31 protein-coding genes are annotated in these 42,525 nt (G+C 45.9%); 23 read left to right on the forward strand and 8 right to left on the reverse strand.

Annotated elements, in window-relative coordinates; translation table 11 throughout:
• Nucleotides 1-51 precede the first annotated feature (51 nt).
• The 6 genes from L0J61_RS00005 to L0J61_RS00030 all read left to right on the forward strand — a co-directional run bounded on the left by L0J61_RS00005 (nt 52) and on the right by L0J61_RS00030 (nt 8,052).
• A complete protein-coding gene (locus tag L0J61_RS00005; protein ID WP_301464260.1) occupies nt 52-762 on the forward strand; it encodes a transporter substrate-binding domain-containing protein in 711 nt (236 codons plus the stop codon).
• A 657-nt stretch (nt 763-1,419) separates the two neighbouring features.
• A complete protein-coding gene (locus tag L0J61_RS00010) occupies nt 1,420-2,154 on the forward strand; it encodes an ABC transporter permease (protein ID WP_301464261.1) in 735 nt (244 codons plus the stop codon).
• Nucleotides 2,155-2,167: 13 nt separating this feature from the next.
• A complete protein-coding gene (locus L0J61_RS00015; protein ID WP_301464262.1) occupies nt 2,168-2,890 on the forward strand; it encodes an ABC transporter permease in 723 nt (240 codons plus the stop codon).
• A 123-nt stretch (nt 2,891-3,013) separates the two neighbouring features.
• A complete protein-coding gene (locus tag L0J61_RS00020; protein WP_301464263.1) occupies nt 3,014-3,730 on the forward strand; it encodes a fumarylacetoacetate hydrolase family protein in 717 nt (238 codons plus the stop codon).
• 289 nt (nt 3,731-4,019) lie between these two features.
• Entirely contained in the window at nt 4,020-6,224 is a 2,205-nt protein-coding gene (locus tag L0J61_RS00025) for a PhoX family phosphatase (protein ID WP_301464264.1), read from the forward strand.
• A gap of 349 nt (nt 6,225-6,573) precedes the next feature.
• Entirely contained in the window at nt 6,574-8,052 is a 1,479-nt protein-coding gene (locus L0J61_RS00030) for an alpha/beta fold hydrolase (protein ID WP_301464265.1), read from the forward strand.
• Between the two features lie 240 nt (nt 8,053-8,292).
• Here the strand turns inward: L0J61_RS00030 and L0J61_RS00035 are convergent, their stop codons facing one another.
• Nucleotides 8,293-9,279, reverse strand: coding sequence for an Hsp33 family molecular chaperone HslO (locus L0J61_RS00035; protein WP_301464266.1), 987 nt, complete (start codon nt 9,277-9,279; stop codon nt 8,293-8,295).
• A 359-nt stretch (nt 9,280-9,638) separates the two neighbouring features.
• Between L0J61_RS00035 and L0J61_RS00040 the strand changes: the two genes are divergently transcribed.
• From L0J61_RS00040 to L0J61_RS00090, 11 genes are all read left to right on the forward strand, one after another.
• Entirely contained in the window at nt 9,639-10,604 is a 966-nt protein-coding gene (locus tag L0J61_RS00040; protein ID WP_301464267.1) for a glutamate/aspartate ABC transporter substrate-binding protein, read from the forward strand.
• Nucleotides 10,605-10,695: 91 nt separating this feature from the next.
• Nucleotides 10,696-11,442, forward strand: a complete 747-nt coding sequence (locus tag L0J61_RS00045; protein ID WP_301464268.1) for an amino acid ABC transporter permease — start codon at nt 10,696-10,698, stop codon at nt 11,440-11,442.
• Nucleotides 11,439-12,107 carry an ABC transporter permease subunit gene (locus L0J61_RS00050; RefSeq protein WP_301464269.1) on the forward strand — a complete coding sequence of 223 codons (669 nt, stop codon included), beginning with the start codon at nt 11,439-11,441 and terminating at the stop codon, nt 12,105-12,107. Before L0J61_RS00045 ends, L0J61_RS00050 begins: the two co-directional genes overlap by 4 nt.
• A 218-nt stretch (nt 12,108-12,325) precedes the next feature.
• Nucleotides 12,326-13,057, forward strand: coding sequence for an amino acid ABC transporter ATP-binding protein (locus L0J61_RS00055; RefSeq protein ID WP_301464288.1), 732 nt, complete (start codon nt 12,326-12,328; stop codon nt 13,055-13,057).
• Nucleotides 13,058-13,246: 189 nt separating this feature from the next.
• Entirely contained in the window at nt 13,247-14,479 is a 1,233-nt protein-coding gene (locus tag L0J61_RS00060; RefSeq protein WP_301464270.1) for an FAD-dependent oxidoreductase, read from the forward strand.
• A 345-nt stretch (nt 14,480-14,824) separates the two neighbouring features.
• On the forward strand, nt 14,825-16,579 hold the full coding sequence (locus L0J61_RS00065; RefSeq protein ID WP_301464271.1) for an AMP-binding protein: 1,755 nt from the start codon (nt 14,825-14,827) through the stop codon (nt 16,577-16,579).
• Nucleotides 16,580-16,695: 116 nt separating this feature from the next.
• Entirely contained in the window at nt 16,696-18,306 is a 1,611-nt protein-coding gene (locus L0J61_RS00070; RefSeq protein ID WP_301464272.1) for a carboxyl transferase domain-containing protein, read from the forward strand.
• Nucleotides 18,307-18,533: 227 nt separating this feature from the next.
• Complete coding sequence (locus L0J61_RS00075; RefSeq protein ID WP_301464273.1) at nt 18,534-19,352, forward strand: enoyl-CoA hydratase/isomerase family protein; 819 nt, start codon at nt 18,534-18,536, stop codon at nt 19,350-19,352.
• 42 nt (nt 19,353-19,394) lie between these two features.
• Complete coding sequence (locus L0J61_RS00080; RefSeq protein ID WP_301464274.1) at nt 19,395-21,497, forward strand: acetyl/propionyl/methylcrotonyl-CoA carboxylase subunit alpha; 2,103 nt, start codon at nt 19,395-19,397, stop codon at nt 21,495-21,497.
• Nucleotides 21,498-21,538: 41 nt separating this feature from the next.
• Nucleotides 21,539-22,459: a hydroxymethylglutaryl-CoA lyase gene (locus tag L0J61_RS00085; protein ID WP_301464275.1), complete on the forward strand. Its 921-nt coding sequence runs from the start codon at nt 21,539-21,541 to the stop codon at nt 22,457-22,459.
• Nucleotides 22,460-22,502: 43 nt separating this feature from the next.
• Nucleotides 22,503-23,690, forward strand: coding sequence for an isovaleryl-CoA dehydrogenase (locus L0J61_RS00090; RefSeq protein ID WP_301464276.1), 1,188 nt, complete (start codon nt 22,503-22,505; stop codon nt 23,688-23,690).
• Between the two features lie 160 nt (nt 23,691-23,850).
• Here the strand turns inward: L0J61_RS00090 and L0J61_RS00095 are convergent, their stop codons facing one another.
• Nucleotides 23,851-24,576, reverse strand: a complete 726-nt coding sequence (locus L0J61_RS00095; protein ID WP_301464277.1) for a pantothenate kinase — start codon at nt 24,574-24,576, stop codon at nt 23,851-23,853.
• A 48-nt stretch (nt 24,577-24,624) separates the two neighbouring features.
• On the reverse strand, nt 24,625-25,638 hold the full coding sequence (locus L0J61_RS00100; protein ID WP_301464278.1) for a biotin--[acetyl-CoA-carboxylase] ligase: 1,014 nt from the start codon (nt 25,636-25,638) through the stop codon (nt 24,625-24,627).
• A 247-nt stretch (nt 25,639-25,885) separates the two neighbouring features.
• Here L0J61_RS00100 and L0J61_RS00105 point away from each other — a divergent pair, with 247 nt between their 5' ends.
• From L0J61_RS00105 to L0J61_RS00130, 6 genes are all read left to right on the forward strand, one after another.
• On the forward strand, nt 25,886-26,689 hold the full coding sequence (locus L0J61_RS00105) for a sulfite exporter TauE/SafE family protein (protein ID WP_301464289.1): 804 nt from the start codon (nt 25,886-25,888) through the stop codon (nt 26,687-26,689).
• A 25-nt stretch (nt 26,690-26,714) separates the two neighbouring features.
• The gene (locus tag L0J61_RS00110) at nt 26,715-27,707 is read left to right on the forward strand and encodes an STM4504/CBY_0614 family protein (RefSeq protein ID WP_301464279.1); all 993 of its coding nucleotides are present in this window, start codon (nt 26,715-26,717) and stop codon (nt 27,705-27,707) included.
• A 111-nt stretch (nt 27,708-27,818) separates the two neighbouring features.
• Complete coding sequence (locus L0J61_RS00115; RefSeq protein ID WP_301464280.1) at nt 27,819-31,877, forward strand: AAA family ATPase; 4,059 nt, start codon at nt 27,819-27,821, stop codon at nt 31,875-31,877.
• Between the two features lie 190 nt (nt 31,878-32,067).
• A complete protein-coding gene (locus L0J61_RS00120; RefSeq protein ID WP_301464281.1) occupies nt 32,068-33,078 on the forward strand; it encodes a cell division protein ZipA C-terminal FtsZ-binding domain-containing protein in 1,011 nt (336 codons plus the stop codon).
• A 427-nt stretch (nt 33,079-33,505) separates the two neighbouring features.
• Nucleotides 33,506-35,500 carry an NAD-dependent DNA ligase LigA gene (gene ligA / locus L0J61_RS00125; RefSeq protein ID WP_301464290.1) on the forward strand — a complete coding sequence of 665 codons (1,995 nt, stop codon included), beginning with the start codon at nt 33,506-33,508 and terminating at the stop codon, nt 35,498-35,500.
• 212 nt (nt 35,501-35,712) lie between these two features.
• Complete coding sequence (locus L0J61_RS00130; protein ID WP_301464282.1) at nt 35,713-36,522, forward strand: hypothetical protein; 810 nt, start codon at nt 35,713-35,715, stop codon at nt 36,520-36,522.
• A gap of 301 nt (nt 36,523-36,823) precedes the next feature.
• Here L0J61_RS00130 and L0J61_RS00135 read toward each other — a convergent pair whose 3' ends face one another.
• The 5 genes from L0J61_RS00135 to L0J61_RS00155 form a co-directional block, all read right to left on the reverse strand.
• On the reverse strand, nt 36,824-37,396 hold the full coding sequence (locus tag L0J61_RS00135; RefSeq protein WP_301464283.1) for a hypothetical protein: 573 nt from the start codon (nt 37,394-37,396) through the stop codon (nt 36,824-36,826).
• Between the two features lie 231 nt (nt 37,397-37,627).
• A complete protein-coding gene (locus L0J61_RS00140; protein WP_301464284.1) occupies nt 37,628-38,059 on the reverse strand; it encodes a hypothetical protein in 432 nt (143 codons plus the stop codon).
• A gap of 241 nt (nt 38,060-38,300) precedes the next feature.
• Entirely contained in the window at nt 38,301-40,751 is a 2,451-nt protein-coding gene (locus L0J61_RS00145; protein WP_301464285.1) for a YgiQ family radical SAM protein, read from the reverse strand.
• A gap of 332 nt (nt 40,752-41,083) precedes the next feature.
• Nucleotides 41,084-41,842, reverse strand: coding sequence for a hypothetical protein (locus L0J61_RS00150; protein WP_301464286.1), 759 nt, complete (start codon nt 41,840-41,842; stop codon nt 41,084-41,086).
• Between the two features lie 182 nt (nt 41,843-42,024).
• Nucleotides 42,025-42,492, reverse strand: coding sequence for an Lrp/AsnC family transcriptional regulator (locus tag L0J61_RS00155; protein WP_301464287.1), 468 nt, complete (start codon nt 42,490-42,492; stop codon nt 42,025-42,027).
• Between the last annotated feature and the right edge of the window lie 33 nt (nt 42,493-42,525).

Below are 42,525 nucleotides of genomic sequence, written 5' to 3' on the forward strand. Positions count from 1 at the left end.
AAGTATGAGCATTACCTAAGAAACCCCTACCTCTAAGGTAGTGGGTAGTTCATGCCTTTTAGTTATACCGATGCTGAAGGCAACCTTATCGGTTATGAGATGGAACTAGTTGATGCGTTATGCACACAAATGAACGCAGAGTGCGACGTTATTTCCCAAGACTGGGATGGTTTGATTCCAGGTCTAAATGCGCAAAAATTTGACGCCATTATTGCTGGTATGTCGATTACTCCTGAGCGTCAAGAAGTTGTGGAGTTCAGTGAACCATATTTTTACAGTGGTATTATTTTGATCGGTAAAAAAGGTGATGATCTGAGTATCGATAGCCTAGCAGGCGAAGCTATTGGGTCGCAGCGCTCGACGGTTGCGTCGCAATATCTGCAAGACGAGCATGCCGATGCAGATATCAAGCTCTATGATACCCAAGACAATGCCTATTTGGATCTTACCTCGGGTCGAGTCCGCGGTATGATGTCTGATAAAGTGATCGGTAATGACTGGCTTAAAACAGAAGCGGGTCAGGACTATGAAATCAAAGGCGACGAAATCAGTACTAACGACGATGCGATGGGTATTGCTTTCCGTAAGGGTGATGAATTGGTTGCCAAGTTCAATACTGCGCTAGCTGAAATAAAAGATAATGGTACTTATGACCAAATCACAGGCAGCTATTTTGGCACCAGCTCAACTGCTGCTGCACAGACTGCCGACGCTGACGTGACGGTCACTGAAGAAGAGCCGACAGAAGAAGTAGCAAACTAATACCACCGTGCATCGCCGCACGAGCTATGAACGAACGGCTGCGATTTTTTTAATCTCTAGTTTTTGGCTCTAGTTCGTGATTATAGCTCGTGATTATGATTTGGAGCTGTAGATTAGTAGTTATTATCGAGGGTATCCCCGTCAGGGTGATGCCCTTTTTTATGCTCTACAGGTTTGGAGATCGATTTTCTAGAGATTGTCGGTCGGCGTTATTGATGCAATATCGTTCAATTCATAGTCGGTGGAAAGTGACATCGCTAAAATTAACATCGCTAAAATAAATAAGGCTGGTGCAAATTTCTCTTGCTTGCTGTGCCAACGCAGACAGAGGCTGCAAAAAATTGACACCAGCAATCCCGTAGTGGTTTTAAAAACATTTTAACTATGTTTGATACATGGAGAGATAAGTACCCAGTTGACGTCGCTTATACGCGTCAGTATTAACATCACGGCGAGGGATTATGATAAAATCGGGGCTCATTTCTACTGTGTCAATTAAGCAGCTGTAAACCTACGACCCTCACGTCAGTCTATGAGGCAAAGGATCAGTATCCCACTGATCTACAATACGGTTATTAACAGCGCTCAGCTATTGATGCTGATTCTTTTAACTCATATTTGGCAACTTGCTAATATAAAGAGACTGAGTGGATAATTGTGTTTGATTTACAAGGGTTTGGCGCGCTTTTACTGAGCGGTGCTACGGTCACTATAAAGCTTGCTTTGACCAGCGTAGTCATTGGCTTGGTTTTGGGTTTGCTTGGCGCAACTGCAAAGCTGTCTAATATCTGGCTGCTGCGTAAGCTTGTGACTGTCTACACCGCCACCATGCGTGGTATTCCAGAGCTGCTATTGGTACTATTTATCTATTACGGCGGTTCCATACTGCTGATGAGTATCCTCAAGAAGTTTGGTTACAACGAATATGTAGAGGTTAGTGCTTTTTGGGGCGGGGTGATGGCGCTGTCAATCGCTTTCGGCGCTTATGCGACTGAAATATTTCGTATGTCGATTCAAGAGATTCCAGTCGGACAAAAAGAAGCTGCGCAAGCGATAGGTATGCGTCCTTTTCAGACCTTTTATCGCATTACTTTGCCGCAGGTATGGCAGATTGCGTTGCCAGGGTTGGGCAATTTATTTTTAGTGTTGCTCAAGGACACGGCACTGGTCTCTGTCGTGGGCTTAAAAGATATTATGTATCAGTCTTCGCGTGCGGCTCAATCCACGCAGCAGCCTTTTACCTTTTATATGGCAGCAGCAATGATATATTTGGGTCTGACCATGCTGATTACTGGCTTTATGATGTGGCTTGAGTGGCGCGCCAATCCCGCGTCGCGCTATGCGAAAAAAATAAGCCGTCAATCAACACAACGTCAATCGACCATAGGATAGGGGGAGAGATACTATGGATTGGAATTGGCAGGTCATCTTTGAGCATATTCCTGATTTATTGGGTGGCGCGGTATTGACCGTACAGCTGGTGGTAATTTCAGGCATCATCGGGCTGTTTTTCGGTCTGATCTTGGCATTGCTGCGTCTGTCTAAAAGTTGGGCAGTACAAGTACTTCCCTTTCTTTATATTTTCTTTTTTCGCGGCACGCCGTTGCTGGTGCAGATATTCCTGATTTATTATGGTTTGGGACAGTTTGAAGCAGTGCGTGATTCGTTCTTGTGGGATCCTATACTCAGTCAGGCCTACTGGTGTGCAATCATCGCCTTTACCATGAATACCAGCGCTTATTTGGCAGAAATCATTCGCGGTGCGATTCAAACCATTCCAACTGGTGAGCTAGAGGCTGCCGATGCGCTAGGGATGTCGAAATGGCAAAAGCTCACACGAATTACTTTGCCACGTGCCTTTGGTATAGTCATCCCTGCTTATAGTAATGAAGTGATCTTCATGCTGAAAGGCAGTGCGTTGGCTTCGACCATTGCTTTGATGGATGTCACTGGTGTTGCGCGTACGATCAGTGCCCGTACTTATACCTTGATGGAGCTGTTCTTTGCCGCGGGTATTGTCTATCTATTATTGTCTTGGGTCATTCTGTTTAGCTTTAGGTTGTTTGAAAAAAGAATGAATCGTCATACCAGCTACGTACCACCAGATGTCGTGACCAAAACGATTTAGTGGTGAAAGGTCGTTATTTTATGGTAGAAAAGTTGCGTAGTTTCATAATTGCATAGTTTCAGGGCAGGTAAAACGGTCTGGTCGAATAATCAAATACGCCCTATTATTTAGAGAGAGCCGAGTATGAGTCAATCATCACATATGCCGTTAGCCAATGCCATCGTAGCGGGCATCAATGAGAATAAAAATGCGGTAAGCGCTACCCAACAGATTCGTGAGCCTATCGGCAAGGTAGTCTGTGTGGGTCGTAATTATGCCGCTCATGCTCACGAGTTGGGTAATGAGATACCAACCACGCCTTTATTATTCATAAAGCCAGCATCTGCTGTGGTGTCTATTCGTCAAGGTATTATTCGTCCAAATGACCAAGTGCTCGGCGATACACACTATGAAGCGGAACTATGCGTTCAGCTAGCAAATGACTTGTCAGCCGCGACGCTAGAAGAGGCAAAGCAGTCGATCGGTGGTGTGACTTTGGGATTGGATTTGACCTTGCGTGATTTGCAGTCTGAGTTAAAAGAAAAAAGTCACCCCTGGGAGCGTGCCAAGTGTTTTGACGGTTCTTGTGTGTTGGCAGACTGGTTGGCTCCACAGGCATTTGGTGATTTTAGCAATGTCGAGTATCAGCTATATATCAATAATGAGCTGGCGCAAGATGGTGATAGTGCTCTGATGCTATATCCCGTCTATGAGTTATTGGTTAATATTAGCCATGCTTTTAGCCTCCAAGCGGGCGATGTGATTATGACTGGAACACCGAGTGGCGTCGGTGTATTGCATGCTGGAGACCAGTTAAAACTGGCGTTAGGTGCGCATGAATGGAAGGCGCAGGTTCAGTAGATTAGCATCAAACTGTTTAGCCTTTGTTTTTATTTAAAAAACCATTAAAAATATCAGTATCTTAAGAAGTATAAGCGTCACGCCATAGTATAAAAGGAATCCAAGCATTGCTTGGATTCTTTTTTTTTGTATGAATAGCCAGAAAATTTATCATTAGATCAATGAGGACTTTTCAACGTTTTGTCATAAATGCTCAGTAGACTTAAGCGGAATTCGCATTTTGTGGTGACTATTATCAAGCTGCAAAAAACTTTCTAAGCCAATCTAGCCAACAGCAAGGTGACTGACCATGACGCTATTGAATAACAATCAAATAAATAATCAGCAGAATCTCGCCCACGAAGTCGTTGAAGACTCTAATCCAACCAATAATACTGACTTCCAAACCATTCTTGATCGTCGTTTGCATCGTCGCAGTATCTTAAAAGGTGGTACGGGACTGACAGCGGCAGCGTTTTTTGGTGCGATTCCTCTAGTTGGCTGTAGTGATGATGACGACAGTGGCTCCACTGTCGTTGGTGGCGATGCTGCTATCCCTGCACAAGGTGATCTGACGCGTCCAGAGACCTTAAAGTTTTCGCCAGTGGCACACTCGACAGCAGCAGAGATGAGCGTCGCAGAAGGCTACACAGCTGAAATGATTTTACCTTTGGGTACGCCATTGATGTCTGGTATTGATGAATGGAAAGACAATCGTGAACAGTCTGCTGAGTCGTTTGACTGGCGTATGGGTGATAACCATGATGGCATGTGGTTTTTCGGTAAAACAGGCAATAACTACGATGCCAAAGCTTCCGAAGGCGGTCTGCTGGTGATGAATCATGAATACGTAAATAGTGCAGAGCTGAGTCCTCATGGATATCTTACGATTGAAGATGATGACGCCGATCCAATTTTCCAAACTCGTCGTCTTGCCACTGATGTTCGCCGTGAAGTTAACTGTCATGGCGTCGCTGTGGTAGAAATGAAACGTCGTGCTGATGGTGTGGGTTATGAGATGGTTCTCGATTCTAAATACAACCGCCGTATTACCAGTACGACCACGTCTCAGTTGACGGGTCCTGTTGCTGGATCTGATTTGACCAAGACTAAGTTTGATCCAACAGGCCATAAGACACGTGGTATCAATAACAACTGCGGTTCAGGATTGTCACCTTGGGGCACTTATCTAACCACCGAAGAAAACTTCTTAGGGGTTTTCGCTCGTGGGCAAGATGCCGAGAAGCTAAGTGCTGCACAAAATTATGGTCGTGAGCGCTACGGTGCCATAGAGAACTTCCCCGGCTGGGGTTATCTATGGCATAGTCCTAAAAATGAAGACGCCACGATAGACGATGAATTTGCACGTTGGGATATGACTGCGGTGGGTGCCAATGCTGCCGATGATTATCGCAATGCTTATAACACTTTTGGTTATATCACTGAAATTGATCCTTTCGATAAAAATACCATGCCAAAAAAGCGCACGGCATTAGGACGTTTTGCTCATGAAAACTGTGCCTATGCACCAGTTGAAGAAGGCAAGCCAGTCGTCTTTTACATGGGTGACGATGCTCGCGGTGAATATATCTATAAGTTTGTCTCGACTGCTACCTGGTCAAATGCTGATATTGGCGGCGGACTGAGCGCGGGTGACAAATATATGGATGATGGGACGCTATATGTCGCGATATTCAATGAGGATGGCAGTGGCGAATGGAAACCGCTAGCTCATGGACAAAATGGACTGGATGCTGCCAATAGCGAGATGGCATTCAATGGTCAGGATGAAGTTTTAATCTTTGCTCGTGCTGCTGCTGATGCACTCGGTGCTACCAAGATGGATCGCCCTGAGTGGGTATCCGTCAGTCCGATGACAGGTGAAGTGTACATCACTCTGACCAATAATAGATATCGTGGCGAGCGAGATGATCAGCCTGTTTCTGCCTCAAACCCGCGTAGCTATAATGATGGCGGTAATGACAACGGGCATATCATTCGCTGGGCAGAGGCCGGTGGCGATCATGCAGCCATGAGCTTTCAGTGGGATATCTATCTATTTGCCTCACCGAGTGATCTGACGGCAGAGAACCTGTCACAATTAAATGATAATAACGACTTGTCATCGCCAGATGGGCTGTATTTTGATCCTCGTGGTGTGCTATGGATTCAGACGGATGATGGCGCTTACACTGATACGAGTAGCTGTATGTTATTGGCAGCATTACCAGGTGCAGTAGATGATGGAGAAATCATCACCACTTCAGCTGGGCAACAAACTCGAATTGGTATGCCGGCAAGTAATGACAATATCAAACGTTTCTTCGTTGGTCCTGAAGGTTGTGAGGTAACAGGTATTACGATGACGCCAGATTTCAAGACGCTATTTATCAATATCCAGCATCCTGGTAACGCTTGGGGTGCCGTCGAAGGCGGTAGTACGCCACGCTCTGCAACAGTCATGATTACCAAGGATGACGGTGAAGCCATATTGGCCGAGTCATTCACGGAATAGTCGTCTATATCTGGCATCAATATACGTCGCTTTTATATAAATATATTACCATTGAGAACCTCAAGTTAAGCTTGGGGTTTTTGTTTTTTGTGTTCTGACTATAGTCTCTATAAGAATCTAACGACAGGCTTATTTCCACTGGTAGCTGACTTTACATGAGTATGACGGACTGTAAGACTGGTCTCGTCTTTTATTTTTAAATCAGCTTGTTCTATGAATTATCTTCACCTATTTTTTGTGCAAGTCTGCCTAAGTTGTGCATATAAATCACAGGATTCTCTTCTATTTGTCGTATTTACAGGCTACTATATTAAACTATCTTTAATATTCACTAATATATATCAACTGAATGAGTAGCCTAAATTTGCTTTATACAGACAGTGTGAACGATGGTTATGCGCATAATGGCGCTAATGACCAGCATGAGCTTGAGGCACACTTTCCCTCAGAGCCTAGTGAGCCGTCGCACCGCGACTGGTATGAGCAAATAGACCAGCTTGAAGCCATCGATATTGAGGAAATCGTCAAATTACAGGCGGATGAAGGCGGTGAGACGACGACGCATCCTGTCCACCTTACTGATTTCTTTGAGGGCTTAGCACAGCTAGCGACCATGGGCGTGGTAGAGGTTACTGATATCGTAGAAGCCATCCATCGCGAGGTCATTCTGCGCCCATTAGGTCGATTTAACGAAAACCAATTGAACAATTGGCAGCGTAGTATCACTGGGCGTCTATACGGCACGATACGCCAAGTCATGATGACGGTAGGTGACAATTTGGGCTCGGTGTTACGAGTGTACAAAAAAATTGTCAACAGAAAAACGGTACAACCACTGCCAGATTCGCTAAAAAAGCTGGTCAATGTGTTGAATGGCGTGATGGGCGATCATTTGGTCAATAATCAAAATGCACTTGCGATTCCGATGGTGCTATACGATAAAGAAGGCAACGCACAGCGTAGTGGACTTTCAGGTCGCGTGGTTATTTTATGTCATGGTTTATGTATGAGCCACTTGAGCTGGCAGTCGAAAAAAGGCAATGATTTGAGTGAAGCCATCAGCATCAGTCAGCCAGATACCACGGTACTGATGCTTGATTATAATACTGGGCGACGCATATCACGGAATGGTCGACAGCTCAGCAAATTTCTACAGGGATTGGTAGACGATAATCCCAATATCAGCCAGATAGACCTCGTCGGGCACAGTATGGGTGGGTTGGTTGCTCGCAGTGCACTGTTTTATGGTGAGCAAGATCACTTTGAATGGGTCAAACGAGTGGGCAACCTCATCACTTTGGGCTCACCACATCACGGTGCGGTATTGGAGCGTATTGGCAATTACGTGCAGGAGATTATTGCAAAACTGCCGTTTGCAGGCTCATTAGCAAAGTTGGGTGAAATGCGTAGTGCAGGTATTATAGACCTACGGCATGGTAGTATCCTCGATGCTGATTGGAAGACGCTGGATCAACGTAGTGTGTTGCCACAAGATTTTCGTCATCCTACTAAATTGCCAAGTGGCATCAAGACCTACTTCGTTGCTAGCGCTTTAGTGGAAACGCATTTTGATTCCAAGATGACCAACATGTTAGGTGATGGTTTGGTATCGGTGGCTTCTGCGTTGGGTGAAGACGATGTGGAGCATGCTTTGTTTGTTCCTGAGGGGCATAAAGCTATGTTCTATAGTGTGAGCCATATGAATTTAATTCATAGCAGAAGGGTGAGAGAGCAAGTGGTCGAATGGTTGTTGGACAATGGTCACAGCGATTATACTGGGAAACCACGTATATACTCTTATCCCAGAAGCTTGGGTTTGTTGCTATAGCAACTTAACCATCAAGCCTAACCATCAATCCCAATACACCAAACAAACAGCCAAATAAAAGCCCTCAAGTATCGCACTTGAGGGCTTTTTTGTGAATACTGAGACATACTGTTATCGAGTTACAGTTGTAATTGCAGCTACAGCTGTTAGGGTTCGCCTTCAATTAAGCCATCTGCGCTATCTTTCTTAGCAGCGATTTATTTTACTTCTATCATTTTTTTAAATGAGGACAGGCTCTAATTAAAATTTGTTGGCAAATATGGCCGCCACATCGTCTTTATTAAACTTGTAGATCTCACCGCAAAACCCACAATCCATTTCAAACGTACCGCCTTGTTCTTCAATGATATCCAAAGCTTCTGCTTCGCCGATTTGCTCGATTGCTATTTCGCATTTTTCGCGTGAGCAGGTGCAGCCAAACGACAAGGCGACAGGGTCAGGCGCTACGACGTTTTCTTCATGATACAAGCGATAAAGAATCTCGTTGGTATCAAGCGTGGTCAGCTCTTCCGCCTTCACTGTGCGGGTCAAGACACTCAAACGTACCCATAGGTCGTCGTCGATGCCAGCATCTTGATTTTGCTCGACTTCGTAGGTTTCTTCAGCTGAGCGAGGTAGCATCTGCACGAGTATGCCGCCGGCTTGCAGACCATCTGATGCCAGATTGATCAGCGTTGGAATCTGTGCTGATTGTTTTTGATAGTGTGCCAAACAGTCCGCCAAATTGTCATGACTGCGTTCCACGATACCTTGGTAAGGCTCGCCACCATCAGGTTGGATGTTGATAAACAACACGCCTTGCCCGCTGGCGCCTAGCTCGGCAAATGCTTCTTTGGCATGTGTCATGCTCTTCCAAGCTTGCGCTTGTTCATCGGTGTCGGCTTTCCAGCTGGCAAGTGCACGAATGATGCCGTTTTGATCGCACTCGGCCATTGCCCAGTTGAGCAGGCTGTCGTCGTCAGAGGATTGTAATTGGATAGACAGGCGACCGTTAATTTTTACGGTACCGATCAGCAAGCTTGCCGCTGTCAGCATTTCCCCTAGTAAGCGTTTGATGGCCTCAGGGTAGGGCTTTTGTGCAATCGTGCTCGCATAGCTACGTGATAGGCGCACTACGTCGCCGCGCACTGGAGAGTCTTCGATGAAAAAACGTTGGCGCACGTCGTCAGTACTATGGTCGTCAGTGATTTGGCTGTCTGTATTTGGGACTGGATTTTCTGGATTCATAAGTCATTTGTAGTGTTGAGAGGTTGGTAGCTTTATGGGGATTATTGCTGATTTATCAATCAATCCTAGCACACTGCACACACATATTTCTTGTTTGATGAATGGTCTATGTTTGTACAATTTTTAGCATAACAATAATCAACGATTCTGTCTGCATAAAACAGAAGACATATGACGACAGAATGACTTTGATAAAAAAATCGACAATTCACATAAATTTGTTGTAAAGTAATATTGAGTTTCATTTTGAAAAGTAGCAGCAACAATTGTATGAATGCGGGAAGGTTGTAGATCGAGTGAGCGATCAGATCTATTTTTTTCAGGCACTCATTTAACTTTGTGATAGAGGGATGTATTTTATGACTTACTCATTTTCCAAGCCGTTGACTTTTGCTGCCTTAGTAGCGCTAGCGCTAACAGGTTGTAATAACAGCAGCGACACGACTACTGACGAAGCAACTGGTACAGAAGCTGCTGCCGATATGGGCGGTACGCTCCAAAAAATCAAAGACTCAGGCACTATCGTAGTAGGGCATCGTGACTCCTCTATTCCTTTTTCTTACATTGCTGACGACCCAAATCAGCCGATGGGTTACGCACATGACTTAGAAATGAAAGTCGTGGAAGCGGTCAAGCAAGAGCTGGATATGCCAGATCTAAACGTCCGTTATAACCTCATTACTTCACAAACTCGTATTCCATTGGTACAAAACGGTACGGTTGATTTTGAGTGTGGTTCAACAACCAACAACGAAGAGCGTCAAAAACAAGTTGCCTTCTCTAACGGTTTCTTTGAGATTGGTACCCGCCTGTTGACCAATGTTGATTCAGGTATCAATAGTTTTGATGATCTGGAAGGTAACACGCTAGTCACGACTGCTGGCACGACGTCAGAGCGTTATATCCGTCAATATGTCGACGAAAACCAAATGGATACCAACATCATCTCAGCCAAAGATCATGGTGAAGGTTTCCTTATGTTAGAAAACGGTCGTGCTGATGCCTTTATGATGGATGATGTACTCCTTGCTGGTGAAAAAGCCAAAGCTGAAAATCCTGATGAATGGGTTATCGTTGGCGAGCCACAATCGTTTGAAATTTATGGTTGTATGATGCGTAACGACGACCCTGAATTTAAGGCAGTGGTTGACGACGCCTTGACAGAAGTCTTTAGCTCAGGCGAAATCAATAGTATTTATGACAAGTGGTTCTTAAATCCTATCCCTCCAAAAAATGTCAATTTGAACTTTGAGATGTCAGATAACCTAAAAGCACTCATTGCCAATCCACATGACAGCGCTCAACCTCAAGCTGCCGCTGAATAGTCATTTCTGTTGTCCCTCAATATAGCTTACTTGCGTGCTAGTGTATTCCTCTAGCATGCAAGCTCAATTATCGTAGCTTGGAGCGACTGTTATGAATTATAGCTGGAACTGGGGTGTGCTCTTTGAGCAGACTGGTATCGGTAACGAGCTATACATCCACTGGATGATCACTGGTCTTGGTTGGCTGCTATTGATCGGTAGTATCGCTTGGACGATTGCCATGATCGTCGGTACTGTCTTCGGTATCATGCGTACGCTACCCAACAAAACGGCTCGTCGCATCGGCACGGCCTATGTTACTTTCTTCCGCAATATTCCTTTACTTATCCAACTGTTTTTTTGGTTTTATGTCGCGCCTGGTTGGCTGACGCCTGCGCTGCAAGAGTGGTGGTATAGAGACTTGTCACCGAACACATCGGCGATGCTTTCAGCGAGTATCGGTCTTGGGTTATTCACGGCCGCGCGTATCGTTGAGCAGGTGCGTACTGGTATTGAGTCGCTGCCACAAGGACAAACCAATGCCGCATATGCGCTTGGGTTTTCGGTTCCTCAGGTATATAAAGAGGTGCTGTTACCACAAGCCTTTCGTATTATCTTACCGCCTCTAAGCTCTGAGCTAACCAACTGCTTCAAAAATGCGTCCGTCGCTTCTTTAGTCGGTGTGATGGAGCTTATCAGTCAAACCAAAACCATTAGCGAATACACACAAAACAATCTTGAGATTTATACCTACGCGACGATTATCTACTTGGTATTCAATCTGTCCTTGATTGCTATTATGGGGCTGATCGAGCGTAAGCTACGTGTACCTGGACTTATCGCAGGGAGTCAAAAATGAACATGACTGAACTTGCAATTGCTTATCCTGGGCTACTAAACGGCATGATAACGACGCTAAAAGTGTTATTTTTGGCGATTTTAGGCGGCATCAGTTTAGGAACCGTACTGGCCTTGATGCGTTTGTCGGGCATTAAAGTGCTCGAGGTGCCAGCCAAGCTATACGTCAACTTTTTTCGTTCTGTGCCACTGCTATTAGTATTGTTGTGGTTTTACTTTGCGGTACCGATGATCTACTTTTGGGTGGCAGGAAAATACTTGCAGTTAGATGCTGCTTTTGCCTCTTGTGTCGTCGCCTTTATGATGTTCGAAGCAGCCTATTTTTCTGAGGTCGTACGAGCCGGTATTCAGTCGATAGGCAATGGACAAATCAATGCCGCCAAAGCGCTTGGCATGACATATAGTCAAACGATGCGCTTGGTAATTTTACCGCAAGCATTTCGAAAAATGCTACCACTGATACTGCAGCAATGTATTATTTTATTCCAAGACACGACGCTGGTATTTGCCATTGGCTTGACGGACTTCTTCCGTGCAGCCTATGTACGGGGAGAGCTGATGGGTATACTGACCCCTTATATTTTAGGTGCAGGTGCCGTCTACTTTATCATCAGCCTCAGTGCCTCTATCGGCGTACAGCAGGTACAAAAACGTTTAAGATTTTGAAGTAAAGCTTTGATAAGTAGCATTAAACGTGGAGCGATATATAGAGCATAGTACTGATAGAACATAGTACTGAGTAACGATGGTACGCCAAAAGAGCGTTATATATACCAACCATTATCCAAAGATGAAACGGCTAGGAGCCTGCGATGAGCAAAGCTGATACACACATAAATGACTTTGGCGGACTAGTGACTAACAGCAGTCACGCCACTGACGAGATGGTCGTCGAGATGGACAGTGTTAGCAAATGGTATGGTGACTTTCAAGTCTTGACCGACTGCACAGCGCATGTACATAGAGGCGATGTGGTGGTGGTTTGTGGTCCATCAGGTAGCGGTAAATCAACGCTGATCAAAACTGTTAATGGCTTAGAACCTTTTCAAAAAGGTGAAATCATGGTCAATGGCATCTCAGTTGGTGATTCGAAGACCAATTTACCCAAATTACGCAGCCGCGTTGGCATGGTTTTTCAGCATTTTGAGCTGTTTCCGCACTTGACGATTATTGATAATTTGACAGTTGCACAAATCAAAGTACTGGGTCGTAAGGAAGCGGAAGCCAAGAAAAAAGCGATGGGTTATCTCGATCGTGTGGGTTTAACCGCCCAAGCGGCAAAGTATCCAGCCGAGCTATCGGGTGGACAACAACAACGTGTCGCGATCGCGCGTGCATTGGCGATGGATCCAATCGCTATGTTGTTTGATGAGCCAACCTCAGCGCTTGATCCTGAGATGATTCAGGAAGTGCTTGATGTGATGGTTGAGTTGACTCGCGAAGGCATGACGATGATGTGTGTGACCCATGAAATGGGGTTTGCTCGTCAGGTGGCCAATCGTATTATTTTTATGGATGAAGGACACGTCGTTGAGAATTGTAGTAAAGACGAGTTTTTTGAAGGTGCAAAAAGCGAGCGTGCTCAGCAGTTTTTGTCCAAGATTCTCAATCATTAAAAATATACTTATCTGCAGTATTGCCAAGCGTCTATGCATTCATAGGCGCTTTTTTATGACAGTATATTAGGGTTGATATGGATGAGAGTGGCCATCGACTCGACTATATAAGTGCATGGTTGTTTACTGATACAATAGCGGTCAACATGCCAAAAATTAGAATAATTCATACATAATACTGGAGCTAATATGAATACAAAAAATGCAGAAACACCAGAAAACGGGATCGTCATTATCGGTGCAGGTTTAGCGGGCTGGCATGTCGTCGACGCAGTTCGTGCCAAAGACAAAGACATTCCGATTACTTTAATCACCGCTGATAGTGGGGATCGTTATCACAAGCCAATGTTGACTATGGCCATCAGTCAAAAGAAAAGCGCAGCAGACTTAGTCAGAGCGACGGGCGCGGATGCAGCAGAAGCTGCCAATATCAAATTGCTTGCCAATACACAAGTGACGGATATTGACGCTGCCAGTCAGCAGTTACAGCTTGTCTCAGCACTGCGTTCAGATCCTGTCTATACCAATTATGCTACGGCTGACTACGGCAAGCTGATACTTGCGATGGGCGCGCATCCTATTTTCCCCAAAAGCTTGCCAGAGAATTTGGTGTGGCATGTCAATCACATTGAGCGTTTTGGACAGTTGCAAGAAAAACTAGCAGATGGTAGTCAACACGTCGCTATCGTTGGCGCTGGTATGGTAGGAACAGAAATAGCTGAGGATTTATTAAAAGCGGGTCATCAAGTCTCGCTCATCGATTTGAATGATGCGCCACTTTCACAAATGCTACCAGCCAAGGCAACTGCTCGTATCGCCAAGGCTATTGAGTCGCAGGGCATTCAGTTTTTGGGCGGATATCAAGTATCTGCCGTGACTCGTATCAGTGATGGTGGTGATGATGGAAAGCTGCAGGTAGACTATCAACCACTCGCATCTGACGAAGATAGTAGTTCGGCTCAGCCGCTCGAGACTTTGGTCGTGGATCACGTGATTGCCAGTACGGGTTTAACAGTTGATACTCAATTACCCACCGCGGCTGGTGTTGAATTCGACCGTCGCACAGGTATCGTAGTCGATGCGACGACATTGCGTACCAAGGCTGACAATATTTATGCTATTGGTGATTGTATGTCTATCGATGGTGTTGCCTGTCGCTATGTTGCGCCACTGAGAGCACAGGCTGCGACCATCGCTGATGATATTTTGGGACATGATCATAATGGCTATGAGCACAAACCACCGATGATTCGTCTAAAAAACAAAGCCATTTCTGTGATGGTAACAGGTGTGCCGCAAGCAACTGGTGATTGGCAAATCAAGACCGAAAATGACGACGAGCTGATCATGGAGTTGCTAGGTGACGATGATACAGTGAGCGCGACAGCTACTATCAAAGCGCCGGCCACAGCCAAAGCATAAGAAAACGGTTAATAGGGCTTATTGACTATCGCTCTCCAAATATTATCCGAGAAGTACCAATTATCCCTAAAAGTACCAATTATCCGAAAAGTGCTAAATTAGCCAGTCACATTAACTATTAAGTGGCTGGTTTTTTTACGTCAAAATTTTGTCATGAGTTCGTGATATGTTCGATAAATAATAGCACTACATCACTTTATAATACGATACGTATCGTATCATTATTGTTGACTTCCTTGTTTTATACGGTGTAGTATTGAGCTATATATGATTATACTCAAGGAAGATAAATCTGCCTGTAGGTGATTGTTGAGTATTATGAAACGTAAAACGAAAGGACTCGTTATGACACAAACTATTGCATTGGATGGCATTTTAGAAAATATCCCTACCGTGAACATGGGTGCGTGCTCAGCAAATGCGCCATTGACCCAAAGCTATGATAAAGGCCCTGAAGTACCACTCATTGAAGCCACAATCGGTGACTTCTTTGATGCTATCGTGTCAAAGTATCCTGAGCGCGAAGCATTGGTTTCTAGCCACCAAAACATCCGCTGGACGTACCGTGAGCTACAGCAACAAGTCAATCAGCTGGCGAGCAGTTTGATTGAAATGGGGTTGGAGATTGGCGATCGTATCGGTATTTGGTCGCACAACAATGCTGAATGGCTACTAATGCAGCTGGCGACCGCTAAGGTCGGCATTATCCTTGTCAATATAAACCCCGCATATCGTACCTTTGAGCTGCAATATGCGCTCAATAAACTGGGCTGCTCTGCGTTGGTGCTTATGCGTCATTTCAAGAGTAGTGACTATGCACAGCTGATTCATGAGTTGTGTCCTGAGATATACCATAAAGACTACACTCAACTTGATTTGGTCGAGATTCCAACGATTGAGCGTATCGTTTGGATCGATGAGCCTGGTAGTGATGAATCGTTTAATTATATGCAGAAGTTTTCTGAATGGATGGCAGAAGGTGATGCCAACGACCCACGAGTGGCAGAGCGCCAAGCCCAGCTCAAAAACACCGATGCGATCAATGTGCAATTCACCAGTGGCACGACAGGTACGCCAAAAGGTGCTACTTTAAGTCATCGCAATATTCTTAATAACGGCTATTTTATCGGTGAGGCTATGAACCTTACCGAAGAAGATAGACTGTGCATTCCGGTACCGCTATATCATTGCTTTGGGATGGTGCTTGGCAACTTAGCGATTCTCACACATGGCGGTTGTATCGTTTATCCAAATGATGGTTTTGAGCCATTGTCGGTATTACGAGCAGTCGAAGAAGAAAAGTGCACGGGTTTGCATGGCGTGCCAACGATGTTTATCGCTGAGCTGGATCATCCAGAGTTTGAGACGTTTGATCTGTCGACCTTGCGCACAGGTATCATGGCAGGCTCTAGCTGTCCGATTGAAGTTATGCGCCGTGTCATCGACAAGATGCATATGGAAGAGGTCACCATCGCTTATGGTATGACTGAGACCAGTCCAGTGTCTTGTCAGACCAATAAGCACACGCCGCTTGATAAACAGGTATCGACAGTAGGGCTGGTACAGCCTGCGCTTGAAGTGAAAGTCGTCGACACTGCCACGGGTGAAATCGTGCCTCTGGGTGAGACGGGTGAGCTGCTAACACGTGGTTATTCAGTGATGAAAGGGTACTGGGGAAGTCGCTTCAAGACTCGTGAAGCCATTCAAGACGGCTGGATGTATACGGGTGATTTGGCAACCATGGATGAAGATGGCTACGTCAAGATAGTTGGTCGTAGTAAGGATGTGGTCATCCGTGGTGGCGAGAATATCTATCCGGTCGAGATTGAAAACTATTTATACCGTCATCCAAAGATCAGTGATGTACAAATCGTTGGCGTGCCAGACGAGCGTTATGGTGAAGTATTGGCTGCGTGGATTATCGCTAAAGAGCCTGACAGTTTGACAGAAGAAGAAGTGCGTCAGTTCTGTAATGATAATATTGCCCATTACAAAGTGCCGGCTTACTATCGTTTTGTGACAGAGTATCCGATGACCATCACGGGCAAAATTCAAAAGTACAAAATAATTGAGCAGATGACAGAAGAGTTGGGTTTATAAAATATCAAACGGATTCTTCTATTGCTTTACCAACAACTTGCATGAGTAAAGACCACAGTAACCATCGGTTAAAATAAAAAATTACTCGCATTTACGTATCAAAGAAAAGGGATATCATGAGCGCTATCATAACCAGTAAACTGAGCCCAAACGCAAGCGAATTTCAGCAAAACAGTGCCGCTATGCAAGAGGTGGTCGATGACCTATATGTGCACCTACGTAAAGTCGTGCAAGGTGGATCAGAGCGAGCACGTGCCAAGCATTTGGCGCGCGGTAAACTGCTTCCGCGAGAACGCGTCGAGCGTCTGTTGGATGTCGGTACGCCGTTTCTAGAAGTAGCACCGATGGCTGCGCATGATATGTATGGCGAAGATATTCCTGCCGCTGGTGTGATTGCAGGTATCGGCCGTATCAATGGTACTGAATGTATGGTGGTTTGTAATGATGCCACGGTCAAAGGCGGCACTTATTATCCGATGACGGTCAAGAAGCATCTGCGTGCTCAGGAAATTGCGCAAGAAAACAACTTACCTTGCGTGTATTTGGTTGACTCTGGTGGCGCAAACTTGCCCAACCAGGATGAAGTATTCCCTGATAAAGAGCATTTTGGGCGTATCTTTTTTAATCAAGCTAATATGAGTGCTGCAGGTATTCCGCAGATAGCGGTGGTGATGGGCAGTTGTACGGCCGGCGGTGCGTATGTGCCAGCGATGAGTGATGAGTCTATCATCGTCAAAGACCAAGGTACTATCTTTTTAGGTGGTCCGCCACTGGTTAAGGCAGCAACAGGTGAAGAAGTTAGCGCCGAAGATTTGGGCGGTGGTGATGTGCATACTCGTCTGTCAGGGGTGGTCGATCATTTAGCGCAGAACGATACGCACGCATTGTCCATTGCTCGTAACATCGTCAGTCACCTAAATCGCTCTGAAAAGCATATTCCCAATCAAATCACACCACGTCCACCTCGTTACGATGCCAAAGAACTGTATGGCATTATCCCAACAGACAAACGCAAGCCTTTTGATATCAAAGAAATCATTGCAAGAATCGTCGATGATAGTGCCTTTGATGAATTTAAAGCACGCTTCGGCACTACTTTGGTGTGTGGTTTTGCTCATATCGAAGGTATGCCGGTCGGAATTATCGCTAATAACGGGATTTTATTTAGTGAGTCTGCGCAAAAAGGCACGCACTTTATCGAGTTGTGTTGCAAGCGCAAAATCCCTTTGGTATTTCTCCAAAATATCACAGGCTTCATGGTCGGTCGTAAATATGAAAATGAGGGCATTGCCCGTCACGGTGCCAAGATGGTGATGGCGGTTGCCAATGCCAAAGTGCCGAAATTTACCGTCATCGTCGGTGGTTCGTTCGGTGCGGGTAATTATGGCATGTGTGGTCGCGCTTATAGTCCGCGCTTCTTGTGGATGTGGCCAAACGCACGTATTTCGGTGATGGGTGGCGAGCAAGCAGCCTCGGTATTGGCTACGGTGAAACGAGACAATTTCGATCGCAAAGGCGAAGCATGGAGTGATGAGGATGAAGCTGCCTTTAAAGCGCCTATTCGTGAGATGTATGAAGATCAAGGTCACCCATACTATGCGACAGCTCGGCTGTGGGATGATGGGGTGATTGATCCTGCCGATACGCGTCAAGTATTAGCATTGGGGCTAAGCGCGGCTTATAACGCACCGATTGAAGAAACGACTTATGGTATCTTTAGAATGTAAAAACGCCGAGAGAGTGTGAATGCATTGAAGCTCGTTCATGATGAGTCTTTGCTAATAATAATACATTATAACTTCAGTACTGGAAGGTAAGACAGAGATAAGGATGATTTGTAAACTGTCATTCGATGTGCTTGTATTATCGTGATTACGAGCTGATTAGGATGCGTTCTAAAGAGTTAAGTGTACCCTAATATTTTGATTTGGACTTAAATAAAACAGAGAGAGATATGCAAAAAGAGAAAAACAAAAACATTGAAAATTATAAAAGCTTATTGGTTGATATCGATAAGCATGTTGCGACGGTGACATTGAACCGTCCAAAGATACGTAACGCATTCAATGATGAAATGATTGCCGAGTTGACAGAGGCTTTCACGAAGTTGGGTACTGATGATGAGGTACGTGTCATCGTGTTAGCAGCAGCTGGTAAGGCGTTTTGCGCGGGTGCCGATCTTAACTGGATGCGAGCGATGGCAGATTACAGTTATGAAGAAAACCTAGCGGATGCTGATAAATTGGCGCAAATGCTAAAAACCATCTATGAATGTCCAAAGCCCACGATTGCTGCCATTCAAGGTGATGTCTACGCAGGCGGTATGGGTTTGGTGGCAGTTTGTGATGTCGCCATCGCTGTCAAGATTGCAAACTTCTGCCTCAGTGAAGTGCGTTTAGGATTGGCGCCAGCCACGATTAGCCCTTATGTTATAAAAGCATTGGGCACCAGAGCTGCGCAGCGTTACTTCTTGAGTGCAGAAGTATTCGATGCCAAAAAAGCACGTCAGCTTGGTTTTATCCATGAGCGGGTCAGTGAAGAGTGGCTTGATGATGAAGTGGCCACACTATGTGCCAAAATGGTCAAAAACAGCCCCAATGCGGTCAAAACCTGCAAGCAGTTATTACATGATATAGCGGGTGAGCCGATTACCGACGAGCTGATAGCCGGCACTGTCAAAGGTATCGCAGACATCCGCTCATCAGAGCAGGGCAAAGAAGGGGTACAGGCATTTTTGCAAAAAAGGAAGCCTGATTGGTTGTCGTCTGAATAAAGACCAAACGACAAATAAAAAAGACAAAACACAGGGATTGTTATGCTTTCTAAAATTTTAATCGCCAACCGTGGTGAGATAGCCTGCCGTGTCGCAGCGACTGCCAAGCGTCTGGGCGTAAGTACCGTTGCTGTTTATTCTGATGCTGACCGTGAAGCCAAGCATGTCGCTGTGTGCGATGAGGCGGTTTACTTGGGCGGCTCAGCACCCAAAGACAGTTACCTGAAAGGCGATGCTATCATAGCGATTGCCCTAGAGACTGGTGCACAAGCGATCCATCCGGGCTATGGATTTTTGAGTGAAAATGCGGACTTTGCTGAGGCATGTCACGATGCAGGTTTGGTGTTTATCGGTCCATCGGCTCATGCTATCCGTGCGATGGGTGGTAAATCTGAATCCAAGCGATTGATGGAGGCAGCAGGCGTGCCTCTCATACCGGGTTATCATGGCGATAATCAGGATGCGAAGTTTTTGCAGCAGCAAGCCGACAGCATCGGTTATCCTGTCTTGATAAAAGCGAGCGCAGGTGGTGGTGGTAAAGGAATGCGCATCGTAGAGCAAAGTAGCGACTTTATCGATCTATTAGACTCATGCCGCCGGGAGGCAATTACCAGCTTTGGTAACGATCAAGTATTGATTGAAAAATACGCGCTAAAACCACGCCATATCGAAATTCAAGTCTTTGGTGATTCCCATGGCAATTACGTGCACCTGTTCGAGCGCGATTGCTCGGTACAGCGTCGCCACCAAAAAGTGTTAGAAGAAGCGCCCGCACCGGGTGTGGATGCTGCCATGCGTGAAGCCATGGGCACAGCGGCGATAGATGCAGCGCGTGCGGTAGACTACGTGGGTGCAGGTACGGTTGAGTTTATCGTTGAGCAGCGTGAAGGTTCGATGAGCTTTTATTTCATGGAGATGAATACCCGTCTGCAGGTTGAGCATCCAGTCAGTGAGGCCATTACTGGTGTCGACTTGGTCGAGTGGCAATTGCTGGTCGCTGCGGGTCAGCCACTACCAAAAACACAAGATGAGATTTCGATCAACGGTCATGCTATCGAAGCCCGCATCTGTGCTGAAAACCCTGATAATGACTTCTTGCCAGCGACGGGTACGTTGTTCACTTATCAAAAGCCTGAACATAGTACTTTTGATGTTGCGGACGTACGTATAGATGATGGTGTGCGGGAAAGTGATGTGATCAGTCCGTTTTACGATTCTATGATTGCAAAGCTTATCGTGCACGCGCCGACTCGTGAGCAAGCGTTGGCGAAACTTGATCGAGCCTTAGCGCAAACCCGTATCGTGGGTTTACCAAACAACGTCGCGTTTTTGCGTTATATCTTAAATACAGAGTCGTTTAGTCAGGCCAATCTCGATACGGCATTGATAGAACGTGAGCGTGAAGTTCTTTTTGATCAGCATCCGTTGGATTTATCGACGCTGGTAGCGACCGCTATCAGCCAGCAGCTGGCAGATGAAGAGGCTACGCAAGGGTCAGATGCCGATCCATTTAGTCAGTCTTCAGGCTTTCGAGCTTATGGCGATTACACAAGGTCGTTTAGCTTGATTTATGATGAGCAGGCTTATCAGGCGCGCATCAGCAACTGGCACAATGCCAATAACTCTGATCGCAAAAAGAGTGCGGATAGACTTAGTAGCTTTCAGTTAGTTATCGGGCAAGTAGTCGATAGTGCTCAAGAAGGCGTCAATATCAATGTGGCTGCTGAGACCGAGACAGTATATGACAGTCAAGTCAGCTATATCAGCAATGATAGCCACAATCATACATTATGGCTAGATGGCGCACGCATCAACGCTCAGAGCTGGACGCACAATGAGAGGGTATATGTGTTCACCGATAGCGGACGTGATGAGATCACCCTGATAGATATTATGGCGCACGTCGGCGAAGATAATGCCGCTGTCGGTAGTCTGAAGTCACCGATGCCAGGGCAGGTCGTCGCCTTTAAGGTCGCTGTTGGCGATTCGGTGAAAAAAGGCGAACCACTTGCGGTGATCGAAGCCATGAAGATCGAGCACACAATTACCGCACCGACAGATGGGGTGGTGGCAGAGTTGCTGTTTGGGGCAGGTGATTTGGTCGCTGATGGGGATGAGCTGCTGCGCATCGATAGCGACAGCTAATAACTATATAGCGAAGGCTAATAAATATAAGGATAAGACGCATGAATCACTCGTATCCAGATCATGTTCGTATCGTCGATGTCAGTCCACGTGACGGTCTGCAAAACGAAGCAATAACCGTACCGACTGCAGTTAAGCAAACACTGATCGAAGACTTGATCGCAGCAGGTGTCAAAAAGCTAGAGGCGACCAGTTTTGTGTCACCAAAGTGGGTGCCGCAAATGGGTGACAATAGCGCGCTGATGGAAGCACTTGCACCTTCACGGTCAGCTGACGTTTGTTACTCGGTGTTGGTGCCAAACATGCGTGGTTTTGACAACGCCACCGCACATCGCCCTGATGAAATCGTGATATTTGGTTCTGCCAGTGAAACCTTTAGCCAAAAAAATATCAATTGTAGCATTGATGAAAGTATTGAGCGTTTTGCTCCTGTTGCTGCCGCCGCTAAGGTACAAGGCATCAAAGTACGTGGTGTCATCTCTTGTACAGTTGGTTGTCCTTATGAAGGCGAGATTGATCCAAGCCAAGTGGCGTATGTCACCAAGCGCTTGATAGAGATTGGTTCAGAGCAAATCGGTATCGCTGATACGATCGGGGTTGGTACACCGCTCAAAGTGCAGCGCGCGCTCCAAGCAGCGCTAGAGTATGCTGATATTACTCAGCTCACAGGGCATTTCCATGATACCTATGGTCAAGCGTTAAGTAATACGTTGGCAGCCCTGCAGATGGGTGTTAGCGAATTTGATACTTCGGTAGCTGGACTCGGCGGTTGTCCATACGCCAAAGGGGCAACGGGCAATGTTGCCACCGAAGATGTGGTATACATGCTGCACGGTATGGGTATCAGCACTGGCATCGATTTAGAAAAATTGGTGGTGGCAGGTGAACGTATTAGTGAGTTCTTAAAACGTCCGAATGGCTCAAACGTGGCGCGTGCCTTAATTAATAAACGTCAGCATTAAAAAATTATTGCAAAAATTAAATATCAAAAAACAAGGAATGGTTATGAGTTTACCTGGATTGAATTTTCAGCTTGGCGAAGATATCGATGCCCTACGTGATGTCGTACAGCAGTTTGCGGCAAATGAAATTACCCCACGAGCTGGCGAAATTGATAGCAGTGATGAGTTTCCGATGGATTTGTGGCAAAAGATGGGTGACCTCGGTCTACACGGTATTACCGTTCCTGAGGAGTACGGTGGTTCCAATATGGGCTACGTCGCTCACATGGTCGCGATGGAGGAGATCAGTCGTGCCTCTGCCTCTGTGGCGCTCAGCTATGGTGCACACTCCAACCTGTGTATTAACCAAATCAAGCGCAACGGCAACGAGGAACAAAAACAAAAGTATTTGCCAAAACTCATTAGCGGCGAGTTCATCGGTGCGCTTGCTATGAGTGAAACGGGTGCTGGTTCTGATGTGGTCAGTATGAAGCTGAAAGCTGAAGAAAAAGACGGTCATTATGTCTTAAACGGTAGCAAAATGTGGATCACCAATGGTCCTGATGCTGACGTGATGGTGGTCTATGCCAAGACCAACCCTGAGCTTGGGGCTAAAGGCATGACGGCTTTTCTTGTCGAAAAAGGTATGGAAGGATTCGGCACGGCGCAAAAGCTCGATAAGCTTGGCATGCGCGGCAGTCATACGGGTGAGATGACCTTTAACAATGTTCAAGTGCCCAAAGAGAATATCCTAGGTGGTCTCAACGAAGGCGTCAAAGTATTGATGAGTGGGCTTGATTATGAGCGTGCAGTATTGGCAGCGGGTCCTATCGGTATCATGCAGGCCGTGATGGATAACGTCGTTCCTTACATCCATGACCGTAAACAGTTTGGCCAGTCGATTGGTGAGTTTCAATTGATCCAAGGCAAAGTCGCAGACATGTATACCATCCTGCAAGCCGGACGTAGCTTTTTATACACCGTCGGTAAAAACCTAGATATGCTAGACGCGCAAGGTGCAGGGCATAGTCGCCAAGTACGAAAAGACTGTGCCAGCGTGATTTTATGGTGTGCAGAAAAAGCCACATGGATGGCAGGTGAGGGCATTCAAATCTTCGGCGGTAATGGCTATACCAATGAGTATCCACTTGGCCGATACTGGCGCGATGCCAAGCTGTATGAGATCGGTGCTGGCACCAGTGAAATTCGCCGTATGCTTGTCGGTCGTGAGCTGTTTAACGAGACCAAATAAAAATGTCTAATAAATAAAAAACACTATTGAGTAAAAAACACTGAAACCAAAAAGCAGTACGCGCAAAACGTACTGCTTTTTCATTTTCAATTGGTAACTGCTGTTATACCATTTGCCACGCCCCGATCAGATTGAGGATACGGTTAGTACTTAACGATAATCATTGCTTGCTATGATCAAAATAACGCGCCAAACCATTTAAGAGCAGATCGTCACGCAGGCGTACTGGACGATTGACATGTTGCGCAATGGTGGATGCATCACCACCTGTCATGATGAGTTCAAAGTTAGGGTAGCGATGGGTAATCTCGTTGATAGCGCCAACGATAGACAGCAAAATCCCACGATGTACCGCGTCTTGCGTGGTCACACCTTGACTGACATTATCAAAAGTACCGTTTGAGATGGTGATTTGTTTGGTACCAGAAAACAGTGACTCTCGTTGTAGGTAAATGCTGGGGAAAATATAACCGCCCAGATGCGTGGCATGATCAATCAAATCAATCGTCACGGCCGTACCACAACCGATGACACATTGGCATTTTTTCTTATCCACGGCACCCAGCATTTGTAGCCAGCGATCACAACCGAGCTGTTGATCATTGTAAGCGCTTTTCATTAAGTCGTGATTAGCATCCACATGAACAAACTCAAAAGGGATGTCTAACCGTCGCAAGGTCTCTGATACTTTGGCGTTAAGCTCCTTGCCCAGTACGGACGATATGCCGATAAAGCTAGGCGCATAACGCTCGAAGCGATCGGTCAAACCCATGAGTAATTCAGCAGGTGCTTGCAGGTGTTGTTTGGCGTCATGAGAGATAATCTGACCGACGTCATCGGTGAGCCAGTATTTGAGGCGAGTGTTTCCAAGATCGATCCAGAGCATAAAAATCCTTTTATATATCACCCATTAACTAAGGCGTGTTGAATCAGGCTAAGCCTTATCAATAACGTCGATGCGTCCTGTGAAAAGCGCAGAAATATTACCGTTATCTTGGTGTAATTGCAAACACCCGTGAGTATCAACACCACAGGCCTGTCCCATCAGTGTATTATTCTCACTTTTGTGCTCTTGAGTGACTCGCAAGCGCAAACCTGATAAAGCATCCATCGAAGCAAACTGCTGTAAGAAACTGTCTAAATAATAGGTATGACCAGTGGGCTTTTCTAAGCCTAAATGCTCGAATCTGGTCATAGCCGCCATTAATGCCTTGCTCATTTGCTGATAAATATCACGTAAACTTGGCAGACTACTGGCGTCAGTCGTTGGTTCAATCATCTGCCTGATGTCTTGTAAGCTAATGGCTTGATAGCTCATGCCTTCGCTAGTTTTTGCCGTGAGTTTGGGTGTTGCTTGCACATTGAGTCCGACACCCATTACCACACCGACCAGCCTACCAGCCAGTGTGACGGGCTCGATCAAAATACCAGCGAGTTTATTAAAAGGTAGTGTCTGGTAGAAGTTCGCTGTATCTGATTCAGATTGAGTCAAAGTGGGCTCAGGCATATCAGCGCTTGCCAAGTCATGACGCTGCTGCGGTGACTGATAGAATCCCAAGTCATTCGCCCACTTCACTCCGATGGGCGTCAACCCTTGCGCTTGCAGTTGGGCATTTAATGCTTGGATCACAGGCATGTTTGTCAACTCAATGCCAATAATCAATGACAGCAAGCCGCTCACTGGAATATGTACAGGATGATATAACGACAAATAAACGTTGCCGTGCGGAGACTGCCATGAGCGACCGTGTTGCCCTCGACCTGCGCTTTGGGTTTCAGCCGTCAACAAATGCATCTCGGTAGCACTGAGGGTTTCCTCTTGTATAGCGGCGATCAGTTCGCTATTGGTAGAGCTACTATCTGCAACATGGCGATGATGAAGTTCGGGTAGGTGGTCAAGCAGATATGGCGTAGCTGGCTGGTCGGATAGCGGAGTGAGTGGCGGCATAGTTCCCTTCGATATGGTTCAGGAGGTGGATGTGGCTCAGGAAATGTAACCGAACTTTGATATACTGAGCGGCTTGCGATCGTAAATAGTATAGAGTAGAGAGCATAATGATCGGAGCGTGTTTTGGCAAATGCATTTATGCAAACGCGACATCGCGCGTAGACGAATATGAACATAGATGAACATGAAAAACGAAAGATAGACAATACCGTTGAGAAAACAGGCATGATAAAAGGCTAGTCTGATGATGTTATATGTGTGGTTTGTGATTGCAGGGGCGTTTGCGGGTGTCAGTGCCGGCTTGTTTGGCGTCGGTGGCGGTATGATCATCGTTCCGGCGCTGGTTTGGATTTTTACTGCTTATGACTTTCCGCTAGAAGTGGTGACGCATTTGGCGATTGGCACTTCGCTAGCCACCATCGTGGTGACTTCTATTAGCTCACTCACAGCCCACAACAAACGTGGCGGCGTGCGTTGGGAGGTGTGGCGCAAGATGGCATCGGGCTTGGTCATTGGTAGTCTCATTGGTGCAGGTGTGGCAGACATGATCGACGGTAAAGCGCTACAAGCCATTATCGGTGTTGGCGCGCTGTTGGTTGCTTTAAAGATGCTGTTTTTATCCAATAAAGAACAGCTAGGAAAACCATTACCGTCGTCGGGTGTGCAATTTGGTGCCGGTACAGGCATCGGAATGGCGTCGTCTATCTTTGGTATCGGTGGTGGTAGTTTGACGGTGCCGTTTTTGAATTGGGCAGGACTGCCGATGAGGCAGGCGGTTGGTACGTCGGCGGCTTGTGGCTTGCCAATCGCACTGGCTGGTGCGGCAGGATTTGCATGGTTTGGGCAAGACGTGGTCAATCTGCCTGAGGGCACGATAGGTTTCGTTCATATCACGGGTTTCTTATGTATCTCGGTGGCTAGCTTTGCGATGGCAAAAGTGGGTGCTAGGCTGGCTCATGTACTACCCGCAGCCACCCTTAAGCGCGCTTTTGGCGTGTTGTTATTGTTCGCCGGCGGTCAGTTGTTATTGAGTGGGATTGGGCTGCTGTAAATGTCTTAAATTTGAGGAATAGAAAATGGCAGTACATGATTTGTATTTTAAAAGACAGAAAAATATGACGAGCGAGTCTTTAGACGCTTATCAATATGCTAACTTTCCAATGGAATTTAGGGTTCAGGTTAGTCATATCTTGATGGATGTATTTTATGATATACAAATTTTGGACTTCGTAAAAAGCAAACAGAGCACAATGGATTTTAACGGCAATCTATTGCTAATGGTTCAACATACTGATAATGAAATGAGAAAGATTTGTAAAATTTTCTGTAGGGAGAAAGGAAGGCTTTCTCTCAAAGGAAAAACTAACAAAGTAACTCAACGTAATGATTATCAAGCTATATTTGAGTTTATTTTTAGCGAATATAGTACGGATGATTTTCTTACAATAATAGAGTTAACCTTTGGAAGCGTAGAAAACGAAGCAAGCAAGTTTAGTTTTGGCAAGCGTGAGAATGCTAAAGAAATTTCTCATCAAGCAGTTTTAGAACTAAATCAACGCTTTCATGAGCATGGAATAGGTTATCAATATGAAAATGGTCAAATTATCAGGATAGACTCTGAGCTCATTCATGCTGAGGCAGTCAAGCCTGCTTTGCAACTATTGAGCCATCCATCATATAAAGGTGCTCAAGAAGAGTTTTTAAGTGCGCATGAACATTATCGCCACGGTCGTTACGATTCATCTCTAACAGATTGTCTCAAAGCTTTTGAAAGTACCATGAAAATCATAATTCATAAGAGAAGTTGGATATGTGATAAAAATGCAACTTCAAAGAAGCTTATAGACTGTTGCTTAAGTAATGAATTGATACCAAAGTTTTGGACTGACCAGTTTAACTCGTTAAGTAATATACTTACTTCAAGCATAGGTACACCTCGAAATAAATTAAGTGGTCATGGTAAAGGCAACGATGACATAGAGGTTCCTGAACATCTTATTCAGTACGTGCTACACATGACAGCTTCTACTATTGTATTTTTAATCAAGGCGGAAGAGTCGTTAAATTGAGTGATGTTTGTGTCATTCTTAATCTGATGATTTTAAAACCTACAAACCCTAAAAAACCACCAAAATTTCAGGTAGAATAGCCGCCTGTTTTTTCAACTCTATTGATCCTTCATGCGTTTAAAATCCCTCAAGCTGGCAGGTTTTAAGTCCTTTGCCAATCCTACTACTTTTACCTTCCGACATGGCATCACGGCCATCGTCGGACCGAACGGCTGTGGCAAATCAAATGTCATTGATGCTATCCGTTGGGTACTGGGTGAGACTTCTGCCAAGCAGTTGCGTGGCGGGGCTATGAGCGATGTGATTTTCGCAGGCACCCAAGACAAGACTGCTAAGAGCGTTGCCAGTGTTGAGTTGACCTTTGAGCATACGCAAGACGAGCAGACCGGCATTCGCCATGAGTTTAATCTGTATCATGAGCTGTCTGTCCGCCGACAAGTGAATAAAGACGGTCGTTCTGATTATTTTATCAACGGCACGCGTTGCCGTCGACGCGATGTGGTCGATGTGTTTCTGGGCACGGGGCTAGGCGCGCGAAGTTATGCAGTCATTGAACAAGGCATGATTGGGCGTATCGTCGATTCTAGCCCCATGCAGCTGCGGGAGTTTATTGAAGAGGCAGCAGGGGTGTCGCGCTATCAAGCGCGCCGTGAAGAAACTCAAAAAAAGCTCGAGAAAACCCAAGAAAACCTAGCGCGTCTGCATGATATGCAGAGTGAGCTGGTCAGCCAACAAAAGCGATTGTCCAAACAAGCAGCCAGTGCGCAGCGCTATGAAGAACTGACCGCCTCCGTGGCTGATATCAAGCAGCAGCTAGCCATTCAGCAGTTATACCAAGCCAAGCATACCCAGCAGCAGACCAAGATCGCTCATGAGCGTAGTGCTGCTGTTGTGGCAGATCTGCAAGCTCGCTATGAAGAAATAAAAGCCAAGCAAGATAAGCTAGCGGCTCACATCAACCAAGAGCAATGGCTCAAAGATGATGCTCAGAGCTCTCATTATCAGCAGCAGTTAAGCTATCAAAAAGCCGAACATGAGCTGAGAGATGCCAAGTCGCAGCTGACAACCATTCAGCAGCAGTTAACCGATATTGCACAGCAGCATGAGCAAACGAGCGCTGAAATTGATCGGTTGAAGGGAGAGCAAACAGCGCAGCAAGAGATACTAGCAGAGATGCGACCGCAGCTGGCTGAACTGGCCGATAAACGTGAGGCACACCAAAGCAATGAAAAACCATTGCAGCGTGCATGGCATGAAGCGCAAAATCAACTGTCGCGGTTGCAAGAGAACGCTCGAAGTTTTGAGCAGCAGCACGCTATCAATCGCCAAGCGCACAAGCAACATCAGCACAATCATGATAAATGGCAGCGCCGTCAGAAACAGTGGGATAGCTTGTGGCAGCAATTACAGCAGTCCATATTACCGACTAATGACGCAGTCACACTAGAGCTATCGGGCGCAAAAGAGGTATCGAGCGCACAAGATTTGCAGCAGATATTGACATCGAAAACTGCTGAGCTGAACACCCAACTGCAGCAGACCACGCGCCAACAAGACAGCGTTGATGAGCGACTGTCAGATTTGCGACCGCAGGCACAGGAGCTACAAAATCGCTTGATGGTGGGGCAGCGCGAGTTGCATGAAGATGAAAAACGCCATGCGGTATTGGCAGCTGAGTACGATACGTTGCATCAGTTATTACACCCAAAGCCGACGGCACAAATGCAATCGCAAGCCGCTACCAGTGCCGCTGATGATCGAGGTCAGGAGGTGGTTAATAATGGCGTGAGCGATGTTGGTACGGAAAATGACGTCATAAACAGTATTGCAAATAACAACAATCAATTGACCGTTAGTACCTTGCGTGAGCAGATTGAACTGAGCGAAAGCGGAAAAAGACACGCTGAATTGCTTGATAGCATATTGGCGTTATGGCTCGATAGCCATGTGTTGCTAGCCAGTCAAGCAAGCAGTGGTTTCGAAAATAATGATGCCAAAAGCAATGATGTCCAGAGCAGCGATAGCACAAACAATGACACTCAGAAGCCAGATAGTTTATGGCAGGTGTTAGAACATAGCATCGCAGACCTACTAACTTATCAAACTACCCAAAACGAAAATAGCAGTCATGATCATCACGACAACCTAAAATCATCCGTACAGATGGGTCATAGTTTGTGGTTAACGAGCAAGCAAAGCGATTGTGATGAGCAATCTTTCGTCAGCACATTACCAGATACCCTGACTGATACTTTGTTGCCATTATCGCAACTGATTACCGCACCTGCCTTGGCGTTGTGGCAGCAATGTTATGTATATGTGGTTCAATCCGAGACGTTAGATCAGCAAACATGGGAAACGCTTACGACTGCGCTAAAGCAGTTGCCGGCATCCGCTATTTTGTGCACGTCTAACGGTTGGCTTATCAGTCGTCAAGGTACGATACATTTGGGTAAATTTGCTAGCGCCCAAGATGGAGAGGGTGGAGAAAACAGCCATAATAACCAGTTTTTAACGCAGCGTTTGCAGCAGCGCAATCGTTTGGCATCATTAGAATCGTTGCTTGATGAGTGTGAGGTTAAGATATCAGAGCAGCAGAAGACGCTTGCTAAGCAGCAACGAGAGTACGATGCATTGGCGGTCAGTCTAGAAGAATTACAAGCCCAAAATGAGCAGCTCACTCGTGAAAAACATCGATGTCAGCAAGCGCTTAACAGCCAGCTTGCTCGTGCTGAACGGCTACAAGCCGATGGTCAGCGTTTAAACGCTGATAAAACAGAACTGGAGCAAGAGCAAAAAGAGCTCAATCGAGAGCTGCAAGCGCTGAAGGACGAGCAGCAGCATATTCAACAAGAAATAGCCGCGCTGACACCCAAGATAGCCGATACTCGGGCCGTGACTCAACAACTACAAGCTGAGCGCAATGAGCTGAGCAAGGCACGGCAAGCAGATGATGATGCTTGGCAAGCCTTGCAGCTGCGTATACAACAGCACGAGATGCGTATTGAGCACAGCGTTAGCAGCCTAGCAAGAGCAGCTGAGCAACATAACAAGTCATTGCAAACTGAGCAAAAGCTGCAAGCCAGCCATGAGGAACAGCAACATAAATTACCAGCACTCAGCTCAGCGCTACAGACTGCTGAAACTGAACGCGATGAGCAACAACATCGACTGCTAGAACGTGAGTCGGTACTGACAGAGCTCAAGCAAAAATATGCTCAGCAGCAGACTGGGCTAGATACACAGCAACACACCCTCAATGCTAAACAAGGTGAGCTTGCTTGCCACGCCACTGATTTGGCGCTAAGTACCTCACGATTGGATGATGCCAGTAGTCAAGCGCAAGATGCATTAGACGCATATCATGCTATCAGTCATAAGGATGATAAAGGTACCCAAACAGCGCAGCCAGTATTGAGTGTTTCAAGCTTATTGACTGATTTTATCGCGTATGATCGCCGTGTGCGCCCTGACAAAATAGCCGAGCTTGAGAGAGAGCAGGCCAAGCTAGAGCAGCAACTGAATAACATTGGCGCAGTGAATCTGGCAGCTGTGGCAGAGTTGGCAGAGGTGAATGAACGTTTAGAACCGCTTGCGCAGCAGACGGCAGATATCACCGATAGTATGGAGACGTTGCTCCAAGCCATTGCGTCTATCGATGAAACGACGAAAATGCTGTTTTTACAGACATTGGAGGCAGTCAATGTTGAGCTTGCTAACTTGTTTGCCAAAGTTTTTGGCGGTGGTCAAGCCAGTTTAACGTTAAATGTAGATGACGCTGCAGATGATACGCCTACATCAGAGCAATGGCGGGCTGGGCTGACATTGATGGCACAGCCAAAAGGCAAGCGTAACAGTCGTCTCGCTGTACTGTCTGGCGGTGAGAAGACACTGACAGCACTGAGCTTGATTTTTGCGATATTTAAGCAACACCCAGCACCGTTTTGTGTATTAGACGAAGTCGACGCCCCACTTGATGATGCCAATGTCGCTCGTTTTACTAGTCTCATTCATGAGTTGGCAGAGGACTTGCAGTTTATCTTTATCAGTCATAATAAATTGACCATGCAGATCGCTGATGAGCTCAAAGGTATCACGATGCCAAACGCTGGTATTTCGACTTTAGTGAGTGTTTCATTGGATGAGGCAGCACGCTATGTTGCTGATTAGTACAAATAGTACAACAGATGGCCATTGTCAGTGGTATAGTCAACGCTGAAATGGTAACGTTACAAAACCATATCGAGCTGGTGATAGACGGTGACCATAGTGGTGACGATATTCATTAGCCGTGCTAAACTATTGCCATTTATTCACTTTTGTGTATTTTCTCTTTGTCATATATTAGGATGTATCTATCATGACCGCTATTCAGTTTATCTTGATTGCCATTGCTGCATTCATCGTGCTTGCAGGGCTGTTTATGGTCATCCGTGGTTTGAAGCGCCGCAATGGTGCTTCGATGACTGAGGTCAATTATGACAAAAACGGTATTCCAATCATACCGCGACACGAGCGTGATATCGTCGAACAACCAGAGGCAACAGAAACGGTTGCTGGTGAGACGAGCATCGGTCCTGATCGTGAGAACCTAAGCGCAGTAATGGAAAACGATAAGCTGCCTCGTACCGACGCCGACGCCAACATAGCGAAGGATGAAGACGTAGCTGATCACGATATCGGTAGTCATAAAACCGATACAAACTATGCAGGCTGGCAAGTAGATCAGCAGCGTAGCGACGATGTGAAGTTTGCCGAAAATTCTGAGCAAATGCATATCGAACAAGAGCCCGACGCGTTTTCCAGTCTTGTATCCGCTACAGACGGGTTAATGCCTCCGATCGATATAGCACAAGAGCAAGGCTTTGACGACAACAGCCCAATACTTGATCAGCACCTATCAGCACCTGTCGATGCCAATCAAAACAGTCCATTGATCAATGCGAAAGACAATTTAAACCTCACTATTTTACCGCACCAATACCAAGATGGCGCTGCTTCTGTCATACGGGGTCGTGATTTATTGGCGCTCGTTGACAAATATGGTCTACGCTATGGTGAGATGAATATGTTCCATCGCTACGAGGAAAAAGACGGAACGGGTATATTGTGGTTTAGTATGATGGGGATCACGGATAGTGGTATCGCGCCTTTTGACCCGCATACTGTGGCGACTAATAACTACAACGGTCTTGTGGTGTTTTTATCCTTACCTCATCCAAAAGCTGTACGTGGTTTTGATGGTATGATGAGTATCGCTTATATGATGGCCAGCGACTTAGACGCCATTATACTTGATGAAGAAAACCAGCCAATCACCCACGAATACAAGCAGCAGCTGCGCATCCAAGTTCGAGACTATGAAGCGTAAAGCTGCAAAGCTGAAGCAGATTAAAAGCTAGCATTACTACTAGGTTTGCCACTAAACGTGGATTTATTCTACTGTCCTAAAATAAATTGATCGTTTTTAATGAGCCAGATACCGCACGTATCTGGCTTTTTTGTGCGTTGAGTATGGAGAGACGATATTAAGATAAGGATAAACAGCGATTTTAAATGATTTGCCTTTTGATTTTCTGTAAATGGGTATCCGATTATCCTGCAAACTTGTTATGATATCGGCATCTTGAACCGCAAAGACGCTGACTATGACTGACTCAATCTCATCGACCACCGATCAACCAATCGTCAACCCAGACACTATAGCTAAAAAAACGTTGGGCGCTGCCACTGACAATACCGAAGGCAATACTGAAGACAGTGTCGAAGGCAGTACTGACAACAATATCGTTGCCCAAATGCGTACGCTCATTGAGGCGCTGAAGACGCACAACTATGCTTATTATGTGCTAGACAATCCCGTCTTAGATGACAGTGAGTACGATCAGCTGCGCCGCTCATTGGTTAAAATCGAGACGTCTCATCCAGAGCTGGTGCAGCCTGATAGTCCGATCAATCAAGTCGGTGACATGCCGCTCTCTGCTTTTACGCAAGTGACTCATGATATTCCGATGCTATCGCTTGGTAACGTCTTCGACTATGACGATTTACATGGCTTTATGCGCCGTGTGAATGACCGTCTCAATGATGCGCAGCAAAACCCCGAATACGAAATGGAGCTGAAGCTCGATGGTCTAGCCGTATCTCTCAAGTATGCGCATGGCAAGTTTGTGCAAGCAGTCACTCGTGGTGATGGACAGACAGGCGAGGATATTACCCAAAATGCCAAAACTATCCGCAATTTACCCTTGTGGCTCGCTGCTGCGACCGATATCGAGCTGCTAGAAGTCCGTGGCGAAGTATTGATGCCAAAGGCAGGCTTTGAGCGACTGAATCGTTTGGCGTTAGAAAAAGATGAGAAAACCTTTGCTAATCCACGTAATGCCGCAGCAGGTAGCTTACGCCAACTTGATCCTGCTATTGCTGCCAGTCGTCCATTGGCTTTTTATGGGTATTCAGTCAATCAAGGACTGCCTAACACCATCGATACCCAGTCAGGGGCTTTGGCCTGGATAAAAGAGATTGGCTTTACAGTCAGTGATGTCGAAGTGGTGAAAAATCCTCGTGCTGCGCAGCGTTATTATGAGTCGGTGACCGAGACGCGTCATGATTTGCCATTCGAGATTGATGGCATGGTGATTAAGGTGAATAGTCTCGCGCTTCAGCAGCAGATTGGATTTTTATCTCGTGAGCCACGCTGGGCGACCGCTTATAAATTCCCTGCCGAGACGGTGATGACGCGCTTGCACGCGGTAGAATGGCAGGTCGGACGTACCGGACAAATCACACCAGTCGGTAAATTAGAGCCCGTAAAAGTAGGTGGCGTGACCGTTAGCAATGTCACGCTGCATAACTTTGGCGAGATTCAACGTCTCGACGTGCGTGCCGGTGATACGGTGAGTGTCCATCGAGCGGGTGATGTCATCCCCAAAGTTACCCGCGTTTGGCACGAGCAGCGCCCATCTGATAGTGACGCTGTGACGTTGCCATCCACTTGTCCAGTGTGTGACTCGCCTGTGGTGTTGCCAGAAGGTGAGGCACTTGCTCGCTGTACTGGTGGGCTGTTTTGTCCTGCTCAGCAGCAAGAAGCGCTTATTCACTTCGTTTCACGCCGAGCCATGGATATTGATGGTTTGGGCGAGCGTTGGTTGATTAGCTTTTTTGAGCATGGTTTGATCAAGACCGTGGCTGATATCTATCAGCTCCAGCATCATACGGACGAGATGATTAACTTTGAGAAGTTGGGCGAAAAGTCAGTACAGAACATCATCAACGCTATCGATGCCAGCAAACATACCACCCTAGCACGTTTTATCTATGCGCTAGGCATACGCGGTGTGGGTGAGGGCACTGCTCAGAACTTCGCGCAGTACTTTAGCGATTTAGATAGTCTTATGAATGCAGACATAGAAACATTAATCAAAACGCCAGATGTCGGAGAAATCACTGCTGAGTTGACTTATAAGTTCTTCCGTGCGCCGCACAATATCGAAGTCATCGATCGCCTACGTGCAGCAGGTGTGTATTGGAACAAGGTCGAACAGCTCGCATCAGAAGGACTGCCACTCGATGGGCAAACCTGGGTCATCACGGGTGCGCTCGATAGCATGGCGCGAGATGAAGCCAAAGCCAAGCTACAAGCATTGGGCGCAAAAGTCTCAGGCAGCATTTCTGCGAAAACCACAGCATTACTAGCAGGGGATAAGGCTGGCTCTAAACTCACCAAAGCAGAAAAACTCGGCGTCAAAATTGTGGCTGAGGAAGAGTTTTTGGCGATTTTGAAAGAGGTGTGAAAACGTAGAGTATGAATGATAGAGTGGGTTGGTAAAAGTGAAACCCACCGATGTTGCACTCAACGGATAACTATTCTAGCTATTGAAAACTTGCTTTAAGAAACTAACTTTTTCATTTGGTGGTGTGTCAAAAAGTATGCTGATTAAAACTTGAACAATTTTTGAAGCCTTGAAAGCCCTATAGAATCAGAGAACTTAGCATAGATTTCTTATTGACTTCTATCGCCAGCATACTTTTTAGAACACCACCTAAATATGCAACCTATGCAGGCTCATACTTGCCTCGTGCAAATAAATTTGCCACTCGGCCCGTAAAACAAGCTGTCATTTCTGCGTCAGCGATGAGTTTGTTGTATCCAGAAACAGAGATTTCAGGATATTCTCGCGAGCAATTTTTACTAGATCTTGTTCAAGAAGCTGTTGCAGATATTCGTAGCTGCTTTGATAACGGTGCTCATCAAGTTCAAATAGATTTCACAGAAGCTCGGCTTGCGATCAAACTTGATCCCTCAAAGCAATTATTGCAGCAGTTCATTGATATTAATAATCAGGTTTTGTCTCATTTCACGGAAGCAGAACGGAAACGAATTGGTTTCCATACTTGTCCTGGTGGAGATCATGATTCAACCCATAGTGCAGATGTTGAATATGGCGAGTTAATCCCGCTATTCTTGACGCTTAATTCAGATAATTTTTATATGGAAATGGCTGGCGAAGAAAATCCTGAGAGCGCCTTAAAGATCATCGGTGATAATTTACGCCCGAATCAACGTATATATGTTGGGGTTATCGATGTCACTGACGCCCAAGTTGAGTCTGAAGAAATCGTGTGTGAGCGTGTGTTGCAGGCTGCAAAATATATTCCACTCGAACAACTGGGTACGACAGATGATTGCGGCTTCTCTCCATTTAGCGATGATGTAGCGACAAGTCGAGATACTGCTTTTGCAAAAATTTTGGCTCGGGTTAAAGGGACAAAGCTGGCATTTGATAAATTGAATCAAACACACATAACAAGATAATCAACTGGACGCATGACGGTTGTTATTAGAGCATTTGTGCAGGTGATGATGTCGAGCTGCTGATCAAGTAAGCGGCTCGTGCAATCCCATAGGTTGACCACTACACCAAGCGAAAAAATCAGCAGATTGTAGGAAAAACGGTAAATTGTCGCTAAACATTCCATAACTGAATAGACCTTCATAAACGTCCTGTGGGCTCAGTGAGTGATAGTGTTGATAATATGATTTAAACATCGACTTCCTTGTCTATATAAATTGTTTAGTGAAATCACTATTAGTTTAGGGAGGTAAAACCTAACTTCTACTTCACCATCTCACCATGCGCCTTCACATCATCTTTCTTACCATCTGGCACAATCTCAACAGGTAGCACCAAGCCTTTCGCGAACTCATCAGACAGCACATAATCATAGCGACTGGCAGCGACATCAGGTGTGGTATGGATGATCAATTTTATATCATTGCCATCGTCTAGCTCATGTGAGACATAGGTTTCACTCAGTTGATCCAAGGTTTTAGACAGTGCCTCGTTGCTGGCCATACTCACCGTCAGATTGTGCTGAGCAGTGGCAGCGTCCACATCGAAATACTCTGCATAATCGAGGACGTTTTGACTGTCGAGTGCAAATGGATATTGATAATCAGCTCGTTCTGCAGGCTCTTCACCACTCGCGACTATAGACCAGTCTACTGTATCTGCATCACTCGCATTGCCAGTAGTTGTGGTCGTATTCGTCGTGCCTGCTGTTTCGGAGGATATATCAGAAGACGAATCAGAAGTTTGGTTTGTCGTTTCAGTACTGTTATCGCATCCTGTTAGCGCCCAAATACCGGCAGTGGTGATTACTAGTAGATTCATTAAGCGCTTACGCATCGAGTTATCCTCTGTCTCATTGGTTATAAGTTTTTTGTCTCAGCACTATTTTGACAGTTTTTGTGCTGCTTCTCTAGGGAAGTAGAGTAAGCAAGCGCCTATGTGGCGCAATTTCATCATAACAAGAGTGGCGGGGCAGTTATTGTGTACCTAACAAGCATAAAAAAAACAGCCACCAAATGATGACTGTTTGATATTGCATGTGGCTAGCATTTGTTAATCGTTAGTCTGCTAGATGTCACGGCTGTTTCGGCAAGTGACATTGTATTCTGTGCCACTCGCCCATTTCATAGCCAAGACAGCTTCGTTACCTTTCATGTGCCACGCGTAAACGACTTCTGGGTTTGAGTTGTTGGTATAACTTGCTACCTCACCGTTGACTTGACCATTCAATATGATGGCTTGTTTATCCCATTCCACTGCAGGAAGGGTAGCATTAAGCATGACTTGTTGTTTGTTGATAGATTGTTTTGCCATGACCATACTGTCATCAGTACAAGTGTACGGCGTTGGCGCCATACGATCGTACGCAGCAGATGGTTGTTCTGTAGCAGGGGTATCGGTAGTAGTGCTTGTTTCTGGTGTGGTCGGTGCTGTGGTGGCACAGGCGCTCAATAGAGCAAGGGCTGGTAGTGCAGTTGCAATCTTAGTGATGGTTTTCATGGTTTTCTCCAGAACTGTCAAATGAATTTGTTTACTTATTCTTAATAGCTTATTTAGTGCATGGTAGATATTTTAGCAAAACAATTCCCGGCAGTGTTAGACATTGTTTGTTACTTTTTTTACCCTGTCACTGAATAAAGTAACTTAATTAACGTTTAAGATTAACGTCTAAGCACATCGACAGAGGATGTGCTTATTATTTGCTACCTTACTTATAGCTATCTTACTTGTATTTGTGAGCTTATTTGGTTTTACGTGGTGGCAGTCCAGTATGCTGAGTTTGGAAGTTGCCTTTACTGACTCGTTTTTTGTTACTTTTATTACCAGTGTTTTTGCCTGCTGTATTAGCGGCATTTTTAGACGGGTGATTACTGCGTTTCGCCGAGTCGTTACCGACACGACTGTTCTTTTTTCGCGCCGATTGATAGCTATTTTGCGTGGCATCACGACCCTCTAGGTGCGCATTAAATGGCGGTATGAGGCAGCCACGGTTTTTGCCTATCAAGTCGCTACGACCCATATCTTGTAATGCCTTGCGCAATAGTACCCAGTTTTTCGGATCGTGATAGCGTAAGAACGCTTTGTGCAATTTGCGCTGCTTGCCTGATTTAACGATATCCATGTCACCTTCACTACGACTGACCTTGTGTAGCGGGTCTTTGTGCGTGTGATACATGGTGGTCGCTGTTGCCATTGGGCTCGGATAAAACGCTTGTACTTGATCTGCTCGGTAGTCATTTCGCTTGAGCCACAGGGCAAGGTTCATCATATCTTCATCTTTGGTGCCAGGGTGGGCAGCGATGAAATAAGGAATCAGATATTGCTCTTTGCCTGCTTCTTGGCTGTACTGCTCAAACATGGATTTGAACTCATCATAGCTACCCATGCCAGGTTTCATCATTTTTGATAAAACGCCTTCTTCTGAATGTTCAGGGGCGATTTTTAGATAACCACCGACGTGATGACTGACCAGCTCTTTGACGTACTCAGGGTCTTTGACGGCCAGATCATAGCGCAGCCCCGACGCGATAAGAATTTTTTTCACGCCTGTGATGTCACGTGCTTTGCGATACAGCTGGGTTAAGTTGCTGTGGTCGGTGAGCAGGTTTTCGCAGATATCAGGATAGACGCAGGACGGTTTACGGCAGTTCTTTTCAATGGTTTCGTCTTTACAGTTTAGACGATACATATTGGCGGTAGGACCACCAAGATCAGAGATGACCCCTGTAAAGTTGGGCGCGGTATCACGAATGGCCTCGACTTCACGCAGGATTGAGTCTTCTGAGCGGTTTTGGATGATACGTCCTTCGTGCTCAGTGATGGAGCAGAACGTACAACCGCCGAAACAGCCGCGCATGATATTGACAGAGAATTTAATCATGTCATAAGCAGGGATACGCGCATTGCCATAGCTTGGATGCGGCAGGCGAGCATATGGCAAATCAAATACGTAATCCATCTCTTCGGTAGAGAGTGGCAGCGGTGGTGGGTTTAACCAAACGTCGATAGCGGTATGCGAGTTGCCTGCGCCACTATTATGACGTTGTACCATCGCGCGCGCGTTGCCTGGATTAGTCTCTAGATGCAGGATACGGTTGGCATGGGCGTAGAGCACGGGGTCTGATTTGACATGCTCATAGTCTGGTAAGCGAATGACCGTTTGTTCGCGAGGTGGCATTTTTAGTTTATGCTTACGCGCTGTTTTTGGTTTATCAAACCCGCGCATTTGTACTACCTGGGTCTCTTCGTCTACCTGATCGGCATTGATGACTTTATTGGTAACTGGCTCGGCGACGAACCCCTGATATTGAGAGGAGATCGAAGACGTCGCTTGTCCAACGGGTGAGTCGTCTGGTTGCTCTTGCTCGATTTTGCAACTATCCACGTCTTCGGTCATCACATATGGGTTGATGATTGGATCAACACGACCAACGGTATCGACATCATTACTGGCCACTTCAGTCATGTCTGACTGCCAATGACGGCGGCTTGGTGTCAGCAGGTAAGCAGTGCCACGTAGCTTGCTCATTTGCTCAAAAGTGTAGCCCTTGGATAGACCATGCACCACGTCGACGATAGCACGCTCAGCATTGCCATATAATAAAACATCAGCACGAGCATCGAGTAGTACACTGCGGCGGACTTTATCCGACCAGTAGTCGTAGTGCGCGATACGGCGCAAGCTGCCTTCAATACCACCTAAGATAATCGGCACGTCAGGATAGGCTTCACGGCAGCGCTGGCTATAAACGATGGCGGCACGATCTGGGCGTTTGTTTGCGACATTACCTGGTGAATACGCGTCATCGCTGCGAATCTTGCGATCGGCAGTGTAGCGGTTGATCATACTGTCCATATTGCCTGCAGTGACACCATAAGCGTAGACAGGTTTGCCGAGTTCCATAAAGGCATCTTTACTCTTCCAGTCCGGCTGGGCGATGATACCAACACGAAAGCCTTGCGACTCTAAGAGGCGACCGATGATAGCCATACCAAAACTTGGGTGATCGACATAAGCATCGCCCGATATGATGATCACGTCACAGGCGTCCCAGCCGAGTGCGTCCATTTCGGCACGACTCATCGGCAGATAGGGTGCAGGCTCGTAGCAGCTTGCCCAGTGTTTGTCGTAATCATAGAGTGGCTTGGTGCCTTGTTTGAAGGCGGTGCGGGCGATGGTATCAGCTGACATGGGCAGACCTGTTAATTAAAGAGTGGCACTGGAGCTGGCTATTATTAAGGGACAATAATAGTGGCTAATTTAAAAGTGCTCATTTTAACATGAATCTAACTCATGATGTGATAAAGGATGGCTGCTAAGTTATTGATAGTGTGGGAGTATCTACAAATAAAAAGGCTCCTAAAATTTAGAAGCCTTCTTGCGTGAATTGTTTTTGGTCGTTCTTTGATTATTTCTGTTTTTCCTTGATTATTTCTTCAATTACTTCTGCTGTTCTCTAATTATTGCTGAGAGTATTGCCGGCTTATTTTGCCATTTAGACAGGGTCTGCTGTGTCCAGACAATCAGTCTAATAGTTGAAGTGGAAAGGTCACCACGTCAAAGGCAAGCGCAAAGGGCAATAAGACCAGTTTATGTGCAGCATTTGAGCCACTGCTAGATACTTGTGTCTGTTCAGTTGTGCTATAAAAGCTCACTGTGTAGGGCTTGGTTAGTGCTTGGTAATCAGATTGGATTAAGCTTAAATTACTGACTTGCGGGTAAAAAGCGCCTTTGACGGGGACGCTAAAACAAAAACGTTGGGCATCGATGCGTTGGTCGCTTTGTGTGGTGCATTCTTGCCCGTTGTTTTGTAAAAAGAATTGATAGTCTGAGCGCTGAAACTCGTCTTTTAGCTTGGCATAAGACAGCTTCATCTCTCCCTGAAAATAGCCGTCGTTATTTGGTACATAAAACTCCATCTCATTATCGACTTGAATGTTTTTTGGTGTCAAATTATTCAGCAGGCTGACCATTTCCGTCCCGCCTTGGGTCAGTACATAGCTGTTTTTTTCACCGACGATCACCATGGTTGCGTTTGGCGTTTTTGGTAATGCTTGCGCTGGACGGCCAAAAGCAACGATTTGATCTTCGGACAACGTGGTTTTTGTGGTATTGGTGCTGCTATGACTATTATTGTCGTTTAATAATGAGTTGGTAGCGCAGCCTGAGCTGACAAGTAATGCTGCGAGTGCTGCACTGGCTATTATTGCTTTTGGGTTTACTCGGTTTAAAGCGATGCGCTTATAAACCTTTTTTTTGGGAGATTTTGTGTTTTTTGTCATGGAGTGGCTTCCTTGTCTGTGCTGAGCGCTTGATGTGACTTGTACGGTTCAATACTAAACGGTGGTTGGTATATGGATTTTTGAGTATGACTCAACGACTGTTAATTAACAATATTCATTAGCATCAAAGGGTGTGGGTTTGATGGCATTAATCCAAGAAGACCTTCAACCTAAGAAGACCCTCAATCCAAAAAGACCTTCGTACCGCTTTTGGTGAAGTTCATGACAAACTGGCTTTTAAAATTGCGCACATTATTCTCGTAGGTGAGCAGACCGGTTGTGAATTGATGGTAGTCCCTCATGTTTTTGGCATTAACCATCAACATAAAATCAGCATCACCTGATACCTCATAGCAACTCATCACCTGTGGTTGGGCGTGCATCAAACGCTCAAACCGATGCTGCATCGATGTGTTTGATCGCTCCATCTCAATCATCACCACAGCGGTCAGCCCGTAGCCAACTTTATCGGGATCGACAATTGCGACTTGTTTGGTTATCACACCAGTGTTGATAAGCGTTTGAATACGCCGCTGTGCCGTAGCAATAGAGACATGAACCCGTTCAGAAACTGTTTTAAGTGGCAGTGATGCGTCGTCTTGCAGCAAGTTTAAAATGGTTTTGTCGATTTCATCTAACGTATGACTCATAGCGTATCGTCCCTAAAAATAAGAGGTTTAAAT

This window comes from Psychrobacter sp. (assembly GCF_030457785.1).
Classification (GTDB): Bacteria; Pseudomonadota; Gammaproteobacteria; order Pseudomonadales; family Moraxellaceae; genus Psychrobacter.

What these genes read in the sequence shown, in the direction of transcription:
- L0J61_RS00005 (WP_301464260.1), top strand. Translation starts at nt 52, where the DNA reads ATGCCTTTTAGTTATACCGATGCTGAAGGCAACCTTATCGGTTATGAG.
- L0J61_RS00015 (WP_301464262.1), top strand. Translation starts at nt 2,168, where the DNA reads ATGGATTGGAATTGGCAGGTCATCTTTGAGCATATTCCTGATTTATTG.
- L0J61_RS00020 (WP_301464263.1), top strand. Translation starts at nt 3,014, where the DNA reads ATGAGTCAATCATCACATATGCCGTTAGCCAATGCCATCGTAGCGGGC.
- L0J61_RS00025 (WP_301464264.1), top strand. Translation starts at nt 4,020, where the DNA reads ATGACGCTATTGAATAACAATCAAATAAATAATCAGCAGAATCTCGCC.
- L0J61_RS00030 (WP_301464265.1), top strand. Translation starts at nt 6,574, where the DNA reads ATGAGTAGCCTAAATTTGCTTTATACAGACAGTGTGAACGATGGTTAT.
- L0J61_RS00035 (WP_301464266.1), bottom strand. Translation starts at nt 9,279, where the DNA reads ATGAATCCAGAAAATCCAGTCCCAAATACAGACAGCCAAATCACTGAC.
- L0J61_RS00040 (WP_301464267.1), top strand. Translation starts at nt 9,639, where the DNA reads ATGACTTACTCATTTTCCAAGCCGTTGACTTTTGCTGCCTTAGTAGCG.
- L0J61_RS00045 (WP_301464268.1), top strand. Translation starts at nt 10,696, where the DNA reads ATGAATTATAGCTGGAACTGGGGTGTGCTCTTTGAGCAGACTGGTATC.
- L0J61_RS00050 (WP_301464269.1), top strand. Translation starts at nt 11,439, where the DNA reads ATGAACATGACTGAACTTGCAATTGCTTATCCTGGGCTACTAAACGGC.
- L0J61_RS00055 (WP_301464288.1), top strand. Translation starts at nt 12,326, where the DNA reads ATGGTCGTCGAGATGGACAGTGTTAGCAAATGGTATGGTGACTTTCAA.
- L0J61_RS00060 (WP_301464270.1), top strand. Translation starts at nt 13,247, where the DNA reads ATGAATACAAAAAATGCAGAAACACCAGAAAACGGGATCGTCATTATC.
- L0J61_RS00065 (WP_301464271.1), top strand. Translation starts at nt 14,825, where the DNA reads ATGACACAAACTATTGCATTGGATGGCATTTTAGAAAATATCCCTACC.
- L0J61_RS00070 (WP_301464272.1), top strand. Translation starts at nt 16,696, where the DNA reads ATGAGCGCTATCATAACCAGTAAACTGAGCCCAAACGCAAGCGAATTT.
- L0J61_RS00075 (WP_301464273.1), top strand. Translation starts at nt 18,534, where the DNA reads ATGCAAAAAGAGAAAAACAAAAACATTGAAAATTATAAAAGCTTATTG.
- L0J61_RS00080 (WP_301464274.1), top strand. Translation starts at nt 19,395, where the DNA reads ATGCTTTCTAAAATTTTAATCGCCAACCGTGGTGAGATAGCCTGCCGT.
- L0J61_RS00085 (WP_301464275.1), top strand. Translation starts at nt 21,539, where the DNA reads ATGAATCACTCGTATCCAGATCATGTTCGTATCGTCGATGTCAGTCCA.
- L0J61_RS00090 (WP_301464276.1), top strand. Translation starts at nt 22,503, where the DNA reads ATGAGTTTACCTGGATTGAATTTTCAGCTTGGCGAAGATATCGATGCC.
- L0J61_RS00095 (WP_301464277.1), bottom strand. Translation starts at nt 24,576, where the DNA reads ATGCTCTGGATCGATCTTGGAAACACTCGCCTCAAATACTGGCTCACC.
- L0J61_RS00100 (WP_301464278.1), bottom strand. Translation starts at nt 25,638, where the DNA reads ATGCCGCCACTCACTCCGCTATCCGACCAGCCAGCTACGCCATATCTG.
- L0J61_RS00105 (WP_301464289.1), top strand. Translation starts at nt 25,886, where the DNA reads ATGTTATATGTGTGGTTTGTGATTGCAGGGGCGTTTGCGGGTGTCAGT.
- L0J61_RS00110 (WP_301464279.1), top strand. Translation starts at nt 26,715, where the DNA reads ATGGCAGTACATGATTTGTATTTTAAAAGACAGAAAAATATGACGAGC.
- L0J61_RS00115 (WP_301464280.1), top strand. Translation starts at nt 27,819, where the DNA reads ATGCGTTTAAAATCCCTCAAGCTGGCAGGTTTTAAGTCCTTTGCCAAT.
- L0J61_RS00120 (WP_301464281.1), top strand. Translation starts at nt 32,068, where the DNA reads ATGACCGCTATTCAGTTTATCTTGATTGCCATTGCTGCATTCATCGTG.
- ligA (WP_301464290.1), top strand. Translation starts at nt 33,506, where the DNA reads ATGCGTACGCTCATTGAGGCGCTGAAGACGCACAACTATGCTTATTAT.
- L0J61_RS00135 (WP_301464283.1), bottom strand. Translation starts at nt 37,396, where the DNA reads ATGCGTAAGCGCTTAATGAATCTACTAGTAATCACCACTGCCGGTATT.
- L0J61_RS00140 (WP_301464284.1), bottom strand. Translation starts at nt 38,059, where the DNA reads ATGAAAACCATCACTAAGATTGCAACTGCACTACCAGCCCTTGCTCTA.
- L0J61_RS00145 (WP_301464285.1), bottom strand. Translation starts at nt 40,751, where the DNA reads ATGTCAGCTGATACCATCGCCCGCACCGCCTTCAAACAAGGCACCAAG.
- L0J61_RS00150 (WP_301464286.1), bottom strand. Translation starts at nt 41,842, where the DNA reads ATGACAAAAAACACAAAATCTCCCAAAAAAAAGGTTTATAAGCGCATC.
- L0J61_RS00155 (WP_301464287.1), bottom strand. Translation starts at nt 42,492, where the DNA reads ATGAGTCATACGTTAGATGAAATCGACAAAACCATTTTAAACTTGCTG.